This window comes from Streptomyces sp. NPDC006368, from assembly GCF_040612535.1.
GTDB lineage: Bacteria > Actinomycetota > Actinomycetes > Streptomycetales > Streptomycetaceae > Streptomyces.
On record NZ_JBEXQK010000007.1, the window covers coordinates 56089 to 112533 of the forward strand.

At 73.0% G+C, this 56445-nt stretch carries 48 protein-coding genes (2 of these 48 cut by a window edge); 18 read left to right on the forward strand and 30 right to left on the reverse strand.

Translation table 11 applies throughout. The annotated features are described in order from the left end of the window. A protein-coding gene (gene pulA / locus ABZZ38_RS08355) for a pullulanase-type alpha-1,6-glucosidase (protein ID WP_356737046.1) crosses the window boundary here: on the forward strand, positions 1 to 2295 show its 3' end. It extends 3048 nt beyond the left edge of the window; only the last 2295 of its 5343 coding nucleotides appear in the window; the start codon falls outside the window, past its left edge; the stop codon is at positions 2293 to 2295. Positions 2296 to 2363: 68 nt separating this feature from the next. On the opposite strand, the gene ABZZ38_RS08360 is transcribed toward pulA, so the two are convergent. Next, a complete protein-coding gene (locus ABZZ38_RS08360) occupies positions 2364 to 3077 on the reverse strand; it encodes a TetR/AcrR family transcriptional regulator (protein ID WP_356737048.1) in 714 nt (237 codons plus the stop codon). Between the two features lie 62 nt (positions 3078 to 3139). Here ABZZ38_RS08360 and ABZZ38_RS08365 point away from each other — a divergent pair, with 62 nt between their 5' ends. Then, positions 3140 to 3427, forward strand: a complete 288-nt coding sequence (locus ABZZ38_RS08365) for a hypothetical protein (protein WP_356737050.1) — start codon at positions 3140 to 3142, stop codon at positions 3425 to 3427. A 12-nt stretch (positions 3428 to 3439) separates the two neighbouring features. Here the strand turns inward: ABZZ38_RS08365 and ABZZ38_RS08370 are convergent, their stop codons facing one another. From ABZZ38_RS08370 to ABZZ38_RS08385, 4 genes are all read right to left on the reverse strand, one after another. Beyond that, positions 3440 to 4495 (reverse strand): PDR/VanB family oxidoreductase, encoded by a 1056-nt coding sequence (locus tag ABZZ38_RS08370; protein ID WP_356737052.1) that lies wholly within the window; start codon positions 4493 to 4495, stop codon positions 3440 to 3442. A gap of 3 nt (positions 4496 to 4498) precedes the next feature. After that, positions 4499 to 5383, reverse strand: a complete 885-nt coding sequence (locus ABZZ38_RS08375) for a metal-dependent hydrolase (protein WP_356737055.1) — start codon at positions 5381 to 5383, stop codon at positions 4499 to 4501. An 88-nt stretch (positions 5384 to 5471) separates the two neighbouring features. Further along, positions 5472 to 7427 (reverse strand): hypothetical protein, encoded by a 1956-nt coding sequence (locus ABZZ38_RS08380; RefSeq protein WP_356737280.1) that lies wholly within the window; start codon positions 7425 to 7427, stop codon positions 5472 to 5474. A gap of 21 nt (positions 7428 to 7448) precedes the next feature. After that, the gene (locus ABZZ38_RS08385; RefSeq protein WP_356737282.1) at positions 7449 to 10544 is read right to left on the reverse strand and encodes an alpha-N-acetylglucosaminidase; all 3096 of its coding nucleotides are present in this window, start codon (positions 10542 to 10544) and stop codon (positions 7449 to 7451) included. 195 nt (positions 10545 to 10739) lie between these two features. On the opposite strand from ABZZ38_RS08385, the gene ABZZ38_RS08390 reads away from it, so the two are divergent. Next, the gene (locus ABZZ38_RS08390) at positions 10740 to 11195 is read left to right on the forward strand and encodes a hypothetical protein (protein WP_356737283.1); all 456 of its coding nucleotides are present in this window, start codon (positions 10740 to 10742) and stop codon (positions 11193 to 11195) included. A 33-nt stretch (positions 11196 to 11228) separates the two neighbouring features. Here the strand turns inward: ABZZ38_RS08390 and ABZZ38_RS08395 are convergent, their stop codons facing one another. Both ABZZ38_RS08395 and ABZZ38_RS08400 read right to left on the reverse strand, forming a co-directional pair. Then, the gene (locus ABZZ38_RS08395) at positions 11229 to 12749 is read right to left on the reverse strand and encodes a DUF1996 domain-containing protein (RefSeq protein ID WP_356737057.1); all 1521 of its coding nucleotides are present in this window, start codon (positions 12747 to 12749) and stop codon (positions 11229 to 11231) included. A 287-nt stretch (positions 12750 to 13036) separates the two neighbouring features. Further along, positions 13037 to 14029 (reverse strand): NAD-dependent epimerase/dehydratase family protein, encoded by a 993-nt coding sequence (locus tag ABZZ38_RS08400; protein WP_356737059.1) that lies wholly within the window; start codon positions 14027 to 14029, stop codon positions 13037 to 13039. Between the two features lie 224 nt (positions 14030 to 14253). Here ABZZ38_RS08400 and ABZZ38_RS08405 point away from each other — a divergent pair, with 224 nt between their 5' ends. Then, entirely contained in the window at positions 14254 to 14832 is a 579-nt protein-coding gene (locus tag ABZZ38_RS08405; protein ID WP_356737061.1) for a hypothetical protein, read from the forward strand. Positions 14833 to 14908: 76 nt separating this feature from the next. Beyond that, positions 14909 to 16390, forward strand: a complete 1482-nt coding sequence (locus ABZZ38_RS08410; protein ID WP_356737063.1) for a PepSY domain-containing protein — start codon at positions 14909 to 14911, stop codon at positions 16388 to 16390. On the opposite strand, the gene ABZZ38_RS08415 is transcribed toward ABZZ38_RS08410, so the two are convergent. From ABZZ38_RS08415 to glnII, 3 genes are all read right to left on the reverse strand, one after another. After that, complete coding sequence (locus ABZZ38_RS08415) at positions 16387 to 16923, reverse strand: winged helix-turn-helix domain-containing protein (protein ID WP_356737065.1); 537 nt, start codon at positions 16921 to 16923, stop codon at positions 16387 to 16389. The two genes, ABZZ38_RS08410 and ABZZ38_RS08415, sit on opposite strands and share 4 nt — an antisense overlap. Before the next feature lie 211 nt (positions 16924 to 17134). Continuing rightward, positions 17135 to 18325, reverse strand: a complete 1191-nt coding sequence (locus ABZZ38_RS08420) for an acyltransferase (protein WP_356737067.1) — start codon at positions 18323 to 18325, stop codon at positions 17135 to 17137. Positions 18326 to 18466: 141 nt separating this feature from the next. Then, positions 18467 to 19498, reverse strand: a complete 1032-nt coding sequence (gene glnII / locus ABZZ38_RS08425; RefSeq protein WP_356737069.1) for a glutamine synthetase — start codon at positions 19496 to 19498, stop codon at positions 18467 to 18469. Positions 19499 to 19795: 297 nt separating this feature from the next. Here glnII and ABZZ38_RS08430 point away from each other — a divergent pair, with 297 nt between their 5' ends. Continuing rightward, positions 19796 to 20725, forward strand: a complete 930-nt coding sequence (locus ABZZ38_RS08430; RefSeq protein ID WP_356737071.1) for a Gfo/Idh/MocA family oxidoreductase — start codon at positions 19796 to 19798, stop codon at positions 20723 to 20725. Positions 20726 to 20762: 37 nt separating this feature from the next. Here the strand turns inward: ABZZ38_RS08430 and ABZZ38_RS08435 are convergent, their stop codons facing one another. Both ABZZ38_RS08435 and ABZZ38_RS08440 read right to left on the reverse strand, forming a co-directional pair. Continuing rightward, positions 20763 to 21557, reverse strand: a complete 795-nt coding sequence (locus ABZZ38_RS08435; RefSeq protein WP_356737073.1) for a hypothetical protein — start codon at positions 21555 to 21557, stop codon at positions 20763 to 20765. A 120-nt stretch (positions 21558 to 21677) separates the two neighbouring features. Next, the gene (locus tag ABZZ38_RS08440; RefSeq protein ID WP_356737075.1) at positions 21678 to 22040 is read right to left on the reverse strand and encodes an arsenate reductase family protein; all 363 of its coding nucleotides are present in this window, start codon (positions 22038 to 22040) and stop codon (positions 21678 to 21680) included. Between the two features lie 133 nt (positions 22041 to 22173). Here ABZZ38_RS08440 and ABZZ38_RS08445 point away from each other — a divergent pair, with 133 nt between their 5' ends. Further along, positions 22174 to 22449, forward strand: a complete 276-nt coding sequence (locus ABZZ38_RS08445) for a hypothetical protein (protein ID WP_356737077.1) — start codon at positions 22174 to 22176, stop codon at positions 22447 to 22449. A gap of 49 nt (positions 22450 to 22498) precedes the next feature. Here ABZZ38_RS08445 and ABZZ38_RS08450 read toward each other — a convergent pair whose 3' ends face one another. Further along, positions 22499 to 24115: an alpha/beta fold hydrolase gene (locus ABZZ38_RS08450; RefSeq protein ID WP_356737079.1), complete on the reverse strand. Its 1617-nt coding sequence runs from the start codon at positions 24113 to 24115 to the stop codon at positions 22499 to 22501. Between ABZZ38_RS08450 and ABZZ38_RS08455 the strand changes: the two genes are divergently transcribed. Then, positions 24114 to 25313, forward strand: coding sequence for a winged helix DNA-binding domain-containing protein (locus ABZZ38_RS08455; RefSeq protein ID WP_356737082.1), 1200 nt, complete (start codon positions 24114 to 24116; stop codon positions 25311 to 25313). The genes ABZZ38_RS08450 and ABZZ38_RS08455 overlap by 2 nt on opposite strands. A gap of 113 nt (positions 25314 to 25426) precedes the next feature. On the opposite strand, the gene glnA is transcribed toward ABZZ38_RS08455, so the two are convergent. Further along, positions 25427 to 26836 (reverse strand): type I glutamate--ammonia ligase, encoded by a 1410-nt coding sequence (gene glnA, locus ABZZ38_RS08460; protein ID WP_356737084.1) that lies wholly within the window; start codon positions 26834 to 26836, stop codon positions 25427 to 25429. Positions 26837 to 27045: 209 nt separating this feature from the next. Here glnA and ABZZ38_RS08465 point away from each other — a divergent pair, with 209 nt between their 5' ends. Beyond that, entirely contained in the window at positions 27046 to 27513 is a 468-nt protein-coding gene (locus ABZZ38_RS08465; protein ID WP_356737086.1) for an RDD family protein, read from the forward strand. Positions 27514 to 27661: 148 nt separating this feature from the next. Here the strand turns inward: ABZZ38_RS08465 and ABZZ38_RS08470 are convergent, their stop codons facing one another. The 4 genes from ABZZ38_RS08470 to lipB all read right to left on the reverse strand — a co-directional run bounded on the left by ABZZ38_RS08470 (position 27662) and on the right by lipB (position 30757). Further along, positions 27662 to 28369 (reverse strand): DUF4191 domain-containing protein, encoded by a 708-nt coding sequence (locus ABZZ38_RS08470; protein ID WP_356737088.1) that lies wholly within the window; start codon positions 28367 to 28369, stop codon positions 27662 to 27664. Positions 28370 to 28379: 10 nt separating this feature from the next. Then, positions 28380 to 28640, reverse strand: coding sequence for a hypothetical protein (locus ABZZ38_RS08475; protein WP_356737090.1), 261 nt, complete (start codon positions 28638 to 28640; stop codon positions 28380 to 28382). 248 nt (positions 28641 to 28888) lie between these two features. Continuing rightward, positions 28889 to 29842, reverse strand: a complete 954-nt coding sequence (gene lipA, locus ABZZ38_RS08480; protein WP_356737092.1) for a lipoyl synthase — start codon at positions 29840 to 29842, stop codon at positions 28889 to 28891. Between the two features lie 105 nt (positions 29843 to 29947). Beyond that, positions 29948 to 30757, reverse strand: a complete 810-nt coding sequence (gene lipB / locus ABZZ38_RS08485; protein WP_356737094.1) for a lipoyl(octanoyl) transferase LipB — start codon at positions 30755 to 30757, stop codon at positions 29948 to 29950. A gap of 226 nt (positions 30758 to 30983) precedes the next feature. Here lipB and ABZZ38_RS08490 point away from each other — a divergent pair, with 226 nt between their 5' ends. Then, positions 30984 to 32426, forward strand: coding sequence for a regulator (locus ABZZ38_RS08490; RefSeq protein WP_356737096.1), 1443 nt, complete (start codon positions 30984 to 30986; stop codon positions 32424 to 32426). Between the two features lie 22 nt (positions 32427 to 32448). Here ABZZ38_RS08490 and ABZZ38_RS08495 read toward each other — a convergent pair whose 3' ends face one another. Next, positions 32449 to 33855, reverse strand: coding sequence for an NAD(P)/FAD-dependent oxidoreductase (locus ABZZ38_RS08495; RefSeq protein WP_356737098.1), 1407 nt, complete (start codon positions 33853 to 33855; stop codon positions 32449 to 32451). A gap of 286 nt (positions 33856 to 34141) precedes the next feature. Then, positions 34142 to 35035, reverse strand: coding sequence for a TIGR01777 family oxidoreductase (locus ABZZ38_RS08500; RefSeq protein ID WP_356737100.1), 894 nt, complete (start codon positions 35033 to 35035; stop codon positions 34142 to 34144). A gap of 43 nt (positions 35036 to 35078) precedes the next feature. Here ABZZ38_RS08500 and ABZZ38_RS08505 point away from each other — a divergent pair, with 43 nt between their 5' ends. Next, on the forward strand, positions 35079 to 35615 hold the full coding sequence (locus tag ABZZ38_RS08505) for a GNAT family N-acetyltransferase (RefSeq protein ID WP_356737102.1): 537 nt from the start codon (positions 35079 to 35081) through the stop codon (positions 35613 to 35615). A gap of 125 nt (positions 35616 to 35740) precedes the next feature. Here ABZZ38_RS08505 and ABZZ38_RS08510 read toward each other — a convergent pair whose 3' ends face one another. Then, complete coding sequence (locus ABZZ38_RS08510; RefSeq protein WP_356737285.1) at positions 35741 to 36259, reverse strand: DUF4240 domain-containing protein; 519 nt, start codon at positions 36257 to 36259, stop codon at positions 35741 to 35743. 98 nt (positions 36260 to 36357) lie between these two features. On the opposite strand from ABZZ38_RS08510, the gene ABZZ38_RS08515 reads away from it, so the two are divergent. After that, positions 36358 to 37290, forward strand: coding sequence for an SDR family oxidoreductase (locus tag ABZZ38_RS08515; RefSeq protein ID WP_356737104.1), 933 nt, complete (start codon positions 36358 to 36360; stop codon positions 37288 to 37290). Here ABZZ38_RS08515 and ABZZ38_RS08520 read toward each other — a convergent pair. From ABZZ38_RS08520 to ABZZ38_RS08545, 6 genes are all read right to left on the reverse strand, one after another. After that, positions 37281 to 38273, reverse strand: coding sequence for a WYL domain-containing protein (locus ABZZ38_RS08520; RefSeq protein ID WP_356737106.1), 993 nt, complete (start codon positions 38271 to 38273; stop codon positions 37281 to 37283). The genes ABZZ38_RS08515 and ABZZ38_RS08520 overlap by 10 nt on opposite strands. Positions 38274 to 38329: 56 nt before the next feature. Continuing rightward, on the reverse strand, positions 38330 to 41020 hold the full coding sequence (aceE, locus tag ABZZ38_RS08525) for a pyruvate dehydrogenase (acetyl-transferring), homodimeric type (RefSeq protein ID WP_356737108.1): 2691 nt from the start codon (positions 41018 to 41020) through the stop codon (positions 38330 to 38332). A 276-nt stretch (positions 41021 to 41296) separates the two neighbouring features. After that, on the reverse strand, positions 41297 to 41920 hold the full coding sequence (locus tag ABZZ38_RS08530) for a GntR family transcriptional regulator (protein ID WP_356737110.1): 624 nt from the start codon (positions 41918 to 41920) through the stop codon (positions 41297 to 41299). 165 nt (positions 41921 to 42085) lie between these two features. Next, positions 42086 to 43996: a 2-oxoglutarate dehydrogenase, E2 component, dihydrolipoamide succinyltransferase gene (sucB, locus tag ABZZ38_RS08535; protein ID WP_356737112.1), complete on the reverse strand. Its 1911-nt coding sequence runs from the start codon at positions 43994 to 43996 to the stop codon at positions 42086 to 42088. Between the two features lie 61 nt (positions 43997 to 44057). Continuing rightward, positions 44058 to 45446 (reverse strand): dihydrolipoyl dehydrogenase, encoded by a 1389-nt coding sequence (gene lpdA, locus ABZZ38_RS08540; RefSeq protein WP_356737114.1) that lies wholly within the window; start codon positions 45444 to 45446, stop codon positions 44058 to 44060. 282 nt (positions 45447 to 45728) lie between these two features. Beyond that, entirely contained in the window at positions 45729 to 47267 is a 1539-nt protein-coding gene (locus ABZZ38_RS08545) for a leucyl aminopeptidase (protein ID WP_356737116.1), read from the reverse strand. Between the two features lie 315 nt (positions 47268 to 47582). Between ABZZ38_RS08545 and ABZZ38_RS08550 the strand changes: the two genes are divergently transcribed. From ABZZ38_RS08550 to ABZZ38_RS08570, 5 genes are read left to right on the forward strand one after another with little or no spacing between them, the layout of a single operon-like run. Further along, complete coding sequence (locus ABZZ38_RS08550; RefSeq protein ID WP_356737118.1) at positions 47583 to 49631, forward strand: hypothetical protein; 2049 nt, start codon at positions 47583 to 47585, stop codon at positions 49629 to 49631. 29 nt (positions 49632 to 49660) lie between these two features. Then, positions 49661 to 51199, forward strand: coding sequence for a GT4 family glycosyltransferase PelF (gene pelF / locus ABZZ38_RS08555; RefSeq protein ID WP_356737120.1), 1539 nt, complete (start codon positions 49661 to 49663; stop codon positions 51197 to 51199). Next, entirely contained in the window at positions 51200 to 52657 is a 1458-nt protein-coding gene (locus ABZZ38_RS08560; RefSeq protein WP_356737122.1) for a hypothetical protein, read from the forward strand. Further along, on the forward strand, positions 52654 to 53280 hold the full coding sequence (locus ABZZ38_RS08565) for a spherulation-specific family 4 protein (protein WP_356737124.1): 627 nt from the start codon (positions 52654 to 52656) through the stop codon (positions 53278 to 53280). The genes ABZZ38_RS08560 and ABZZ38_RS08565 overlap by 4 nt, the downstream gene beginning before the upstream one ends. Further along, positions 53280 to 54068, forward strand: a complete 789-nt coding sequence (locus tag ABZZ38_RS08570) for an endo alpha-1,4 polygalactosaminidase (protein WP_356737126.1) — start codon at positions 53280 to 53282, stop codon at positions 54066 to 54068. The genes ABZZ38_RS08565 and ABZZ38_RS08570 overlap by 1 nt, the downstream gene beginning before the upstream one ends. 45 nt (positions 54069 to 54113) lie before the next feature. On the opposite strand, the gene ABZZ38_RS08575 is transcribed toward ABZZ38_RS08570, so the two are convergent. Then, positions 54114 to 54317 carry a cold-shock protein gene (locus ABZZ38_RS08575; RefSeq protein ID WP_165260076.1) on the reverse strand — a complete coding sequence of 68 codons (204 nt, stop codon included), beginning with the start codon at positions 54315 to 54317 and terminating at the stop codon, positions 54114 to 54116. Between the two features lie 75 nt (positions 54318 to 54392). Next, complete coding sequence (locus tag ABZZ38_RS08580; protein WP_356737287.1) at positions 54393 to 55193, reverse strand: adenosylcobinamide-GDP ribazoletransferase; 801 nt, start codon at positions 55191 to 55193, stop codon at positions 54393 to 54395. A gap of 37 nt (positions 55194 to 55230) precedes the next feature. Here ABZZ38_RS08580 and ABZZ38_RS08585 point away from each other — a divergent pair, with 37 nt between their 5' ends. Next, positions 55231 to 56004, forward strand: a complete 774-nt coding sequence (locus ABZZ38_RS08585; protein WP_356737128.1) for a hypothetical protein — start codon at positions 55231 to 55233, stop codon at positions 56002 to 56004. Here the strand turns inward: ABZZ38_RS08585 and ABZZ38_RS08590 are convergent. Then, a protein-coding gene (locus ABZZ38_RS08590; RefSeq protein WP_356737289.1) for a hypothetical protein crosses the window boundary here: on the reverse strand, positions 55922 to 56445 show its 3' portion. 199 nt of this gene lie beyond the right edge of the window; 524 of the gene's 723 nt are visible here — the last part of the coding sequence; its start codon lies beyond the right edge, outside the window; its stop codon occupies positions 55922 to 55924. The genes ABZZ38_RS08585 and ABZZ38_RS08590 overlap by 83 nt on opposite strands.

Below are 56445 nucleotides of genomic sequence, written 5' to 3' on the forward strand. Positions count from 1 at the left end.
CTCATCGCCACCCACCGCGCCGCCACCGGTGCCCTGCTCGCCGCCACCGGCGTCCAGATCCCGGGCGTCCTCGACGACCTGTACGGCACGAAGGCACGGCAGAAGGCGCTCGGCCCGGTCTTCCGCAAGGGCACGCCCACCCTGTCCGTGTGGGCACCCACCGCCCGGAACGTCGCCCTCGAACTCGACGGCCGGCGCGTGGCGATGAAGCGCGACGCGGCCACCGGCGTCTGGTCGGTCACCGGCGACAAGAGCTGGCGGAACAAGCCGTACCGGTACGAGGTGAAGGTCTGGGCGCCCAGCGTCCAGAAGGTCGTCACCAACAAGGTCACCGACCCGTACTCCACGGCCCTCACCACCGACTCGGCCCGCAGCCTGGTCACCGACCTCGCCGACCCCAAGCTGGCCCCCAAGGGCTGGACGACGCTCAGGAAGCCGGCCGCCACCCCGCTGCGGGACGCCCGGATCCAGGAGCTGCACGTCCGCGACTTCTCCATCGCGGACCGCACGTCGAACCACCCGGGCGGCTACCTCGCCTTCACCGACACCACGTCGGACGGCATGAAGCACCTCAAGAAGCTGGCCGCCAACGGCACCTCGTACGTGCACCTGCTGCCCGTCTTCGACATCGGCACCATCCCCGAGAAGACGTCCGGCCAGGCCACCCCCGACTGCGACCTGAAGGCGTACGCCCCCGACTCCGACGAGCAGCAGGCGTGCGTGTCCAAGGCCGCCGCCAAGGACGCGTTCAACTGGGGCTACGACCCGCTGCACTACACCGTCCCCGAAGGTTCCTACGCCTCCGACCCGGACGGCACGCGCCGCACGGTCGAGTTCCGGCAGATGGTCCAGGGCCTGAACGGGGCCGGGCTGCGCACGGTCATGGACGTGGTCTACAACCACACCGTCGCGAGCGGCCAGTCCGACAAGTCCGTCCTCGACCGGATCGTGCCCGGCTACTACCAGCGGCTGCTGGCCGACGGCACCGTCGCCACCTCCACCTGCTGCGCCAACACCGCGCCCGAGAACACGATGATGGGCAAGCTGGTCGTCGACTCGGTCGTCACCTGGGCGAAGGAGTACAAGGTCGACGGCTTCCGCTTCGACCTCATGGGCCACCACCCCAAGGCCAACATCCTGGAGGTCCGCAGGGCCCTCGACGCCCTGACCCCCGAAAAGGACGGCGTGGACGGCAAGAAGATCATCCTGTACGGGGAGGGCTGGAACTTCGGCGAGATCGCCGACGACGCCCGCTTCGTCCAGGCCACCCAGAAGAACATGGCCGGCACCGGCATCGCGACCTTCTCCGACCGGGCGCGTGACGCCGTACGCGGCGGCGGCCCCTTCGACGCCGACCCCGGTGTCCAGGGCTTCGCCTCCGGCCTGTTCACCGACCCCAACACCTCGAAGGCCAACGGCACCCCGGCCGAGCAGAAGGCCCGCCTCCTGCACTACCAGGACCTGATCAAGGTCGGCCTGACCGGCAACCTCGCCTCCTACTCCTTCACCGACACGTCGGGACGGCGGGTCAAGGGCTCCGACGTCGACTACAACGGCGCCCCCGCCGGCTACGCCGCCGCCCCCGGCGACGTCCTCGCCTACGCGGACGCCCACGACAACGAAACCCTGTACGACGCGCTCGCCTTCAAGCTCCCTGCGGACACCTCCCCCGGTGACCGGGCCAGGATGCAGGTCCTCGCCATGGCGACCGCCGCGCTCTCACAGGGCCCGGCGCTCTCCCAGGCCGGCACGGACCTGCTCCGCTCCAAGTCGCTGGACCGCAACTCCTACGACAGCGGCGACTGGTTCAACGTCCTCAACTGGGACTGCCGGGCCGGCAACGGCTTCGGGCGAGGATTGCCCCCGGCCGCCGACAACAAGGACAAGTGGCCCTACGGCAAGCCCCTGCTGTCGTCCCCGTCGCTGACGGTCGGCTGCCCGCAGATCACCGGCGCCTCGGCCGCCTACCAGGACCTGCTCAGGATCCGTACGACGGAGAAGGCCTTCAGCCTGTCCACGGCGGACGCGGTCCAGTCGGCGCTCTCCTTCCCGCTCTCCGGCACGGACGAGACCCCGGGCGTGATCACCATGCGCCTGGGCGACCTGGTCGTGGTCTTCAACGCCACGCCCCAGAAGCGGACTCAGACCGTGTCCTCGCTGGGCGGCGAGGGCTACGCCCTCCACCCCGTCCAGGCGCGGGGCACCGACGCCACGGTCAAGACGGCTTCCTACGACGCCGCTTCGGGCACCTTCACGGTCCCGGCCCGCACGGTGGCGGTCTTCACCCAGCGGTGATCCCGGCACCCCGGTCCGGGCCGGTCATCCGGCCCGGACCGAACGGCGCCATCCGGCGCCGGCCGCCGTCACGGCACGCGCTGAGCGGGCACCCTCGGCAGCAGCGACGCGAGTCGGCCCATGAGGTCGCCCAGCGGCCCGTCGGCCGGCTCGCCCGCCACGATGCCCAGCAGGATCGCCGCCACCTCGTCGTCGTACGCGGCGCTCACCGCGGCCAGCGCCGTGAAGTCGTGCACCAGCTGCAACTCCAGCTCGGCTCGCGGGATACGGCGCCCCTCCAGCCACAGCAGCGCCGTCGACTCGGCCAGCGACACCCACGACCGCACGACCAGCTCCAGGCGGGCGGGCGGGTCGGTCACACCGAGATGGGCGAGGATCTGCACGTACGCGGCCTGCCGCACCTCGTCGATCATCGCGTTGGTGGTGGAGGACCCAACCGCCGGGCCGCCGCGCATCAGCGCCGCGAACCCCGGCCCGTGCTCCTCCACGAAGTCGAAGAACCGCCCCATCACGCGCAGCAGCCGCGCCCCCAGCGGCCCCTCGTGCGGCTCCTGGAACCTTGCCGCCAGCTCGTCCGCCGCCCGCCGCAGCGCCGCCTCGTACAGGCTCTGCTTGCCGGGGAAGTAGTGGTACACGAGCGGCCGGGAGATGCCCGCGGCGACGGCGATCTCGTCGATCGACACGTCCTCGGGAGAGCGGCGGCTGAACAGCTCCAGCGCCACGCCGATCAGCTGCCGTCTGCGCTCCTCGACACCCATCCTGCGGCGCACCCCGGTCGTCATGGCGACAGCGTAACCGTCCCTTCGAACAGTGCCCGCTACACCTTCCGTTACGCTGCCGCAGCATGAGCCTCTCCGACCGGGAAACCCCTCGCACCGGACTCACCCCGCGCCAGGCCCGCCGCCTGCGGATCGCCGCCGCATCGGTCCTCCTGGTGGCCATGGCCGTGGTCCTGGTGCTGCGGCTGGCCAGCCGCACCTCCGTCCTGGTGGTCGGCGTGTACGGACTGGCCATGATCCTGTGCGGCGTGGTCATCGAACTCAGCAGGCACGGCCGCACCCGGCTCGGCACCTGGATCCTCGGCGTGGGCCTGGCCGCCGCCCTCGCCGCCGACTGGATCCTGCTGCCGTGACCGCCGCCGCCGTCAGAGGTCGAGCACGAGGCGTTCGCCGCGGCAGCGCGAGACGCAGATGAGCATCGAGTCATGCCGCTCGCCGTCCGTCAGCAGCGCGTCCCGGTGGTCGACCTCGCCCTCCAGCACCCGCTGTTGACAGGTGCCGCAGAAGCCCTGCTCACAGGAGTACGACACATGCGGCACCTCCGCCCGCACGGCGGCGAGCACCGACTGCCCGGCCGCCACCGCGACCGTCCGCCCGGAGCGGCGCAGTTCGACCTCGAAGGCACCGCCCGGGGCACTCGGGGCCGACGCCGCCGGCGCGAACCGCTCCAGACGCGGCACCCGCCCCTCCGGGAGAGCCGCGCCCACCGCGTCCATCAGCCCGTCCGGACCGCAGCAGTACACCTCGGTCTCCGCAGGAAGGCCCGACAGGAAGGTGAGATCCGGCAGCCCCGCCTCGTCCTCGGCCACGACCGTGACGTCCCCCAGCCTCTCCACCTCCTCCAGGAACGGCATCGTCGCCCGGCTGCGCCCGCAGTACAGCAGCCGCCAGTGGGCCCCGGCCGCCCGCACGGCGCGCACCATCGGCAGGACGGGCGTGATCCCGATGCCGCCCGCGACGAAGACGTAGGCGGGCGAGTCGACGAGCGGGAAGCGGTTGCGCGGCCCGCGGATCTCGACCTCGGTGCCCTCGTGCAGCTGCTCGTGCACCTCCCGCGAGCCGCCCCGCCCGTCCTCGATGAGCCGGGTGGCGATGGTGTACGTGTCGGTCTCGGCCGGATCGCCGCACAGCGAGTACTGCCGTACCAGCCCCGACGGCAGGACCAGGTCCAGATGGGCGCCCGGCTCCCAGGACGGCAGGCCGGTGCCCTCCAGCCGCAGCCGGACGACGCCGTCGGCGGGCGAGGTGCGTTCGGTGACCAGGACGTGGCGGCGGGCGGTGGCCGAGCGGCCCCGGCCCGAGACCGGCTCCTCCAGGGCGGGCAGCGGCCACAGCGGCGACGCCCGGACGCGGCGGCGCATGGCCCGCCTGACGAGCAGGGCGGCCCCGGCGGCGAGGACGGCGGTACGCGCGCGTGGCATGGGTCAGTGACCTCCGTCGGTGGCCGGGGACGAGGCGAGGTAGGCGGCGGCCTGGGCCGTACTGCCCTCCTGGGAGGGGTGGTAGGCGCGGCTCAGGTAGCGGGGTATGGACCGCAGCATGTCCGGGGTCGACGGCAGGACGCCCTCCCGGCCGCGCCGGACGAAGTCCTGGAACGTGGCCTTCCCGTCCAGCGGCGAGGGGTCGTGCGCCATGAAGAACCGCACCCCGCGCTGCCAGAGGAAGACCAGCGCGGAGAACGCCGTCGCCCACGTCCGCACCCGCCGCCGGTACCCGCCGTCGACGTGCAGGAACAGCTCGAAGGCAACCGAGCGGTGCTCGACCTCCTCCGCGCCGTGCCAGCGCAGCAGGTCCAGCATCATCGGGTCGGCGCCGCGCCGGTCCAGCTCCTCGGCGTTCAGCACCCAGTTGCCCAGGAACGCGGTGTAGTGCTCGATCGCGGCGATCAGCGCGACCCGCTCCATGAGCCACCACTGCCGCGCCTTGCCGGGCGGCAGCGTCCTGTCACCGAGCAGCTTCTCGAAGAGCCAGTCGACCTGCGCGGTGTACGGCGTCGGGTCGAGCCCCAGCCTCTTGAGGTGCGGCAGTACGTCGTCATGGGCCTGGGAGTGCATGGCCTCCTGGCCGATGAACCCGATGACGTCCTCGCGCAGCCGGTCGTCACCGATGTACGGCAGGACCTGCCGGTAGACGTGGATGAACCAGCGCTCCCCGGCCGGGAGCAGCAGGTGCAGCACGTTGATGGTGTGGGTGGTGAACGGGTCGCCGGGAACCCAGTGGAGCGGGGTCTCCTCCCAGTCGAAGGAGACCTTGCGGGCCTTCAGCTCGATCCGCTCCGACGGTAGCGCCGCCGGCTGCGTATTAGACATGGCGTCAATGTACTGATGAGTACGCCGTGGCGACAGGGTCGTGCAGCCGGTTGTTCAGGCGGGCGTCGGCCGGGTGGTCACGCGCGCGTCAGCGCAGTACCCCGATCTTCGTACCGTCCTCCAGCCGCCCGCCGAGCCTGACCTCACCGGTCGGCTTGTCCTCCACCTTCACGGCGAGCAGCCGCCCGTCCGCGCTGTCGGTCACGGCGCCCGAGACGGCGATCGAGGCCACCCGCGGGCTGCCGGCGGCGAGCATGTACCACTGGCCGTCCGGCGACTTCCACATCGCGCCCGCCAGGACGTGCGGCTCGCGCGTCCCGCACCCCGGTGCGTCATCGGCCTTCGCCACGACCGTGCCCGCCGTCACCACACCCTCCTTCGGCTCCGGCGCCTGGAGCTGGGCCAGCGCCCTGCTGCCCGTACCGCGCCAGGTCTCCGCGCGCGTGCACAGCCAGCGGGCCGTGCCGCCGTCCGCCGCTCCGCCCGTCCCGGGCAGCTCCTGCTCGGCGAACCGCCAGGAGTTCACCGACCGGACGCCGCGCGAGCGCGCCATCGGCAGCAGGCAGGCCGTCCGCGCCCACTCGGCACGCGCCGCCCGGTCCGTCACGTCCACCGGCGCCGACGGCGGGCCGGAGGTCAGCCGGGCGGGGGTGAGCTCACCGAGGTCGGTCAGCAGCCGGGTCGTCACGCCGTCGCGCACCTCCAGCACGTCCCAGCTCCGGCACTGGGTGGGGGCCAGGGGGCTGAGCACCGGATGGGTGACCCCGTGCGCGTCCCGCTCCAGGGGCCGCGCCGGCGACGACGGGTCGAGCAGGTCCCGTACCGACACGTCCCGCACCCAGGGAGCCGTCAGATAGCGGACGTTGGCGGCCGTACGGCCCACCACCAGGGCGGCCGCGGACGCCGTGTCCGCACCGTCCGTACGGACGAAGTCGATCGCCGCCCCGGCCGTGCCGTCCTTCGGCTCCGCGTACCGCACGGCGCGCAGCCCGTCGTGGAACAGCACCACCCGCGCCTGATCCACCTCCCCGGCGAACAGCAGCTGCGGCGGCCCCATGGGCGGCCCCGGCGGCGTCCCGGGCGCTGCCGACACCTGCACCGTACGACCCGGGCGCGCCCACACGGCCAGCGCCCGCCGCAGCAGCGCCGAGTCGTCGACGAGCCCGCCCCGCGCGGGCCACACCGAGAAGTCCGTGCGGGCCGACCGCTGCCACATGGCCGGGGCGACGCGCCGCACATGGCCCGGGTCGAGCGCCGCCTCCGCCACCGGGTTGCGGGCGTACGCCGGGGCCGCGGCGCCGTCGGGCCCCCAGCCCTCCCCGGGCAGGCCCAGCAGCGCCCCGCACACCACCGCGGCGGCCAGCGCCGCCAGGGCGGCCTTGGTGTGCTGGCGCCGCCGCATCAGGTCGGTGGGGCGCGCCTGCAGCGAACACGGGTCGAACTCGGGCGACTCCAGCAGCGCGTGCGCCATCTCCACGGTGTCCGCCTCGGCCAGCGCCGCCGCCGGGTCCTCCACCCCGGCGGCGCCCAGAACCCGCCGCACCTCCGCGTCGCCCTGCCGCTCCAGGCCCCGCAGCACATAGGCCGCGCGGCCCGGCCCGGACAGCGTCGACAGCCGCTGGTCCAGCGCCAGTTCGTCGGCGCCGCCCGAGCGGGGGAACAGCCGCAGCCCCCACACGTGGGGCAGCAGCGGCGGCAGCTGCGCCCGCTTCGGCAGCGACCCGCGCTTCAGCGGGAGGCCCGCGTCCACCGCCTGGCGCAGCACCTGTCCGCGCACGAACGCGTACCCCGGGTCGACCGCGTCCCCGGCCGCCCGCCGCTGCCCCGGCATCGCGGCGTCGACGCCCGTGCTGCGGCGCCGGGGCAGGGAGCGCTGCACGAGCGCGTGCGCGGTCAGCACGCGCCGGTTGCGGCCGAGGGAGGGCGGCAGCACCAGATAGGCGATGCGGACGAGCCGGGGGTAGTGCTCGACGAGCGCCGCCTCGGCCTGTTCGACGTCGACGGGGGCGGGGGTGGCGAGTTCCTGGGTGCTCACGTTCAGCAGAACGAGCGCATCGTGGGATGGTCACCTGCCGGCGGCACCCCAGCCGGTCACCCCGCTGAACACCACCGTCCCGCGCGCCCCGCCGCCGTTCGCGGCCGTCATGAACAGGCCCGCGTCCCGCCCGGCCGCCGCGCCCGGCACCCGCACCGTGGCGACCGTACGCCACGTCGTGCCGGCGTCCGTCGAGCAGGCGCCGGTGAAGGCGTCCCCCGCGCGGGACAGGCGCAGCGCCACGGGGGCGCGGACGCCGGTGATCCGCCGGTGGGTGTCGAGGGCGCCGTCGCCGTCCGCGTCGTACGTCAGGGCCACGCCGTTGCCCGGGGTGACCGCCAGGTTGAGGAAACCGGGCGCCCCGGGGGTGGCCAGGGCGTCGCGCACGACGATGCCGGCGCGCGCCCAGCCGCCCGTCGGGTCCTGCGCGTCCACGCGCACGGCCAGGGTCGCGCCGTCCGCGCAGGCACCTTCCCGGTAGAGGGTGCCGAACTCGGTGACGGCCTTCCACAGGTCCACGCCGCCGCCGTTGATGGCGTACCGGTCGTCCAGCTGCCCGAAGACGGCGCCGTTGGTGGTGTACGTGCGCCACGCCGCGTCCAGGGGCCCGGCGACGTACAGGCTGCCGGGGTGGACGGTGGTGACCGGCTGCTCGCCCCGCGGGCCGTACGTCGCGCGCAGCTCGTAGGGGAGCGGTTCGACGGGGGCGGTGAGCGGGCGGGCGGGGGCGGTGACCCGCCAGGAGGCGGTGCCCGTGCCGGCCGCCGGGACGGCGGGGAGCGCGCGGGGCGGCTGCTCGCCGCCGAGCACGGTCAGGGCGAGGGTGACGCGGCCGGTGGCGCGCAGGCCGTTGACGTTGCGAAAGGCGGCGGTGACGTGGGCGGTGGAGCCCGGGGTGAGCGCGGCCGGGTCGCTGGAGACCGTGACGGAGCCCTGGTAGGGGGCGCGGGAGAGCACCTCGTGGACTCTTCGCGCCGTGCGGTACGGATCGTGGAGGGGGCGCAGGGGGTAGGGCCCCGTCTCGTGGCTCCAGGGCTCCTCGATCGCGTACCAGTCGAAGTCGGCGGGGGCGCGGCCCTGGACGAGGGCGTCCTCCAGCTCGTCGAGGAAGGCCTGCCAGTGGGGGAGGTGGAAGTCGGCGATGAGGCCGGACCAGTCGCGGTTGGCGTAGTTGGCGAGCCGTCCGGCGTCGGCGGTGGGACGGTCCGCCCAGGTGGTGAGGAGGACGCGGGCGGTGCGCTCCAGCCCCTCGCCCTCCCGGCGGGCGTCGGCCAGCCAGGGGCCCAGGAGGAAGGCGCGGTGCGAGCCGGTCATGTCGTCGCTCAGCCGCATCAGCCGCAGCCACAGCCGGGACAGGGCGCGGAAGGTGTCCACGTCCTTGCGTGTGAACGCCGCTTTCAGCTGTCCGATCAGTTGCCAGGAGCGGTTGGCGATCACTTGGCGGCCGAGGTCGGTCAGGTCGTAGCGGTAGGCGTCGGAGCGGCGCAGCGGTTCGCGGACGGCGAGCAGCGCGGCGAACGCCCGGTCGAAGCCGGCGGAGTCGAAGGCGGGGGAGTGGGTGGCGTAGTGGGCGCCGGAGGCGGCGGAGAGGCTCGGCCGGGCGGCGAAGATCGAGTCGTGCGGGCGGCCGTCGCGGCTGGTGATCCGGTAGGCGGTGTCCCGCAGGACGGCGAAGGCCTCACGCGCGCGTGCGTCCCGGCCGCCGTAGCGCAGGTCCGCGTACTCCTCGAACCAGCGGACGCGGTCCACGGGCTCCGCGCGCCAGGCCAGCTCGGAGAACAGCTCCAGGGCGGCCGGGTCGCGTTCGGCGGCCTCCGGCATGTACGCCGTCCCGGCGAGCGCGGAGCCCGGCTTGTCGCGCCAGGCGGGGAACCGCTCGGTCCACAGGTGGGTCTTGGCGCCGAGGGTGGTGCGCCCGCCGAAGTTGGGGATGGTGCCGAAGGCGTACGGGGCGCCGCCCCAGTCCTTCTCGCGGTCGGTGACCGTCTCCAGGTCGGACAGCCCGTCCACGACGAGGAGCGTGCGCTTGTCGAGCGCGTCGAGCAGCTCGCGGCGCGGGTTGCCCTGCCAGCCGAGGATCACCCACGTCGCGCCCGGGCGGGCTTCCCGGAGGGCGGCCTCGACGGCCCGCGCCGCGTCCGCGACGGGTACGTCGCCGGGTGAGCCGCCCTCGTGGAGCAGGTCCATCTTGAAGTGGCGCACGTCGCCGAAGAGGTCGGCCTGGTGCCGGTAGAAGGCCGCCGCGACCCGCCGGAAGACCTCGGTGCGCGGATCGAGCCAGTCGGGCCGCCGCAGCCCCGCCCACACGCCCTGCGGGACCGTGCGGGCGCCCGGGTTGCGGGCGGCGAAGCCCTCCGGGACGGTGCCGAAGTAGCCGGGCAGGACCGGGGAGATGCCCAGCTCGCGCATCCGGTCGGCGATGCGGCGGCCGAGAGCGGCTCGGCGGGCGATCAGCTCCGGGCTCGGCGGACCGCCGTAGCCGCTCATGTTCTGGAGCAGCCACCAGGGCTGGTGGGAGGGCGCGGGCAGCCAGGCGCGGGCCTCGGCGTCGGAGTACCCGAAGTCCGTCAGGAGCCGGTGGTAGACCGCCTCCTGCCCGGCGGTGACGAGAACCTCGTTGCAGCCGTGCAGGGCGAGCACGTCGATCAGCCGCTCCCAGCGGGGCCAGTCGGCGTAGGGGGCGGTGTAGCCGTCGTGCGTGTCGTTGAACGCGAAGCGGTGCGGGACGGTGGCCTCGCGGGCGAGGGGCGCGCGGGGCGCGGGGAGCCGGCGCGGGAGGTCGAGCTGGGTGCCCGACCAGGAGATGTGGGCGCCGCAGCCGTATTTCAGGTACCAGTGGACCCCGGTCAGGAGGGTGGCGGGGCCGGTGCCCGCGACCTCGACGCGGCCCGTGGTGCCCGTGACGCGGAAGCGTTCCGGACCGCTTGTGAGGTGGTGGAGGCGGAACTGGTCCGCGTGAGCCGGGAGGAGCCGTCCGAGGGCGGCGCGGGTGACGCGGAGCGGGTCCGCGCGGGGCGCGTCGTCACCGGTCCCGATGGCCGAGGCGGTCCCGTTCCCGGCGAGGGCGGCGCCCGCGCCGATCGCGCCGGCGGTGCCCAGCAGCGTACGTCTCGACGGTCCGGGCAGCGGCCCCGCGCCCACCGGTGCTGCGGACTCCGGCACTTTGTCCCTCGGTACTCGGGGCATCGGCGCTCCTCCATGATGCTGACGGGCCATCAGGTCTGTGGGGTGCGCACGTTACCGGGGGTTCGGGCCCGGAACAGGGGTGCGAACCGGCACGATGGCCGGATGCGCACGGAACGACGAACTCGTACGGCACGAATGGCCGCCACCCTGGTGGCCCTGGCGCTCCCGGCCCTCGCGGGCTGCGAAGCGGGGGGCGGGACGGACGGCAAGGCCGGGGGGACGGCCGACGCGGCGCCGCCCACGGCGACGGGCACCCTGGAGCAGCTGGCCGCCAAGGCCGCCTGCGAGCCGAACGTCTCCACGGACGCCAAGGAACTCCGCCAGGCGAACTGCGAGACGGAGGACGGAAGGAAGTACGTGCTGACCACCTTCGCCACCGACCGGGGTCAGCGCGAGTGGATCAATGAGGCCAACGACTACGGCGGCACCTACCTCGTCGGCCGCAAGTGGGTCGTGTCGGGGGACGAGAAGGTGGTCACAGCGCTGCGCGGCCGGCTCGGCGGTGCGGTGGAGACCGGTTCGTCACACCACTCGGGGAGGAGTGGCGGTGGGGGCGACGAGGGGTCCCACTCGGGGCACCACGGGAGCTGACCGCGCAGGTTCTTGGGATGGGTCAGATGGTGATCAGGCGCAACGGCGACCGCCGTTGATGCAGTTCACCATCTGCTTCATCACGCCGCTGTTGAAGACATTGATGAAATCCCCGTGGTCGGTGACCGGCTTGTGGAGCTGCTCGGGGAACGAGTCCACGGCGAAGGTCGTACCGGCCGGGACGTCGTAGACGATCCGCTGGACCAGCTGCGGAATGGCCCGGAAGCCCTGGGGGCAGCGTCCGTTCCCGTCCGCGAAGGCGACATGCGTGCGGTGATTGGCGCTGTCGGTGTTCTGGCCGTCCCAGCAGCTCTGGAACTTGAATGTCCGTACGACGTCACTTCCCTCGGGACAGACCGGGTACTTGTCCTTCAGCTGGCGGTCCTCGAATCCGGTGCAGCTCCAGGAAGCGTTCGCGTTGGCGTCACCGTTGGTGAATGCCTTGGCGTCCCCGGTGATGATCCGCAGGAAGCGCGGCATGGCGGTGACCTTCGACACCGGGCTGCCCACGAAATTCATGGTGACCTGGACGGGTGTCTGGATCTCGCCGACGTTCTGGTCCTTTCCGCCGCCGTCGGCGTTGGCGTCATTGTCGTTCTGCCCGTTCTGCAGGCGCAGGACCGGCCAGAAGTACGTCGACTTGTCACCCTGGTTGCGGCAGGTCGTCCGGCCGCGGGCGAGGTCGTCGTCGCTGGCGAAGGCGTCATTGGCCTGGTTGCCCACGTAGTCGTGCATATGGTGGGCGCCATTGCTCACGCCCGGTGCGACGATCACGTTGTCCGGGTTGAACTTCCCGTTCTCGTTGCGGCCGCAGTCGGTGGTGAAGACGCCTCGGGAGGCGCCGCGCAGCTTTCGGGGGTTGCGGACGTTGGGCTGGACGGACTGGATGTCGACGAAGTCACCGGCGACGGGACCGTTACCGGCCTGTCCCTGCCCCTGACCGTTGCCGTTGCCCTGGCCTTGGCCCTGGTCCTGGCCTTGGCCTTGGTCCTGGCCCTGCTCATCGCCCTGGCCCTGGTTGTCGCCGTTCTGGCCGCCGCCGTTCTGACCGTTCTGACCGTCCCCGTTCTGGTTGTCGGCGTCGTCCGCGCGCAGGGTGCACGGCGCCATGCTCTCCAGGCCCTGCGGGCGCTCCGCGCTGCGGCCGATGGAGATGGTGATCCGCTCGATCGCCGCCACCCGCTTGTCCTTCAACGGATTGAGAATGGCATTCTCGGCGAACCGGGGATCCTGCTGAATCCGTTGCTTCTGCTCGGCGAACCGCTGGTAGGCCTCGGTGATCTGACTGTCCATGTTCGCCAGTTCACGGTCCACTTCCCCGCGCGCCTGATCGGGCACTTGGGGAAGGCCGTTGGCGACCTCGGGGCAGTCGATGGTCGATACCTGCTGACCGGCATTGAGGGTGTTCTGTTGCTGAGGCGGCGGGCTGTACCAGCCTTCACCCGCGGATGCGTAGAAATTGGCCGCAATCAGCCCACCCCCGCCCAGTATCAGGGCAGCCGAGGCGGCGATCGCCCGGTTGGCCAGCGTTGAGCGTTTTCGTGTGCGTCCCATGGAACTCCAATCCCGGGAGGGGAGAACCGCTCCGTTGCATACGGAGGCGGTGGGCGGCACGTTCAGCGTGCGTACGGTTTCGTAGAAATCTACGTCCGCAAAGCGGGCGAACCCTCCCGGGAAGTCCGCCGCGCCCGCGTCACACCCGCGCGGCCGATCCGCGTCACACCCGCGCGGCCGATCCGCGTCACACCCGGGCGGCGGATCCGCGTCACCCCCTCATGGCCCCGGAGCGCACCCGCGCCGCCCGCGCGCCGCCCGCCCGCCGCACCGCCACGGCCCGCCCGTCAGAGGCCCAGCGCCTTCGCCTCCTGCTCCGGGGTCACCCCCACCCGCGCCCGGTCCGCGCGCTGCGGCGCCGTCCCGCCGAGCGTGCGCAGCCACGCCCAGGTGTCGGCGACCGTCTCGGCCGCGGGGCGGCACCGCAGGCCGGCCGCGACGGCCTTGGAGACGTCGGCACGGTGCATCGCGTCGTACATCTCGCCCGGCGGCGTCCAGATGGGCAGCTGGCTCCAGGGCTCGATGCCCGCGTCGAGGATCGTCCGCGGCTCCGTCCAGCGCAGTTCGGCGTCCGAGCCGGTGACGCGCACGCACGCGTCCAGCAGGTCGCCCATCGTCGTGTGCCCGGGCGGCGAGACCAGGTTGTACGGGCCGGAGAGCCCGGCCTCCGCGGCGTCCAGGATCCACGCCGCCAGGTCGCGCGCGTCGATGTACTGCAGGGGCAGGTCGCGCGGGCCCGGCGCGAGCACGGGGCCACCCCGGGCGATCCGGTTCAGCCACCACGGCAGACGGCCCACGTTCTCGCCCGGCCCGATGAGCAGGCCCACGCGGGCCATCAGCGTGCGCTCCTCACCGAACTTCCCTGCCGCGGCCAGCTCGCCGCCCCGCTTCGCCTCGGCGTACGGCACATCGGTGGCGTCCGGGGACGCCGTGACGAGCGGACCGTCCTCGGCCAGCCCCGCCGCCGGGGGCCACGCGTACACCGACCGGCTGGAGACGTACACGTACCGCCCGGCCCGCTCCGCGAGCAGCCGCGCCGCGTCCCGTACGGCCACGGGCGCGTCCGCCCACGTGTCGACGACCACGTCCCAGGACCCGGGCGCGTCCGCCAGGGCGGAGAGCCCGCCGGGCGCGGTGCGGTCGCCGAGCAGGGACGTCACCCCGGCGGGCGGCTCATGGCGACCGCGGTGGAAGACCGTCACCTGCCCGCCCCGGGCGAGAGCCGCGTCCGCCACGGCGCGCCCGGCGAACTCCGTACCACCAAGAATCAGAAGTCTCATCCGGTGACTGTGCCCGAGGTCCGGGGCGCGGCCCGGCCTTTCCGCTACCAGGAGAACGGAACCGGACCGATCAGCAGGCCCGGAGGGCACCTGCTCTGCCGCCCGGGGCAGCGGGGTGGCACCATGTGCGGACGATGACGGATCCCCGGTCGCCGATGCGCGCCTTGCGGGCCGCACTGTTCGCGGTCGTGTGTGTGGCTTTGGCCGCAGTGGGGCATTCGTCCATGTCTGCGCACAGCATTCCGCCGACCGCGCTGCTCGCCGCCTTCGTGTCGACGGCGACCCCGGCCTGGCTGGCCGCGTCCCGCCGCAGAGGGACGCCCTTCATCGCGACGGGCCTCCTCACCCTCCAGGCCACCCTGCACGTCACCTTCGGCGCGGGCCACCACCACCACACCGCCGCCCCCGCCCCTGCCCCCGCCCATGCCCACACCCATGCGGGCATGGCGGAGACAACGGCCTCCGACGGCGCCTCCACCCTCGCGGCCATCGGCCTCGGCGGGGCCTCCGCCGGCATGGTGGCCGTCCATCTGCTCGCCGCGGCGGTCTGCGCCCTGTGGCTCGCCCGTGGCGAGGCGGCGTTCTTCCGGGTCGCCCGGGCCATCGGGGCCCTCGCGTTCACCCCGCTGCGCCTGCTGCTCGCCGTCGTACGGCTGCCCGATGCCCCGCGCCCACCGCGCGGAGCCCCTACCCGCACCGCGCGACGGCACCACGGGGTCGTCCTGGCGCACAGCCTGTCGCGGCGGGGACCGCCCGCGCCCGCCGTACCCCGCGCCACGGTCCCCGGAGCGACGCTCGTCTGACCCGGGGGCCGCTTCCCCCTGCGTACGCCGCGAACACCCGCGTACGCCGCAGACAACGCCGACTCCCAGGACAGTCATGACCATTGACGACCGCACCACACCACCCACCCCCACACCGACCACACCCACCCCCACACCGACCCCGGCCCCCACCCCTCCGGCCGGCACGACATGGGGGGCCCTGCGCCCCCTCCTCCTGCGCATCCACTTCTACGCGGGCCTCCTGATAGCCCCGCTCCTCCTCGTCGCGGCCGTCAGCGGGCTCCTCTACGCCCTCTCCTTCCAGGCCGAGAAGGTCCTCTACCGCCACCAGCTCCAGGTCCCGGCCGGCGACCGCGTCCTCCCGCTCTCCGCACAGGTCGACGCCGCCCGCGAGGCCCACCCGGAGGGCACCGTCACGGCCGTGTGGCCGTCGCCCGAGGAGGGCGCCACCACCCGCGTCCTGATGAGCAGCCCCGAGGTCGAGGAGGGCAAGTCCCTCGCCGTCTTCGTCGACCCCTACACGGCAGAGGTACGGGGAGACCTCCCCAGCTACGGCAGTTCGGGCGCCCTTCCGCTGCGTGCCTGGCTCTCCGAGTTCCACGCGAACCTGCACCTCGGCGAGGTCGGCCGCCACTACAGCGAGATGGCCGCCAGCTGGATGTGGGTCGTCGCCCTCGGTGGCCTGCTGCTCTGGCTGGGCCGCAGGCGGACCGCGAAGCGCGCCCTGTTCCTGCCGGAGCGCGGGCCCGGGTCCCGTCGCCGCACCCTCTCCTGGCACGGCTCCGTCGGCCTGTGGGCGGTGACCGGACTCGTCCTCCTCTCCGCCACCGGCCTCACCTGGTCCCGGTACGCCGGCGAGAACGTCGACGTGCTGCGGACCCGGCTCGGCTCCACCACCCCCACCGTCTCCGCCACCCTCGGCGGGGCCACCGCGACCCCGGACGGCGGCCACGAGGGCCACGCCACCGGCCACCACGCGCAGGCCCCGCAGGGCCCCGACATCGGCATCGACCGGGCGGTCGAGGCCGCCCACGCCACCGGGGTGGCCGGCCGGATCTCGGTGACCCTCCCGGCCGAGGGCGACGGATACGTCGTCCGGGAGACCGACACGCAGTTCCCGCTCCACCTCGACGCGGTCGCGATCGACCCGGCCGACGGCACGGTGCTGGACGAGCTGCGGTTCGACGACCACCCGCTGCTCGCCAAGCTCACCCGTATCGGCATCGACGCCCACATGGGCGTCTTCCTGGGCCTGCCCAACCAACTCGCCCTCGCCGCGCTGATGCTGGGCCTGATCCTGCTCATCGTGTGGGGCTACCGCATGTGGTGGCTGCGCAGGCCCACGAAGGAACGGAAGCTGAGCGCCGGCCGCCCGGTGCCGCGCGGCGCCTGGCGCAGGCTGCCGGCCGCCCTGCTCCTCCCGGTGGCCGCCGCGACGGCACTGGTGGGCTGGTTCGTCCCGATGCTGGGCGTCAGCCTGCTGGCGTTCCTGGCGGTGGACGTGACGCTGGGCCTGCTCGCCCGGCGGCGCGCGGCCCGGAGCGCCGTCCGCGACGATCGTGATCAATACACCTAGGGCGCGTACGTGTAGCCGACCCGCCGCACGGTCCGGATCGTGTGGCGGTGCTCGGCGCCCAGCTTGCGCCGCAGCCGGGCCACGTGGACGTCGACGGTGCGCCCGTCGCCGACGTGGCCGTAGCCCCACACGGTGGTGACCAACTGGTCGCGGGTGTGCACCCGGTGCGGGTTCGCGACCAGGTGCGCCAGCAGTTCGAACTCCAGGTACGTCAGCTCCAGCTGCCGCCCGTCCACCTGGGCGGTGCGCCGGGTGGTGTCGATCGTCACGGGGCCCTCGCCGGCGGTGGCGGGCGCCACGGCCACGGCGCCGGTCTCCTGCTGCTCGGCCGGTACGAGGAGGAGGTACCCGATCATCGGGGGCTGCCCGGGCAGCGTGGGCACGGTGTGCGCCGGAGCGGGCAGCCAGGTCGCGCCCGGCGGCAGCAACCGGGTGACGTCGACGACCTCGTCCCGGCCGACGGCACGCAGCCGGTGCCGGCCGAGGGGCGGGGGAGTGGTGGTCGCGGCGGAGACGGTACGGGTGTTGGCCATGATGAGTCAGCTCTTTCGCGCGGAGGGACGGAGAACGCCTGTGCGCGACGGCCGAAGGCCCGGACACGAAGGTGCCGAGGGCTTTAGAGGGCCGGCGCGTTCCTCACGCGGCAACACACCCGGTCGAAGTCGTGGTGCTGACGGGACGGCCAGAACGGCTCGAGGTCACTGCGACCCGGCGCGATGTTCCGAAGGCTGTCCATGCCCCCATTCAAGCAGAAGTGGCGCGTGACGTCGCCCGCTTGTCCCACCATGTGCGCAGCCGGCGCTCGGCCGGACGCTCCACCAGATGGTGCAGCGCCGCGGCGGCGACCAGCGAGACCAGCAGCAGCGCCCCGTACCACAGCAGGTTCGACCAGCCCACCGGCTGACGGCCGTGGACGTCCCGCAGCGCGTAGATGAAGGTGGCGTGCACCAGGTAGAAGGCGAACGACCACTCACCGAGCCGGACGAGTGCCCGCCCGCGCAGCAGCGAACGCCGGCCCACGACATCGCTCCACGCCACCGCCGCGATCATCGCCGCGCACGCGACGATGATCCACTCCGCCTTGGCGACCCGCACGACGTCCGCGACGAACTCCACGGCCGCGCTGTCGAACGAGCGGCCCTCGCTCATCACCAGCCACCCGACGAGCGCCCCCGCGCCCAGGTAGCACCAGAGCGGCCGCACGCGCACCCGCCACCCCGTGAGCATGGCGCGCGCGATGCCGATGCCGATGACGAACTCGCTGAGCCGTACGACCGGATACGGCACGTCCGCGAGCCAGGAGGCGGGCCACGCCCAGGCGGCCGTCCGGTGGAGCAGCGCGGCGGCGAAGGCGAGCACCGTCAGCGCCAGCGCCCCGCGCGCCCGGACCCGGCCGAACAGCCGGTGCAGCGCGGGGTGCAGGGCGTAGAAGAAGTACTCGCACGTCAGCGTCCACGCCGCCGGGTTGCCGGAGAAGGTGACGACCGGGTCGAGCGACCAGCCCTGGAGCAGCACCACCGACAGCAGCAGGATGCCGGCGCTGAACGGTTTCACCCACCAGTCGGCGGGCTCGGGGTGGAGGCTGTAGAAGACCGGGAGGGCGGCCAGCAGCGCGACGAGGTGCGACGGATGGATCCGTGCGAGGCGCCGCCAGTAGAAGGTCGGTGCCGTGACGCCGGGCCGGGCCGACCAGGTGAGGACGAACCCGGACAGGACGAAGAAGAGGGTGACGCCGTAGGTGCCGTACGAGAGGAACTCGTAGACGGGCAGCGGCGCCAGGTTCGTCATATGGTGCGCGAACACCGCGAAAGCCGCCCACCATCGCAGACCGGTCAGCGAGTCGAGCCGTGGCGCCGGCCCGTCCCCCGGCACCGGCCGCCGCGGCCGGGGCACGTGTGCGGTGCCGCTGGATGCCGACGTCAGCGGCTGCGTCATGCGGGGGCCTCTTCGTACGAACGGGGGAAGGACCCGGCAGAGTGTAGTGCGGTCGTGCGAGAGGGCGCCCGCCGGTCCCGGCGGGCGCCCTCCCGGCGTGCGTACGGTGTGGGTACGCCCCCCGTACGCCGTGCCCGTGGATCAGACCTGGCCGGCCTTCTCCAGGGCCTCGCAGCAGGTGTCCACCAGCAGGCGCGTCACCACGTACGGGTCGACGTTGGCGTTCGGACGGCGGTCCTCGATGTAGCCCTTGCCGTCCTTCTCGACCTGCCACGGGATGCGGACGGAGGCGCCGCGGTCGGAGACGCCGTAGCTGTACTCGTTCCACGGGGCGGTCTCGTGCAGACCGGTCAGACGGTCGTCGATGCCCGCGCCGTAGTTCTTGACGTGGTCCATCGGCTTGGAGCCCTCGCCGAGCGACTCGCACGCGGTGATGATCGCGTCGTAGCCCTCGCGCATCGCCTTCGTCGAGAAGTTGGTGTGCGCGCCCGCGCCGTTCCAGTCGCCCTTGACCGGCTTGGGGTCGAGGGTGGCGGAGACGTTGAAGTCCTCGGCGGTGCGGTAGAGCAGCCAGCGGGCCACCCACAGCTGGTCGGAGACCTCCAGCGGCGCCAGCGGGCCGACCTGGAACTCCCACTGGCCCGGCATGACCTCGGCGTTGATGCCGGAGATGCCCAGGCCCGCCTTCAGGCAGTTCTCCAGGTGCGCCTCGACGACGTCACGGCCGAAGATCTCGTCGGCGCCGACACCGCAGTAGTAACCGCCCTGCGGGGCGGGGAAGCCGCCGGCCGGGAAGCCGAGCGGGCGCTCGCCGTCGAAGAAGGTGTACTCCTGCTCGATGCCGAAGATCGGCTCCTGGGCGGCGTACCGCTCCGCGACCTCGGCCAGCGCCGCACGGGTGTTGGACGAGTGCGGGGTCATGTCCGTGTTCAGGACCTCGCACAGGACGAGGATGTCGTCCCCGCCGCGGATCGGGTCCGGGCAGGTGAAGACCGGCTTCAGGACCCGGTCGGAGGCGTGGCCCTCGGCCTGGTTCGTGCTGGACCCGTCGAAGCCCCAGATGGGCAGCTCGGCGACGCCGGCGACGGCCTGCGCCAGTATCTTCGTCTTCGAACGAAGTTTGGCGGTCGGCTCGGTGCCGTCGATCCAGATGTACTCAGCCTTGATGCTCACGGGGGGCCTCATCCTTTGCGGGTGCAGCGGTATGGGGCGCAGCTTCGCAATGCCGGATTTCCCGACCGTTGCCCGTTTGTGAACCTCGTGTTACTCAGGTTTCCTGGGTTTTCCCCACCAGCTGTGCGGCGGTGCGGACGGCCGGAGGTGATCCGGAACACTCGCCGTCGTCCCACATCATGGACAGCCCGCGGGTACGGCTCCCCGCGCGGCGCGCCTGGAGGCCGCCGCGGTCGTATACGGGCCGCGCACCCGCCTGACCGGCATGATTGTCGTACGGAGGGCAGACTGGCGGGCATGAGCAGCACACCGCGCATCGGACTCCTCGGCACCGGCCCCTGGGCCGCCCGCACGCACGCCCCCGCCCTCGCCGCCCACCCCGGCGTCGAGTTCAGCGGGGTGTGGGGCAGACGCCCCGAGGCCGCAGCCGCGCTCGCCGCCGCCCACGGCACGCGGGCGTTCGACGACGTGGACGCGCTGTTCGCGGCGAGCGACGCGGTCGCCCTCGCCCTGCCGCCGGACGTCCAGGCGCCGCTCGCCGCGCGGGCCGCGGCGGCCGGCTGCCATCTGCTGCTCGACAAGCCCGTCGCGACGAGCGTGACCGACGCGGCCGAGGTGGCGCGGGCCGCCGAGAAGGCGGGGGTGGCGTCGGTCGTCTTCTGCACGCTGCGGTTCGCGGCGGACACCGCGCCCTGGATCGAGGAGCAGGCGGCGCGCGGCGGCTGGTACCTGGCGCAGGCGCACTGGCTGGGCGCGCTCTTCTCGCCCGGCTCGACGAGCGCGTACGCCGCCTCCCCCTGGCGCCGGGAGCGGGGCGCGCTGTGGGACGTGGGCCCGCACGTGCTGTCGGTGCTGCTGCCGGTGCTGGGCGACGTGACGGAGGTGGCGTCGGCCGTGGCGGGGCCGGGGGACGCCCGGCACCTGGTGCTCCGGCACACCTCGGGGGCGGACAGCACGGTGACCCTGAGCCTGGGCGCGCCGGTGCGGGCGGCGGAGGCGGGTATCGCGCTCTACGGCGACCACGGGCGGGCGGCGATGCCGTCGTGGGCGGACGCGGTGGGGGCCTTCGGGGCGGCCGTGGACGCGCTGCTGGAGTCCGTACGCCACGGGGTGCCGCACGCCTGCGACGTACGGTTCGGGGCGCGGCTGACGGAGCTCCTGGCGGAGGTAGAGGAGCGGGCGGAGGCGCAGGGGCGGACGGAGGCGGAGGCGCGGCTCGCCGACTGAGCCGCGCATCCTGTTTCCGGGGTGGCCGACCGGGCCGTCAGCCGACCCGCTCGATGCGGGCCTTGCGGATCAGGAACTTCCCGGGCTCACGGACCTGCTCGAAGGCGGCGTTGTTGAGCAGGGCGCAGCTTCCGGAGACGGACGTGACCTCGACGGTGGTGGACTTGCTGTTGTCCAGGTTCGTCACCTTGAGCTTGGTACCGACCGGGAACTGGTTGCTGGAGGCCGCGGGGGCGCCGCCCTCACCGGAGAGGGTGACGGTCGACCCGGCGCAGACGACTTCACCGCCGGCCTGCCCGGTGGCGGCGTCCTGCCCGTTACCGGCGCCTTGACCGTTGCCGTTGCCGTTTCCGGCGTCCTGACCCTGTTCGGTACCCTGCCCGTTGCCGTTGCCGTTGCCGTTGCCGTTGCCGTTGCCGTTGCCGTTGCCGTTGTTCTGGCCCTGGCCGTTCTCCGCGTCCTGCCCATTGCCCGCCGCCTGGTCCGCACCCGCACCCGCACCCGCGCCCGCGCCGGGGGCCCGGCCGCCCGCCTGGGCGTCGCCCGCGCCGCCGCCCTGCCCGACCTCACACCCGGCGGCGGCCTGCTGGCGCTTGATCTGCTCGATCACCGCCAGCCGGTTGGCGATCCGCGCCTCCGACTGCGCGTCGGGGTTGGCGCGCTGCCCGGCGATGAACTTCTCGTTGTTGCCCAGCGCGGTGGCCAGCCCGTCGCAGGCGACCGACGCCTGACTGGTCCCGGTCATCACCACTGCCGTACCGCCGGCCAGCGCGACCGCGCCGACGAGCAGGGCCAGCTTCTTCTTCCCGCTGAGCGTCCTCTTGCGTGACACGTGGGGGGCTCCTGTCCCCGGCCGCGGGGGGACGGCGGCCGGATCGGTTCCGTGTGTGCCCCTACGTACGAGTAGCAAGCCGGTTCTGCTCAACCCGGGCCGCGCATGGCGGACTTCCGGTCAGGAGCGGCCGAGCGCGTCCCGTACCGCTTCGTCCGTCCGGGCCACCACCGCCGTACCGTCGTCGGCCGTGATGATCGGACGCTGGATCAGCTTCGGGTGCTCCGCCAGCGCCGTGATCCAGCGCTCGCGCGCACCGGCCTCGCGCGGCCAGTCCTTCAGGCCGAGCTCCTTGGCGGCGGCCTCCTGGGTGCGGGTGATGTCCCACGGCTCCAGCCCCAGCCGCGTCAGTACGTCGCGGATCTCGTCCGCGGACGGCACGTCCTCCAGGTAGCGGCGGACGGTGTAGTCCGTGCCCTCCTCGTCGAGCAGCTTCAGGGCGCCACGGCACTTGGAACAGGCGGGATTGATCCAGATCTCCATGCCGTCACCGTACCGCCGCAGTCCCCGGAAACCCCGGCCGGCCAGGGCCGATTGTCAGTGGTCGCCGGTAAAATCGAAGGAGTCAGTGAGGGCCCGGGGGAGGGCCCCCACACCGCGTACCAGGAGGTCGCCGATGGCTGTCGCCGCGGTCCGGACACTGCCCCTCGAACCCTGGAAGCCCCTTCAGAAGAAGCCACTGCCGGCGGGTCGGCCCCGCGAGTGGTACGTCTCCCACAACCGCCGCCTCAAGGCCATGCGGCTGGCCATCGCCCTGCTCGACTCGGGCGTCTACCACCCGTCCAAGGCCGACGACGACACGATACGGAGCACGGCGGCGCGCGTGGGCGTGCACCCGCCGTCCGACACCACCTGCCGCATGGTGCGCACCCTGATCCGCCGGGGCCGCTGACATCCAGGCCGGTGCCCGCCGCCCTCACCCGGGGCGGCGGGCACCCGTCCTACTCCGGCCGGCCCAGCAGCGCCCCAAGGTACGCCTCCAGACGGGCCGTCATCAGTCCCGGGGTCAGGTCCGTACGGCCCAGCGCCCGCCAGGGCCGGGCCATCTTGCCCGCGTCCGGCGCGAACGCCAGCGCGTCCAGGAGACGCCAGTACAGCCGGGCGTCCGGGTCCCCGGACAGGACGCCGCCGTGGGCGACGTACCGCTCGGCGAACCGCAGCCCGCACTCCACCCCGTACAGCAGCACCAACGCCGTCGAACAGTGCGCCACATCGAGGTCGGCCGGACCCCAGGACGTCTCCACCCAGTCGACGACCCCGCTCACCCGCAGCGCGCCGCCCGAGCCGGTGAACAGGACGTTGCCCGGATGGAAGTCCCGGTGCAGGAAGCGACCGTCGTACGCGGGCGCCTCCCGCCCGATCACCTCCACCGCCCGCGCCCACAGCCCCGGCCGGTCCGTGGAATCCGGCAGCCGGACCCGATCCGGGGACGTCCACGCCTGGTAGGGGCGCGGCCGCGCGCCCTCCGGCACCTCGACGGCGTGGACGCGCGCCAACTGCCGGGCCAGCAGCTCGACGCGCCGGTCGAGGTCGCCCTCGTCGACGCGGACGGTGCCGGGCAGACGCGTCATCAGCAGCGACGGCGCGTCGCAGTACTCACCGGCGGGGTCGACGGCCACGCACTGCGGGACCGGGATGCCCGTACCCGCCAGCAGCGCCAGGACTTCGGCCTCCCGCGCGAGCAACCCCGGTGCGTGCCTCCGGTAGAAGGGCTTGACGAAGGACCGCAGCACCAGGTCCCGTTCCCCGCCCGGCGCCTCCGCGCGCAGCAGGCGCATCTGCGAGGTCCAGCCGCCGCGCAGCCACCGCACCGGCCGTACCCGCTCAACGTCCGGCAGTGACTTCTCCACCCAGGCGGGCGTTCTCGGCCGCTCCAGTACGGCGTCGGCGAACCGCCGCCGGGCCTCCGCCTCGCGGGCGAACCACGTCGCCAGCCCGTGGTCGGCCCGCTCCAGGTCCAGCCGCCGGTAGCGTGACCGAGCGGAAAACGCCTCCTCGACCGCCTCCGTGACAGCCGCCGGAATCACCTGGTCCGTCCCGGGCACGACGAGGACCGCCGCCCCCTCGAACTCCTCGAAGGCCTTCAGCGCCCCCGACGTCCGCCAGCTCCCGTCCCGGCGGATGATCTCCGTGAACCCGTCACCGAACCGGACTCCCCAGGCCTCCGCCGCGTACACGGCGGGCGCGCACAGCCCGACGGCGGCAACCCGCGCACCGTAGTGACGCGTCAGATCGGCGACCGTCTGCCCCGCCATGCTGAAACCGACCAGCACCAGCTCGTCGCCGTCCGCCGCCACCCGGTCGATCACGGCGCGCGCCTGTGCGAACCGCCGCTCCAGGCTCGACTCCCTCAGCTCACCGCTGCTGTCCCCGTGCCCGGAGAAGTCCAGCGCGACCGCCCGGCAGCCCCGCCGCGCGAACTCCTCCACCACCGGCAGCAGCCGTTCCTTGCTCGCGCCGCCGGCCCCGTGCATGACCACCACGGTCGGGCCCGCCGCCCCGCCGGAGCCCCGCAGCACATAGCTGATCCGCTCATCGTCACAACCGACCGTTTCCATGGCTACGTTCTACGCCATGACCCTTGCCCGGCCCCGTATGACCACCGAAGAGCGCAGACGCCGCCTCGCCGTACGCCACCACCTCGCACCCGCGGCCCGTGCGGCGACGGTCGAGGAGATCGCGGCCTCGCTGACGGCCCTGCACGGCACCGACCCGGCCACGGTCCACCTCGCCGCCGGCGCCCGCCTCACCGACCCGGCAGGCCCGGTGGCGGCCATGGAACGGGCGCTGTACGAGGACCGCACCCTGATCCGTATGCACGGCATGCGCCACACGGTCTTCGTGATCCCCGCCGCCCTGGCCCCGGTCGTACAGGCCTCCACCACCGACGCCGTCGCCGCCCGCGAACGAGCCACGCTGCTCAAGCAGCTGAAGGCCGGCAGCTCCCTCGACGAGCGGTGGCTGGCGGACGTCGAGAGGTCCACCCTCGAAGCCCTCGCCCGCCGCGGCGAGGCCACGGCCACCGAACTCACCGCGGATGAGCCGCGGTTGCGCGAACAGTTCGTGTACGGCCCCGGCACCAGCTACGAAACGGTCCAGTCCGTCTCGTCCCGGTTGCTGCGTCTGCTCGGCACCGAGGGCCGCGTCGTCCGGGGCCGCCCGCTCGGCTCCTGGACGTCCAGCCGGTTCCGCTGGGCGATCGCGCCCGCGCTGCCCGACCTCCCGCCCGCCGAGGCCCGGGCCACACTCACCCGCCACTGGCTCGCCACCCACGGCCCGGCGACCGAGGCGGACCTGGCCTGGTGGACGGGCTGGAAGATCACCGACGTACGCGGAGCCCTCAAGGCCGTCCGGGCCGTCCCCGTGGACCTCGACGACGGCGCCACCGGCCACGTCCTCCCCGACGACACCACCCCCACCGAGCCGCCCGGCCCGTGGGCGGCGTTCCTCCCGGCCCTCGACCCCACCCCCATGGGCTGGCAGCACCGCGACTGGTACGTCGACCCCGCCCACCGCCCCGCCCTCTTCGACCGCAGCGGCAACATCGGCCCCACCCTCTGGTGGGACGGCCGCGTCATCGGCGCCTGGGCCCAACGCCCCGACGGCGAACTGATCTGGCGCCTCCTGACCGACGCCCCCGGCGACGAGGCGACGACGGCCATCGAAGCGGAGGCATCCCGCCTCCACACCTGGCTGAACGGCACCCGCGTCACCCCCCGCTTCCGCACCCCCCTGGAACGCGAGCTGTCCGCGTAGCCCGCCGCGGACACGGCGCCCCGGGCCTCGCCCGCGCCGGAACGGGCGAGGCCCGCCATCCCTGCGGGGATGGCGGGCCTCACCGGTGCGACCTGCGTCGGAGGCGCCGCTTCTTAGATGTCGAAGTACAGCTCGAACTCGTGCGGGTGCGGACGCAGCTGGATCGGCGCGATTTCCTTCGTGCGCTTGTAGTCGATCCACGTCTCGATCAGGTCCGACGTGAAGACGCCGCCCGCCTGGAGGTACTCGTTGTCCTCCTCCAGGGCGTTCAGGACGGAGGCGAGGTCGGTCGGGACCTGCGGGACGCCCGCGTGCTCCTCGGGGGCGAGCTCGTAGAGGTCCTTGTCGATCGGCTCGGCCGGCTCGATCTTGTTCTTGATGCCGTCGAGGCCGGCCAGGAGCAGGGCCGAGAAGGCGAGGTACGGGTTGGACGACGGGTCCGGGGCGCGGAACTCGACGCGCTTGGCCTTCGGGTTCGAACCCGTGATCGGGATGCGCATCGCGGCGGAGCGGTTGCGCTGCGAGTAGACCAGGTTCACCGGGGCCTCGAAGCCGGGGACCAGGCGGTGGTAGGAGTTCACCGTCGGGTTGGTGAAGGCCAGCAGCGACGGGGCGTGCTTCAGGATGCCGCCGATGTAGTAGCGGGCGGTGTCCGAGAGGCCGGCGTAGCCCTGCTCGTCGTAGAAGAGCGGCTCGCCGCCCTGCCACAGGGACTGGTGGACGTGCATGCCCGAGCCGTTGTCGCCGAAGATCGGCTTCGGCATGAAGGTCGCGGTCTTGCCGTTGCGCCAGGCGACGTTCTTCACGATGTACTTGAAGAGCATCAGGTCGTCGGCGGCGGCCAGCAGCGTGTTGAACTTGTAGTTGATCTCGGCCTGGCCGGCGGTGCCCACCTCGTGGTGCTGGCGCTCGACCTGGAGGCCGGACTTCTCCAGCTCCAGGGAGATCTCGGCACGGAGGTCGGCGAAGTGGTCGACCGGCGGGGCCGGGAAGTAACCGCCCTTGTAGCGGACCTTGTAGCCGCGGTTGTCCTCGAGGGCACCGGTGTTCCAGGCGCCGGCCTCGGAGTCGATGTGGTAGAAGCCCTGGTTCGCGGACGTCTCGAACCGCACCGAGTCGAAGACGTAGAACTCGGCCTCCGGGCCGAAGAACGCGGTGTCCGCGATGCCGGTGGAGGCGAGGTAGGCCTCGGCCTTCTTGGCGATGTTGCGCGGGTCGCGGCTGTACTGCTCGCCCGTGATCGGGTCGTGGATGAAGAAGTTGATGTTCAGCGTCTTGTCACGGCGGAAGGGGTCCACCCGCGCGGTCGACAGGTCGGCGCGCAGGGCCATGTCCGACTCGTGGATGGCCTGGAAGCCACGGATCGACGAGCCGTCGAAGGCGAGCTCCTCGGCCGGGTCGAACGCCGTCGCCGGGATCGTGAAGTGCTGCATCACGCCGGGAAGGTCGCAGAACCGGACGTCGACCATCTTGATGTCGTTGTCCTTGATGAACTTCTTGGCTTCGTCGGCGTTCTGGAACATCCAACTCCTCCTACTCCCACCCAGGGAGGGGCGGGGTTGTAGCTCGGTCGTGCGGCCAGTGCGGTGGCACACGCTGGTTCTGACCCTAGGGACACGGGATTTCTCAGGCATGACCCATTTGTTTCGCGCAAGTTAACCAGCTGGCGGGAGGGTGTTCGGGCAAGGACCCGGGCCGAAGTGATCGAAAGCGGGCGCAGTACCGTGGACGGGTGGACAACAGGCAAGCAATCGGATCGTGGCTCTCCGGGCCGCGCGCGGCGGCCGAGGACATGGGCGCCGACTTCGGCTACCGGGGCGAACGGCTGGGTCTGCCGCAGGAGGGGCCGGGCTCCATCGCCCCGCTCGGGCGGCGATTCGGAGCCCTCTTCGTCGACTGGACGCTGTGCGTGGTGATCGCATACGGGCTGATCGCGCGCGGTGACCAGACGGCCGCCGGGAACTGGGCGGTCGTCGTCCTGCTCGTCCTGAGCGTGCTCACCGTCGGCACGATCGGCAGCACGCCCGGTAAGCGGCTCTTCGGGCTGCGCGTCATCTCCGTCGACGGCGAGCGTCTCGGCCCCGTCCGGGTCGTCGTGCGCAGCGCGCTGCTCTGCCTCGCCGTACCCGCGCTGATCTGGGACCGGGACGGCCGCGGGCTGCACGACCGCCTCTCGCGGGCCGTCCAGGTGCGCGTCTGAACGGGAGCGCCGATACCGGAGCGCCGATACGGAAACGCCGATACCGGCACGCCGGACAAGGGAACGCCGGACACGGCTACGGCAAAGAGGGGCGCCCCGCACATCGCGGGGCGCCCCTCTTCGTATCCGTACGTTCGTGTGCGTACGCCTAGCGCATCCGGCCGCCGCGCGGCATCCGCATGCCCTTCGGCATCGGTCCCTTCGGCAGCGGCATGTTGCTCATCAGGTCACCCATGGCCCGCAGCCGGTCGTTGGCCTGCGTCACCTGCGGGCCCGTGAGCACCCGCGGCAGCTTGAGCAGCGTCACGCGCAGCTTCTTCAGCGGCACCTGACCCTCGCCGGTGCCGACGATGACGTCGTGCACCGGGACGTCCACGACGATCCGGGCCATCCGCTTCTTCTCGGCCGCCAGCAGCGTCCTGAGCCGATTCGGGTTGCCCTCGCCCACGAGCACGATGCCGGCCTTGCCGACCGCGCGGTGGACGACGTCCTGGTTGCGGTTCATGGCCACCGCCGGGGTGGTCGACCAGCCGCGGCCCACGTTCTGCAGGACTGCGGCCGCCGCGCCCGGCTGGCCCTCCATCTGCCCGAAGGCGGCCCGCTCGGCCCGGCGCCCGAAGACGATCGCCATCGCCAGGAAGGCCAGCACGAAGCCGAGAATGCCCAGGTAGATGGGGTGACCGATCAGGAAGCCGATCGCGAGGAGAGCGCCGAAGACGACGATCCCCACGCCCGCGACGACAAGACCGACCTTCGGATCGGCCTTTCGGGTCATCTTGTACGTCAGGGCGATCTGCTTCAGTCGCCCGGGGTTCTCGGCGGCGTCAGCGCCGTCCGTGTGTGCCTTCCTCGCCATGCTGTGAAGTTTACGTGGCCGAGGAAGTGCGCCCCGCCACGGCCTCCAGTACGTGCTGCGCCTCGACCCGGTCCCTGGCCCGGCGCCGGTCCTCCAGCACCGACGTCCACGCGTTGCGGCGGGCGGTGCGCTGCCCCGCGCCGAGCAGCAGGCCCTCCAGGGTGCGCAGGGCGTCGGTGACCGACGGGAACGCGTGGGCGCGCACCTCGTGCGCGTCCCGTACCTGGTGGACGTCGTGTACGGCGCGGACCTGACGTACCTGGTGAGCCATCGGGCGGGTCCCCCCTCGGAGCGGGTGCGTCGGGAGCGTGTGTGCGGTGCGTAGGAACAGCATCACAGAACGGTGTTACCAAGGCATGACCGGCCGGTCAAACACCGGTGAATCGCCGGCGCCCGGCGCCGGACGCGGGCGCGGCCCGTACGACCCCGCTGACCTGCGGGGGGGGACGTACGGGCCGCGTCCGATCGGCCACTACTGGCCGGTAAGAGCTTGTGCTCGGATTCACACGCGCGCGGCCGTCAGGCCGCCGCCTGGCCGCGCCGCTCCATCGCCTGCTGGAAGAGGCGGCCGGCGCGGTACGAGGAACGCACCAGCGGGCCCGACATCACACCGGAGAAGCCGATCTCGTCGGCCTCCTCCTTCAGCTCCACGAACTCCTGGGGCTTCACCCACCGCTCCACCGGGTGGTGGCGCACCGACGGCCGCAGGTACTGCGTGATCGTGATGAGCTCGCATCCCGCGTCGTGCAGGTGCTGCAGCGCCTCGCTGACCTCCTCACGGGTCTCGCCCATGCCGAGGATCAGGTTCGACTTGGTGACCAGACCGGCGGCGCGCGCCTCCGTGATCACCTTCAGGGAGCGCTCGTAACGGAAGCCGGGGCGGATGCGCTTGAAGATCCGCGGCACGGTCTCGACGTTGTGCGCCAGCACCTCGGGGCGGGCGGAGAAGACCTCGGCCAGCTGCTCGGGTACGGCGTTGAAGTCGGGGATGAGCAGCTCCACCTTGGTGTGGCCGCCCTCGCGGCCGGCCGTCATGGCGTGGATCTGCCGCACGGTCTCCGCGTACAGCCAGGCGCCGCCGTCCTCCAGGTCGTCGCGCGCGACGCCGGTGATGGTGGCGTAGTTCAGGTCCATCGCGACGACGGACTCGCCGACGCGGCGCGGCTCGTCACGGTCCAGCGCCTGCGGCTTGCCCGTGTCGATCTGGCAGAAGTCGCACCGCCGGGTGCACTGGTCACCGCCGATGAGGAAGGTCGCCTCGCGGTCCTCCCAGCACTCGAAGATGTTGGGACAGCCCGCCTCCTGGCAGACGGTGTGCAGGCCCTCGCTCTTCACGAGCTTCTGGAGCTGGTTGTACTCGGGGCCCATCTTCGCCCGGGTCTTGATCCACTCGGGCTTGCGCTCGATGGGGGTCTGGCTGTTCCGGACCTCCAGGCGCAGCATCTTGCGTCCGTCGGGAGTGACTGCGGACACGGCTGGCTCCTACGGCTTCGATTCCTCGGCGAACCCCAGGGTACGCCCGATAAAAGTGTGGCTTTGTTTACGCCTGGCCAACCTGTGGCCAGAGCAGGGCATTCCCTAGGCGACTGCCCGCCCGGCCGCCCGCTCGGTCTCGCGCGGCTTGAGGTCCGCGTTCTCCAGCACATCGCGCAGGTGCTTCTCCGCGACGGGCAGGACGTCGGCGATGGTCACGTCCCGGCCGAGCTCCTCCGCCAGCGAGGTCACGCCCGCGTCGCGGATGCCGCACGGCACGATCCGGTCGAACCACTTGTTGTCCGGGTTCACGTTGAGCGCGAAGCCGTGCATCGTGACGCCCTTGGCGACGCGGATGCCGATCGCCGCCAGCTTGCGGTCCTCGCGGCGCTGGCCCGCGTTGGACGGGGCGTACTCCGGCCCGTTCAGCCGGGGGTCGAACTCCTCGTCCCGCAGCCGCGGGTCGAAGTCCAGCGAGAGGCCGCCGAGCGCCGGGCGCTGCTCCACCGGGTCGCCGAGCACCCACACCCCGCTGCGGCCCTCCACCCGGGTCGTCTCCACGCCGAACTCCGCCGCCGTGCGGATCAGCGCCTCCTCCAGCCGGCGCACGTGCGCCACCACGTCCACCGGCCGCGGCAGCTTCATGATCGGGTAGCCGACGAGCTGGCCGGGGCCGTGCCAGGTGATCTTGCCGCCGCGGTCCACGTCGACGACCGGCGTCCCGTCCAGCGGGCGCTCGTTGTCGGCCGTGCGCCGTCCCGCCGTGTAGACGGGCGGGTGCTCCAGGAGCAGGCAGGTGTCCGGGATCTCGTCCGCGAAGCGAGCGGCGTGGACCTCGCGCTGCTTGTCCCACGCCTCCCGGTACTCGACGGCTTCCTCGCCGAACCCCAGACGGACGAATCGCAGCTGACTCACGGCAGACGCCTCCCTCTCGTGTGCGCATCGCGCCCTCGCCACTGTACGGCGGCACCCGCGGCCACGGTCGGGCAGGTCGTAACCGTCAGCGCCCGCCCAATCCTCACACGATCGGATGAATGTGGGGCGAAGGTGGCGGTACGGACGTCGTCGCCGGTTAAATTCGCGCCGTTCCAAGGGGGTCCGCACCCCGGCCCGGAAGGCAAGGCAGGAGACCGCACACCTGATGACGGATCGCCCCCCGCAGCGCACCCCCAACCGCCAACTCGCCGCCCTCATCGCCGAAGCCGGGTTCTCCAACGCCGGCCTCGCCAGACGCGTCGACCAGCTCGGGCTGGAACACGGCCTCGACCTGCGGTACGACAAGACCTCGGTCACCCGCTGGCTGCGCGGGCAGCAGCCGCGCGGCACCACACCCGCCCTGATCGCCGAGGTCTTCACCCGCCGCCTGGGGCGCCGGCTCTCCGCCCAGGACCTGGGCCTGGACGCCTGCGCACCGGTGTACGCGGGGCTGGAGTTCGCCGCCACCCCCGAAGAGGCGATCGACATCGTCAGCGGACTGTGGCGCAAGGACTCCGGCAGCCACGCCGAACTCCGCAAGATCGCCTTCACCCCCGCCGGCCTCGTCGTCCCCAGCCGGGACTGGCTCATCGGGCGCGCCGACGAGCGCGTGGGCCGCGGCGAGCCCGCACCCGAACCGCGCGTCCCGGCCCAGGGGCGCGCCTCCGTGCCCCGCCAGCGCACCACCGACCGCGCGCCCGGCCAGCGGGTCACCGGCGGCGACATCGCCGCCCTGCGCTCCGTCGGCGAGCTCTTCCGCGCCCTCGACCACGCGTACGGCGGCGGCCACGCCCGCCAGGCCCTCGTCCGCTACCTGGAGCACGAGGCCGAACCCATGCTGCGCGGCGTCTACGGCGAGACCGTCGGACGCCGGCTGTTCGCCGCCGCCGCCGACCTGACCCGGCTGGCCGGCTGGACGTCGTACGACATCGCCGCGCACGGCCTCGCCCAGCGGTACTTCGTGCAGGCGCTGCGGCTCGCCCAGGCCGCCGGGGACCGGGCCTACGGCGCGTACGTCCTGATCACCATGAGCCGCCAGGCCGTCCACCTCGGCCACGGGCGCGAAGCCGTACAGCTGGCGCGCGTCGCCCAGCAGGGCGTCGGCTCCGCCGCGCCGCCCGTCGTCCAGGCGCTCCTGCACTCCGTCGAGGCGCGCGGGCACGCCCTGCTCGGCGAGGTCCGGGCGAGCGCCGCCGCGCTCATCAGGGCCGAGCGCGCGCTCGACGCGGCCCGGCCCGGCGACGACGTGCCGTACTGGGCGCGCTTCTTCGACGAGGCCGAACTCGCCGACGACACCGCCCACTGCCACCGGGACCTCCAGCAGTACCGGGCCGCCGTCCAGCACGCCGAGCGCTCGCTCCAGCTGCGCGCCCCCGGTTTCGCCCGCAGCCGCCTCTTCTGCCGCGTCGTGCTGGCCTCCGCCCGCCTCGGCCTGGGCGAACTGGACCAGGCGTGCGCCCTCGGGGCGGAGGCGGCGCAACAGGCGTCGGAGATCCGCTCGGCGCGCGCCGTCGAGTACGTACGCGACTTCGAGCGCCGCCTGGAGCCCTACCGGGACGCGACGGCGGTACGCGCCTACCGCGACCGGGTGGGAGCCATCGGCCTCTGACCGACGCCTCCGGCCACGGCCCTCAGGCCGCCGCCCGGCGCCCCTCCGGCGCGTCCGGGGCCTCGGCGTCGTCCCGGTGCCCCGCCGCGACCCCGAGGTCCCCCAGCACCGCGTGGGCGGCGCGGCGGCCCGAGAAGAGGGCGCCCTGCACGGTGCTCGTGTCCCGGTGGTCGCCGCACACGTACAGGCCGGCCAGCAGCCGTACCGGGCGGCGCAGATCGTGCGGCACCGGCATGGACGGCACCGCCTCCGGGTCGTGGTGGACGGCCAGCAGCTCCCAGTCCCCGGTCCCCGTGCCGTACAGCCCGGCCAGCTGGCCGCGCACGCGCGCGTGCAGGTCGTCCGGCGGCGGGCCCAGCACCGTCGAGCTGACCAGCACCCGGCCCTGCGGGGCGCGCGACGGGTCCACCGCGCTCATCACGGCCGTGTACGAGACGGGGCCGGTGCGGTCGGCGTCCAGCAGGAGCACCGGGTCGGCCGAGGGCGGCGCGGGCGCCGTGTGGTGCAGCACGGTCATCGGGTGGAAGCCGGGCACACGCAGCCCCGGCAGCAGCTCGGCGGCGGCGCGCGCGCCCGTGGCCACGACCAGGGCCCGGCACGCCAGTTCACCGTGCTCGGCGGTGACGACCCGGTTGATGGACGCGTCCTTCACGTGGACGCCGGTCTGCACCGTGCCGGGCGGCAGTGCCGCCGCCAGCCGCTCGGGCAGCGTCACGGCGCCGCCCGCCGGCACGCACAGCCGGCCCCGCGCGAACCCGCGCAGCGCGAGGTCGGCGGCCCGGCTGGACGTACTGCTCAGATCCGGGTCGCCCAGCAGCGCCGACAGCAGGGGCCGCAGGAACCTGTTGACGGTACGCGGCGGCAGGCCCCGGCCCGTCGGGGTCTCCGCCGCCGGCCGCTCGGGGCGGGCCAGCAGCCGCGCCGTCGGCGTGGTCGCCAGCCGGCCGAGCGCCTCCCCCAGGCGGGCCTGGTCCAGCGAGCGGGGGGAGCTCGTAAGGGCCCGGGCCCTGTCGAAGGCGCCTCCCATGCCGTTGAGCGGCCCCCGGGCGCCCCGCGAGGCACCCACCGCGCCCCGCGCGGCCCCGACCGCGCTCCGGGAGGCGGGCTCGGGCGCGCCACCCCGCACCGGGGCCATCCGGTGCAGCCTGCCGTCGCTGTGCACGGCGACCCCCGCCCGGAACACCCGCAGCGGGTCACCGTCCAGCCCCGGTGTCCGGCGCAGCTCGGGATACGCGGTACTGAGCAACTGGCTCATGCGGTCCAGCCGGAACCCGTCGACGGACTCGGTGCCCATCCGGCCGCCCACCCGGGGGGCGGCTTCCAGAACACTGACGGTCAGTCCGGCGCTGACCAGTTGGTGAGCCGCGGACAGGCCCGCGAGGCCGGCTCCTACGATGATGACGTCCGCGTGCTGGGCGCTATTGAGCACGTGTCCCCTCCCCGGGGTGGCGGTTCGGTGCGTGGGGGGCTCATGCCCTCGACAGGGCTGCGCAATGCCCGAGTCCCGGCCCGAGCGTAGGAGGGCCGCGCCGGGCCGGTCACTCGCGCGCACGAGGGGTCACCGATGCACGGGGGTCGCACGGGTGTTCCAGGGTCGGGCCCCCCGCGCCGCGCGGGCCCACCCGCACCCGCCCACCGCGCCGACCCGCCCTCAGGCGAGGGACACCGGGTCCGGGTACTCCTCGCTCCACAGGTCCTTGTCCGCCTCCGGGTTCCTACGCCGTCTGAATGGCCGCGTCGATCGCCGGGAACGCGAACCGGAAGCCCGACTCCAGCAGCCGGCGCGGCAGCACCCGCTGGCTGCCCAGGACGTCCGCGGCGAAGTCGCCCAGCGCGATCCGCAGCGCCGGCGCCGGGACGTGGAGGACGGCCGGGCGGCGCAGCACGCGCGCCATCGCGGAGGTGACCTCCCGGTTGGTGACCGGCTCCGGGGCCGTCAGGTTCACCGGGCCGGAGAGGGACTCGGTGTCGAGGATGTGCCGCAGGGCGGCGATCTCGTCGTGCAGCGAGATGAAGCTCCAGTACTGCCGGCCCGAGCCGAGCCGCCCGCCGAGGCCCGCGCGGAAGAGCGGGAACAGCCGCCCCCACGCGCCGCCCTCGCGCGCCACCACCAGGCCGGTGCGGGCGTACGCGACCCGGATGCCCGCGTCCTCGGCGGCCGCCGCGGCCTCCTCCCACTCCACGCACACGGACGGCAGGAAACCGTCCCCCGCGGGCGCCGTCTCGTCCACCGCGCGCGTGCCGGTGTCCCCGTAGTAGCCCAGCGCCGTCCCGCACAGCAGGACCTTCGGCGGGCTGTCCAGGGAGGCGACGGCCTCCGCGATCGCGGCGGTGCCGAGCACCCGGCTGTCGCGGATCTCCTTCTTGTACGCCTCGCTCCAGCGGCGCTCCCCGACGCCCGCGCCGGCGAGGTGGACCACGGCGTCACAGCCGGCCAGGCCGACGGCGTCGACGTACTGCCGGCGCGGATCCCACTCGACCTCGTCACCGGTCCGCGCGGGGCGCCGCACGAGCCGTACGACGTCGTGGCCGTCCGCGCGGAGGGAACGGACGAGCGCGCCGCCGATGAGTCCGGAGGCGCCGGTGATCGCGATACGGGAACGATGCATGGGCCCATCCTGCACCGGCGGCCCCCCGTGACACAGTGGCGGCATGACCGCCCCGCACATACGCATCCGTACCGCCCGCGCGGCCGATGACGACGCCCTGGGAGAGCTCGACCGCGCGACCTGGTCGCCGCTGCACGCCGTCACACCGAAGCCGCAGCCGCCGTACGAGCCGTTCTTCGACGCACGTCACCGCCCCGAGGACTTCCTGGTGGCGGAGACGGAGGCGGAGAGGCAGGGGGAGGGGGAGGGCCGCGTGGCCGGATATCTGCGGCTCGTGCCCGCCACGCCCCTCGCCTGCAACGCGCACGTCCGTCAGATCCAGGGCCTCGCCGTCGCCGAGTGGGCGCGCGGCGCCGGAGTCGGGCGGGCCCTGCTGCGCGCGGCGTTCGACGAGGCGCGCCGCCAGGGCGCCACCCGCATGACGCTGCGCGTCCTGAGCCACAACACGCCCGCGCGCAGGCTCTACGAGTCGGAGGGCTTCGCCGTCGAGGGCGTCCTGCCGGGGGAGTTCCACCTGGACGGACGTTACGTCGACGACATCCTCATGGGACGCGGCCTGATCGGCGCGGACGGGCACTGAACAGCCGCCTCCCGCCGGTCGGTTCCCGCAGGAGCACGAGCGCGCCCGGTTCCGGGGACGGCGCGTTCATGGCACCGGCACCGGCACCGGCTCCGCGTCGACGGCGGCACGCACGCCCTGACCGGCTACACCCCGAAGCGGTCCCAGAGCCGGGGGAAGCGCTCCTCCAGCGCCGCGTCGTCGTCGAAGTCGAACGGTGTGCCCTCCGGCTCCGGCGCCTGCGGCGGGATGCCGAGGTCCGGCGCGACGGTGCCGGTCAGCTGCTCGTACGCCTCGTCCGCCGCGTATCCCAACTCCTCGCCGTCCCCGTCGATCTCCTCGTCGAAGTCGTCGAGAAGCTCGGCCAGGGCGTCCGGATCGTGCAGCGCGCCCTCGAACACCTCCCGGCCCTGCCCGATCAGCCAGCAGCGGAAGTAGTCGAACGCGTCGTCGCTCGCACCGCCCAGCAGCACCGCCGCCGCGCCCCACAGGTCCCAGGTGTAGGCCCGGTTGTAGCGGGCCTCGAAGTGCCGGGCGAAGTCCAGCACGGAGTCGGGGTCGAGCTGCAGCAGCCGTTCCAGGAGCAGCTCGGCGTGGTCCTCGGGGTCGCCCTCGGCGGCCTCACGAGTCGTGTCGATGATCTCCCAGAACTCCGTTTCGTCCATCACGGGAACAGCATCCTGGGTCACGGGTAACAGTGCACGCGGAGCGGCCGAAATGAAACCGGACAGGGGATGTCGTCTTTCACTGGGACCGTCGTCGTATGACCAACCAGACCACCACGCGGCAGCCGCTCACCGGGAAGACCGCCCTCGTCGCGGGGGCGACGCGCGGCGCGGGCCGCGCCATCGCCGTACAGCTCGGTTCGGCCGGCGCGACCGTGTACGTCACCGGCCGCACCACCCACGCCCACGTCAGCGAGGTCGGCCGGCCGACCGAGACCATCGAGGAGACCGCCGAGCTGGTCACCGCGGCGGGCGGCGAGGGGATCGCCGTACCGACCGACCACCTGGAGCCCGACCGGGTCAGGGCGCTGATCGACCGCATCGACCGGGAGCGGGGACGGCTCGACGTCCTCGTCAACAGCCTCTGGGGCGGCGACCACCTCATCCCCTGGGGCAGGAAGATGTGGGAGACGGACCTCGGCCAGGGCCTGCGGATGCTGGAACTGGGCGTCCGCAGCCACATCATCACCAGCAGCTTCGCGCTGCCGCTGCTGATCCGGCACCCGGGCGGGCTGGTCGTCGAGATGACGGACGGGACCGCCGAGTACAACACGCGCTTCCGGGAGAACTTCTACTTCGACCTCGCCAAGAACGCCCCCCTGCGCATGGCGTTCGGCCTCGGCGAGGACCTGAAGGAGGTGGGCGGCACGGCGGTGGCGCTCAGCCCCGGCTACCTCCGCTCCGAGATGATGCTCGACATCTACGGCGTACGGGAGGAGAACTGGCGCGACGCCGTCGAGCGGGAGCCGCACTTCGCGATCGCCGAGTCGCCCGCGTACGTCGGCCGGGCCGTCGCCGCGCTCGCCGCCGACCCCGACAGGGCGCGCTGGAACGGCCGGTCCCTGTCCAGCGGGCAGCTCGCCAAGGAGTACGGCTTCACCGACACCGACGGCTCGCAGCCGGACGGCTGGGCCTACTTCATCGACGTCGTCCACGGCGGCAAGGACGCCACGGCCGACGACTACCGCTGAGACCGGGCTCCGTAAAGAGCCGCCATCCGGTCCGCCGCCTGCGCGAACAGCGCCCGCAGCGAGGCCGGCGCCACCACCTCGGCCTCCGGCCCGAGCCCCAGGAGCTGGCCGTACGCGACCTCCTCCGACTCCACCGGCAGGGTCACCGTCACCCGGCCCTCCGCGTCCGGCGCCCCGGCCGCCTCCAGGGCGTCACGGGCGGCGGCCCGGTCCGTCACGTACGGCAGGCCGCGCGCGCCGGCCTCCGTCAGCCGCACCACCACCTCGGCACGCAGGAGGGAGCGGGCGAACTGCGCCGCCCGCTCCTCCCAGAACGCGGGCAGGTCGAAATCCTCGTCCCGTACGAAACGGTCGTCGCCGAGCTCGACGGCGGTGAACCGGTCCACCCGGTACACCCGCACCGACTCCCCGGCGCGGGCGCACAGGTACCAGACGCCCGCCTTGAGCACGAGCCCGTACGGCGCCAGCTCCCGCTCGACCTCCCGCTGTGGCTCCCCGTCCGCGCGGCGGTAGCGGGCCGAGACCAGCCGGTCCTCCCACACCGCCTCCGCGAGCAGCGGCAGCAGCTCCGGCGTCCCGGGCTCCTGGTACCAGCCGGGCGCGTCCAGGTGGAAGCGCTGGGCCGCCGAGTCGGGGGCGTCCCGCAGCGACGGAATCAGGGCCGCCGACACCTTCAACCGAGCCGCCGAAGCCGCGTCGTCCAGCCCCATCTCGCGCAGCGCGCCCGGCACCCCGGACAGGAACAGCGCCTCGGCCTCACTGCGCGCCAGGCCCGTCAGCCGGGTCCGGTAACCGCCGATCAGCCGGTATCCGCCCGCCCGGCCCCGGTCGGCGTACACCGGGACTCCCGCCTCCGACAGCGCCAGCGCGTCCCGCGTGATCGTCCGCTCGGAGACTTCGAGCTCCCGGGCCAGCTCGGCGGCGGTCATGGACGGCCGGGACTGGAGCAGGAGCACCATCTTGATCAGCCGGGCAGCGCGCATGGCCCCCATCATGCAGGAGGCCCCCGCCGCGGCGGGGGCCTCCTGCGCCAGCCGTCCTACAGGCCGTAGCGCTCGCGGGCGTCCTTCACCAGCGAGGCCGGGACCTCACCGCGCTTGGCGAGCTGCGCCAGCGCGGCGACCACGATCGACTCGGCGTCCACGCCGAAGTGGCGGCGGGCCGCCTCACGCGTGTCCGACAAGCCGAAGCCGTCGGCGCCGAGCGAGCTGTAGTCCTGCTCGACCCACTGCGCGATCTGGTCCGGGACCTGGCGCATGTAGTCGCTCACCGCCAGGACCGGGCCCTGCGCGTCGGCCAGCGCCTGGCGGACGTACGGCACCCGCTCCTCGCCGCGCAGCAGCGCCGCGTCGGCCTCCAGCGCGTCACGCCGCAGCTCCGACCACGAGGTCGCGGACCACACGTCGGCGGTCACGCCCCACTCGGCGGCCAGCATCTCCTGGGCCTTCAGCGCCCAGTGGATCGCCGTACCGGAGGACAGCAGCTGGAGGCGCGGGGCGTCCGCGGCCGGGGCCGTGCCCTCCTTGAACCGGTACAGACCCTTGATGATGCCCTCGTCCACGCCCTCGGGCTTGGCCGGCTGCGGCATCGGCTCGTTGTAGACGGTCAGGTAGTAGAAGACGTTCGGGTCCTCGCCCGGGGCGGTCTCGCCGTACATCCGGCGCAGACCCTCCTTGACGATCACCGCGACCTCGTACGCGAACGCCGGGTCGTACGTCAGCGCCGCCGGGTTCGTCGCCGCGATGACGGGCGAGTGGCCGTCGGCGTGCTGGAGGCCCTCACCGGTCAGCGTGGTGCGGCCGGCGGTGGCGCCGACGAGGAAGCCGCGGCCGAGCTGGTCGCCGAGCTGCCACATCTGGTCGGCCGTCCGCTGCCAGCCGAACATCGAGTAGAAGATGTAGAAGGGGATCATCTGCTCGCCGTGCGTGGAGTACGCGGTCGACGCGGCGATGAAGTCGGCCATCGAGCCGGCCTCGGTGATGCCCTCGTTGAGGATCTGGCCGTCCTTGGCCTCGCGGTAGTACATCAGCTGGTCGCGGTCGACCGGCTCGTACGTCTGGCCCTTCGGCGAGTAGATGCCGAGCGACGGGAACAGCGACTCCATACCGAAGGTGCGGGCCTCGTCCGGGACGATCGGCACCCAGCGCCTGCCGGTTTGCTTGTCTCGGATCAGGTCCTTCATCAGGCGGACGAAGGCCATGGTCGTCGCGACCGACTGCTGGCCGGAGCCCTTGTCGAACGCGGCGAACGTCTTGTCGGCCGGGGCCGGCAGCGGGTCCAGGGCGTGCGTGCGGCGGGCCGGGGCCGGGCCGCCGAGGGCCGCGCGGCGCTCCTGGAGGTAGCGGACCTCGGGGGAGTCGGCGCCGGGGTGGCCGTAGGGCACCTGGCCGTCGACGAAGGCCGAGTCCGGGATCGGCAGGCCCAGCAGGTCCCGCATGTCCTTGAACTCGTCCACCGACAGCTTCTTCATCTGGTGGTTGGCGTTCTTGGACTCGAAGCCCTTGCCGAGGGTGAAGCCCTTCACCGTCTGGGCGAGGATCACGGTCGGGGCGCCCTTGTGCTCCAGGGCCGCCTTGTACGCCGCGAAGACCTTGCGCGGCTCGTGGCCGCCGCGGGAGTACTGGAAGCACTCGATGATCTTGTCGTCGGACAGCAGCTTCGCCATCTCGACGAGCGCCGGGTCCTTGCCGAAGAAGTCCTCGCGGATGTAGGCGGCGTCGCGGGTCTGGTACGTCTGGATCTGCGCGTCCGGTACCTCGCGCAGCCGGCGTACCAGCGCGCCCGTGGTGTCGAGCTGGAACAGCTCGTCCCAGGCGGTGCCCCACAGCGACTTCACGACGTTCCAGCCGGCGCCGCGGAACTGGGCCTCCAGCTCCTGCACGATCTTGAAGTTGGCGCGGACGGGCCCGTCGAGGCGCTGGAGGTTGCAGTTGATGACGAAGGTGAGGTTGTCGAGCTCCTCACGGGCGGCGAGCGCGAGGGCCGCCGTCGACTCGGGCTCGTCCATCTCGCCGTCGCCCAGGAACGCCCACACGTGGGAGTTCGAGACGTCCTTGATGTCGCGGTTGGTCAGGTAGCGGTTGAACCGCGCCTGGTAGATCGCCGACAGGGGGCCGAGGCCCATGGACACCGTCGGGAACTCCCACAGCCACGGCAGGCGGCGCGGGTGCGGGTAGGACGGCAGACCGTTGCCCCCCGACTCCTGGCGGAAGTTGTCCAGGTGCTGCTCGTTCAGACGGCCGTCCAGGAAGGCGCGGGCGTAGATGCCGGGGGAGGCGTGGCCCTGGATGTAGAGCTGGTCGCCGGAGCCGTCCTCCTCCTTGCCGCGGAAGAAGTGGTTGAAGCCGGTCTCGTAGAGCCAGGCGGCGGAGGCGAAGGTGGCGATGTGGCCGCCGACGCCGTACTTGGAGCCGCGGCTGACCATGGCGGCCGCGTTCCAGCGGTTCCACGCCGTGATCTTCGCTTCCAGCTCCTCGTCGCCGTCGAAGCCGTAGCCGGCCTCGGCGGCTGTGGGGATGGTGTTGACGTAGTCGGTTTCGAGCAGCTTGGGCAGCGCCAGACCGGCGCCCTCGGCGCGCTCCAGGGTGCGTCGCATCAGGTACGCGGCACGGTGCGGCCCGGCCGCCTTGGCGACGGCGTCGAGGGACGCCTGCCACTCGGCGGTCTCCTCGGGGTCGCGGTCCGGCAGCTGGTCGAGCTCGCTCGGCTGGATGCGGGTGGGGTCGGTCATAGTCGCCGCCTTCCGGAGTCGAAGGGGTGTGGAGCCCTTGGTCTTGGCAGGACAGGGCGAGGGGACCTCTGTTGAAGTCCGCGGATGACTGTACGACCGTGATCGATGATCGATCAAAGCGTTGGACGAAAAATCTTTCCCCAAAGGCCAAAGTCGGCATCGGGTGCCACGAAAATGGGCACCCGGTGCCTTGTTTTCGCAGGTGGGCGCGGCGAATGAGCGCCCGTGCCACCCGATGAGCGGACGCGTGCGCGCCGGTGTGAAGGGGGCGCGGAGTCAGGCGCGGGGGGCGCAGCCGAGGACGTGTTCCTTCACCAGGACCCCGATACGGGGATCCCGGCGGCGGAAGGCCTGGACGAGCTCCTCGTGCTCCTCGGCGTACGACTTCTGCACGGTTCCGAGCCAGCGGATCGACAGGGCCGTGAAGACCTCGATGCCCAGGCCCTCCCAGGTGTGCAGCAGCACGCTGTTGTGGGCTGCCCGCACCAGCTCCCGGTGGAAGCCCACCGTGTGCCGCACCTGGGCCGTGCCGTCCGCACGCGCGTCCGCCTCGTACAGGGCCGCCACGTGCGGCTCCAGCGCCGAGCAGTCCTCGCCGAGCCGGTCGGCCGCGAGCTCCGCGGCGATCTGCTCCAGACCGGCCCGTACGGGGTAGCTCTCCTCCAGGTCCGCCGCGGTGAGGTTGCGCACCCGGACGCCCTTGTTGGGCGCCGACTCGATGAGGCGCAGACTCTCCAGCTCGCGCAGGGCCTCGCGTACGGGTGTCTGGCTGACCTCCAGTTCGGTGGCGATGCGGCGCTCGACGATCCGCTCGCCCGGCTTCCAGCGGCCGCTGACGATGCCCTCCACGATGTGCTCGCGGATCTGTTCGCGCAGCGAGTGGACGACGGGCGGGGTCATGGGGGCTCCTTCGCGGCTGCGGCGGTTGATCGCCATTATTCCGCCCGGCCGGCCCCCGCGGCTGCCCCTGGAGCCGAGACACCTGTCACGCGACGACGGCGCCCCCGGCCGGGAAGATCCCGGTCGGGGGCGCGTCGTCGTACGGGCTGTCCGCCCGGGCCCGCCTTACAGGCCGAGGTCGACCTCGAACTCGCCGGCCTCCAGGATCGCCTTGACGGCCGTCAGGTAGCGGGCCGCGTCGGCGCCGTCCACCAGGCGGTGGTCGTAGGAGAGGGACAGGTACGTCATGTCGCGCACCGCGATGGTCTCGCCGAGGTCCGGGTGGTCGATGACCACCGGGCGCTTGACGGTGGCGCCGATGCCCAGGATGGCGACCTGGTTCGGCGGCACGATGACCGTGTCGAACAGCGCACCGCGCGAGCCGGTGTTGCTGATCGTGAAGGTGGCGCCGGACAGCTCGTCCGGGGTGATCTTGTTGCCGCGGACCTTGCCCGCCAGCTCGGCGGTGGCCTTGGAGATGCCCGCGATGTTCAGGTCGCCCGCGTTCTTGATGACCGGCGTCATCAGACCCTTCTCGGAGTCCACGGCGATGCCGATGTTCTCCGAGTCGAAGTACGTGATGGTGCCCTCGTCCTCGTTGATCCGGGCGTTGATGACCGGGTGGGCCTTCAGCGCCTGGGCCGCCGCCTTCACGAAGAACGGCATCGGGGACAGCTTGACGCCCTCGCGGGCGGCGAACGCGTCCTTCGCGCGGTTGCGCAGCTTCATCAGCTTGGTGATGTCGACCTCGACGACCGAGGTCAGCTGGGCCTGCGAGTGCAGCGCCTTCATCATGTTGTCGCCGATGACCTTGCGCATGCGGGTCATCTTGACGGTCTGGCCGCGCAGCGGGGACGTCTCGAGGGCCGGGGCCTTCGGGGCGGCGGCCGGGGCGGCGGCGGCCGGAGCCGGCGCGGCGGCGGCGGCCTTCGCGGCCTCGGCGGCGGCGATGACGTCCTGCTTACGGATACGGCCACCGACGCCGGTGCCCTTGACGGACCCCAGGTCGACGCCGTTCTCGGCGGCCAGCTTGCGGACCAGCGGGGTCACGTAGGCGCCCTCGTCGGCCGGCTGTGCGGCGGCCGGAGCCTGAGCGGCCGGAGCCGGAGCCGGAGCCGGAGCCGGGGCCGGGGCCGCGGCCTGAGGGGCCTGAGGCTGGGCCGGGGCGGGCGCGGGAGCCGGGGCGGCGGCCTGAGGGGCCGGAGCCGCGGGGGCGGCCGGAGCCTGGGCCGGGGCGGGGGCCTCCTGCGCCGGGGCGGGGGCCTCCTGCGCCGGGGCGGGGGCGGCTTCCTGCGCCGGGACCGCCGGGGCCTCGGCGGCGGGCGCCGGGGCCGGAGCGGCGGGAGCCTGGGCGGCGGCCGGGGCGGCACCCGGGGCGCCGATGACGGCCAGCTTGGCGCCGACCTCGGCGGTCTCGTCCTCGCCGACGACGATCTCCAGCAGCACACCGGCGGCCGGGGCGGGGATCTCGGTGTCGACCTTGTCCGTGGAGACCTCGAGCAGCGGCTCGTCCTCCGCGACCTCCTCGCCGACCTGCTTCAGCCAGCGGGTGACGGTGCCCTCGGTGACCGACTCGCCCAGCGCGGGCAGGACGACGTCGGTGCCCTCGGCCGAACCGCCGCCGGAGGCGGCCTCGGCGGTCGGGGCCGGGGCGGGGGCCTCGGACTCGGTGGACGGGGTGGCCTGCGGGGCCTCCTGCGCGGGGGCTTCCTGCGCGGGGGCCTCGGCGGCGGGCGCCGGGGCGGCCTCGGCGGCGGGGGCCTCCTGTGCCGGGGCCTGGGTGGCGGCCGGGGCGCCGGAACCGTCGTCGATGATGGCCAGCTCGGCGCCGACCTCGACGGTCTCGTCCTCGGCGACCTTGATGGAGGCCAGGACACCGGAGGCCGGGGCCGGGATCTCGGTGTCGACCTTGTCGGTCGACACCTCGAGCAGCGGCTCGTCGGCCTCGACGCGCTCGCCCTCGGCCTTGAGCCAGCGGGTGACAGTGCCCTCGGTGACGCTCTCGCCGAGCGCCGGCAGGGTTACGGAAACCGACATGGTTTCAGTTGCTCCTAACGATTTTGCGGGAAGTGGTCGTCGCGCCCGGTGACTGCGGGGCTCAGTCGTGGGAGTGCAGGGGCTTGCCGGCCAGCGCCAGGTGGGCCTCGCCGAGCGCCTCGTTCTGCGTCGGGTGGGCGTGGATCAGCTGCGCGACCTCGGCCGGCAGCGCCTCCCAGTTGTAGATCAGCTGGGCTTCGCCGACCTGCTCGCCCATGCGGTCACCGACCATGTGGACGCCGACCACGGCACCGTCCTTGACCTGGACGAGCTTGATCTCGCCCGCGGTCTTGAGAATCTTGCTCCTGCCGTTGCCCGCGAGGTTGTACTTCAGAGCGACGACCTTGTCCGCGCCGTAGATCTCCTTGGCCTTGGCCTCGGTGATGCCCACGGAGGCGACCTCGGGGTGGCAGTAGGTCACCCGCGGCACGCCGTCGTAGTCGATCGGAACCGGCTTGAGACCGGCCAGGCGCTCCGCCACCAGGATGCCCTCGGCGAAGCCGACGTGCGCGAGCTGGAGGGTGGGGACGAGGTCACCGACGGCCGAGATCGTCTCGACGTTCGTCCGCATGTACTCGTCGACCAGGACGTAGCCGCGGTCCATGGCGACGCCCTGCTCCTCGTAGCCGAGGCCGGCGGAGACCGGGCCACGGCCGATGGCGACGAGCAGCACCTCGGCCTCGAAGGTCTTGCCGTCCGCCAGGGTGACCTTGACGCCGTTGTCGGTGTACTCGGCGCTCTGGAAGAAGGTGCCGAGGTTGAACTTGATGCCGCGCTTGCGGAACGCGCGCTCCAGCAGCTTGGAGCTGTTCTCGTCCTCGGCCGGCACGAGGTGCTTCAGGCCCTCGATGATGGTGACGTCGGTACCGAAGGACTTCCACGCGGAGGCGAACTCGACGCCGATGACGCCGCCGCCCAGGATGATCGCGGACTCGGGGACCCGGTCCAGGGTCAGCGCGTGGTCCGAGGAGATGACGCGGTTGCCGTCGATCTCCAGGCCGGGCAGCGACTTCGGCACGGAACCGGTGGCGAGCAGGATGTGGCGGCCCTCGACGCGCCGGCCGTTCACGTCGACCGAGGTGGGGGAGGACAGCCGGCCCTCGCCCTCGATGTAGGTCACCTTGCGGGAGGCGACCAGACCCTGCAGGCCCTTGTACAGGCCGGAGATCACGTCGTCCTTGTACTTGTGGACGGCCTTGATGTCGATGCCCTCGAAGGAGGCGAGCACGCCGAACTGGTCGGCCTCACGGGCCTGGTCGGCGATCTCACCGGCGTGGAGCAGGGCCTTGGTGGGAATGCAGCCGTTGTGCAGGCAGGTGCCGCCGAGCTTGTTCTTCTCGATCAGTGCGACGTCCAGGCCCAGCTGCGCACCCCGCAGGGCGGCGGCGTACCCGCCACTGCCACCGCCGAGGATCACTAGGTCGAAAACGGTGCTGGCGTCGTTCGCCACGTCACGTCCTCCATGCATGTGCGCCGGTCGCCGGTCATCGACGACCGGGCGGCGGCTGGTGTTCGGCCGCTGTTTCTTCGGCCCTGTGGTGGGGGCCCTGTCCTGCCGAGAACCCATCTTCGCACCTGTCGCCCGAAGGCGGGACGCCGGGCCGCGTCATGAGACGGCTGATCGCCCGTCCCGGGCCGTACCAGTGCGTACGAAAGTACGGATTTCGTTGCGGCCGGTTGACGGAGAGTGGCCCCGGACACACCGTGTCCGGGGCCACTCGCGCAGGGGCCGCTAGCCGAGGTCGCCGGCCGCCGTGCGTTCCGCCAGCTTCACGAGGGTGCGGACCGAGGAGCCGGTGCCGCCCTTGGGGGTGTAGCCGAAGGGGCCGCCCTCGTTGAACGCGGGACCGGCGATGTCGAGGTGGGCCCAGGTGATGCCCTCGCCGACGAACTCCTTCAGGAACAGGCCGGCGACCAGGCCGCCGCCCATCCGCTCGCCCATGTTGGCGATGTCGGCCGTCGGGGAGTCCATGCCCTTGCGCAGCTCGGCCGGGAGGGGCATCGGCCAGGACTGCTCGCCGACCTCCTCGGCGATCTCGTGGACCGAGGTGCGGAAGGCGTCGTCGTTCGCCATGATCCCGAACGTGCGGTTGCCGAGTGCCAGGACCATGGCGCCGGTGAGGGTCGCGACGTCGACGATCGCGTCGGGGTTCTCCTCGGAGGCGCGGGTGAGGGCGTCGGCGAGGACGAGACGGCCCTCCGCGTCGGTGTTGAGCACCTCGACGGTCTTGCCGCTGTACATGCGCAGGACGTCGCCGGGGCGGACGGCGGAGCCGGACGGCATGTTCTCGGCGAGCGCGAGCCAGCCGGTCACGTTGACCCGGAGGCGGAGGCGGGCGGCGGTGACGACGGCGGCGAACACGGCGGCGGCGCCGCTCATGTCGCACTTCATCGTCTCGTTGTGGCCGGCCGGCTTGAGGGAGATGCCGCCGGAGTCGTAGGTGATGCCCTTGCCGACGAGGGCGAGCGTCTTCTCGGCCTTGGGGTGGGTGTAGGCGAGCCTCACGAGCCGCGGCGGGTTGGCGGAGCCGGAGCCCACGCCGAGGATGCCGCCGTATCCGCCCTTGGTGAGGGCCTTCTCGTCCAGCACCTGCACCTTGATGCCGTTCTCCTTGCCGGCCGCGGTGGCGATGGCGGCGAAGGCCTCGGGGGTGAGGTCGTTCGGCGGGGTGTTGACGAGGTCGCGGGCGCGGTTGATCTCCTCGGCCAGCGCGAGCGCGCGCTCGATCGCGGCCTTGTACGCCTTGTCGCGGGGCTTGGCGCCGAGCAGGATCACTTCGGCGAGGGGGCCCTTGGTGTCCTTGTCCGCCTTGCCGTCCTTGCCGGCCGTCTGGTAGGCGGTGAAGGCGTACGCGCCGAGGAGGGCGCCTTCCGCGATGGCCTCCGCGTCCTCGACGGCTTCGACCGGGAGCGCGAACGCGGCCTTCTTCGTACCGAAGAGGGCGCGGGCGGCGGAACCGGCGGCGCGGCGCAGCGTCTCGGCGGTGTAGGTGTCGTCCTTCTCCGGTGCGGTGCCGAGGCCGACCGCGAGTACGACGGGGGCCTTGAGGCCCGACGGGGAGGGAACCTTGGTCACCTCTCCCTCGGCACCGGAGGCGCCGAGGGTCTCCAGGACGGTGGCGAGCTTTCCGTCGAACGCCGCGTCCACGGCCTCGGCGCCGGGCGCGACGACGAGCCCCTTGCCGCCCTGCGGGCTCTTGGCGACGCCGACGACCAGGACATCGGCGCGCAGTGTCGCCGCGCCGGCGGTGCTGAGAGTGAGAGCAGTCACGGTGGTGAAATCTCGCTTCCGTTTGAGTTCTGGGGAGGCCTGAGCGGTCGAGGGGTGGGCCGACCCTGCCCGCCGCATCGTAATTGGGCCCGTGGAACGCCGGGAACGAGCCTACGCGCGCTCTCCCGTTTCGCTGAGAGCGGCGGCAATTCACTCATCCGTGGCTTCTCTTTCACGTTTGGCACTCCATTCGGGTGAGAGCTCGGTCACACTCGGCTCAATCCGGAGAGGGAGCGATCCGGCCCTTTGCATCATCTCCACAGATCCTCCGTGCGCCCCCACGCACACGGAAGGGTCCCTTCAGGGGGGACAGACATGCACGCACACGCATTCCCGGCCGGACGCGCCGCACGGACGGCCGGTGCACTGCTCGCCGCGACGCTGCTGGCCGGCGCGGTGCCCGCGGACCGCGCGGCGGCGGCCGAGCCCACGCCCCGCATCGACCTCGCCGTGCTGGTGGTGGACGACGGCGGCGGCGCCGTCGAGGCCATCGCGTCCGAGCTGAAAGGTTCCGGCACGCCGTACCGCACGCTCCGCCTGGACGACCCGGCCCGGCCCGTCATCGACGCCGCCTTCCTCGCCGACACGGTCGACGGGCGCCCGCGCGCCAAGTACCAGGGCGTGGTGCTGCCCGACGAGGCGCCGCAGGGACTCGAAGCGGCGGAGCGCGCCGCTCTCGCCGCGTACGAGCAGAAGTACGCGATCCGTCAGGTCGACGCCCACACCTGGGCGCACCCCGGTGTCGGCCTCGACCACACCAGCGAGGGCGGACGCTCCGGCGTTCTCGACGGCGTCACCACGGCCGTCACCACCGCCGGGAGGGCGGGGCCCTTCCGCTACCTCGACGGGCCGCTGACCTTCGAGGACAACGACCCGGAGATCTCCGAGAGTTACGGCTACGCCGGACGGCCCCGCACCGGTTACACCAGCTACCTCGACGTGCCCACCGACGAGGGCGGGCGCGCCAGCCTGATCGGTGAGTACGCCCACGACGGGCGGCAAGAGCTGGTCGTCACCTTCGCCTACAACCGCCACCAGCGGCAGTTCCGGGCGCTCGCCCGGGGCATCGTGGAGTGGCTGACCCAGGGCGTCCACCTCGGGCGCGGCCAGAACTACTTCTCCGTCCACGTCGACGACGTGTTCGCCCCCGACGCGCGCTGGGACACCGTGCGCAACTGCACGCCGGGCGACTTCGACTGCGTGGGCGGCGACGGCGAGGGCACGCGGCCGATCCGGATGACGGCGGCGGACGCGCAGTACGCCGCCCAGTGGCAGCGCTCCAGCGGCTTCACCCTGGACATGGTCTACAACGCGGGCTCCGGCGAGGAGTGGAAGGCCGAAAACGGAGGCACCGATCCGCTCGCGTCCCAGCTGCTCGCCGACAAGGCGCGGTACCGCTGGATCAACCACACCTGGACGCACCCCTTCCTCGGCTGCGTCCAGGACACCTCCACCGTCCCGTGGCAGTGCGCCAGGGACGCGTACGGGAACACCCGCTGGGTGAGCCGCGCCGCGATCGCCGCCCAGGTCCGCGACAACCACACCTGGGCCGTGAACCGGGGCATCGCCGTCGACCGGACCGAGCTCGTCACGGGTGAGCACTCCGGCCTCAGGACCCTGCCGCAGCAGCCCGCCGACAACCCGAACCTCGCCGGCGCGCTCGCCGACACCGGCGTCGCGTGGATCGCGAGCGACAACTCGCGCGACCCGCAGCAACGGGCCGTGGGCGCCGCGCTGACCGTGCCCCGCCACCCGATGAACGTGTACTACAACGTCGGCACGGCCGCCGAGATGGCCGACGAGTACAACTGGATCTACACCGCGAAGGAGGACGGCGGCAGCGGCGTCTGCGCGACCGACCCCGCCTCCACCTGCCTCGACGAGCCCCTCGACACGGCCACCGGCTACGCCGAGTACATCGTCCCCCGGGAAGCCCGCACCGCCCTCGGCCACGTCATCGCCAACGACCCGCGCCCGCACTACGTCCACCAGTCCAACCTCGCCGAGGACCGCCTCCTCTACCCGGTCCTCGACAAGGTCCTCGCCGACTACCGCGCCCTGTTCGCCGACAACACCCCCCTCGTCAACCCGCGCCACAGCGACGCCGGTACGGAACTGGCACGCCGCGCCGCCTGGGACAGGGCCCTCGCCGGCGGCAAGGTCACCGCGTACCGCATCGGCGCCACCGTCACCGTGAAGGCCCCGGCCGGTGTGACCGCCCCCGTCACCGCCCCCGAAGGGACGCGCAAGCAGCAGCTGCTCGGCACGACCGCGTTCGGCACCCCGTACGCCGGCGCGCGCTCCGCCTGGACCGCCCCCGACACGTTCCAGACCGCGATCACCCTCACGCTGCCGACCGCCTGACCACTTCACCTCCGGGGGGAAACCGACCGATGCCGAGCAGCGGCCGTCATGTCACCATGCTCACCGAAGGCACCTACCCGCACGTCCACGGCGGCGTCAGCACCTGGTGCGATCAGCTCGTCCGCGGCATGCCCGAGGTGGACTTCGAGGTCCTCGCCCTCACCGGCAGCGGCCGGGAACCGGTCACCTGGGAGCTGCCGTCCAACGTGCGGCGCCACACCGCGTACCCGCTGTGGGGCCCGTCGCCCCGGCGCGCACGGCCGCTGATCGGACGGGAGCGGCGCCGCTTCACCGACACGTACGAACGCTTCCTGCTGTCCGTGCTCGACCCCTCCGCGGGCTGCGACTTCGGCGAGAGCCTGTACGCCCTCGCCGCCCTCGCCCGCCGCGGACGGCTCTCCTCCGCGCTGCGCTCCGAATCGGTCCTGCGGTCACTGATGTGGATATGGACCATGCCGCATCTGCAGACCGCCGCCGCCCGCCCCACCGTCCACGACGCGCTGACCGCGACCGACCTCCTCGAACACGCGCTGCGCCCGCTCGCCGCCCGCATACCGGGAGGGACCGTCGCCCACGCCGTCTCCAGCGGCCTCGCCACCCTGCCCGCGCTCACCGCCCAGCACTTCGACGGCGTACCGTTCCTCCTCACCGAACACGGCATCTACCTGCGTGAGCGCTACCTCGGTTACCGCACCGAGGCCCAGCGGTGGCCCGTCAAGGCCCTGATGCTCGGCTTCTACCGGGAGCTCAACTCCCTCGGCTACCGCAAGGCCGACCTGATCACCCCCTGCAACCAGTACAACCGGCGCTGGGAGGAGCGCGGCGGCGCCCCCACCGACCGCATCCGCACCGTCTACAACGGCGTCGACCCGCACGCCTTCCCGCTCGCCGGACCCGAACCCGCCGTCCCCACCCTGAGCTGGTGCGGCCGTGTCGACCCCATCAAGGACCTGGAGACGCTGATCCGGGCGTACGCCATCGTCCGCGCCGAACTGCCCGAACTGCGGCTGAGGCTCTTCGGGCCCGTCCCGGCCGGCAACGAGGACTACCGCACCCGCCTGGAGAAGCTCGCGGCCGAGCTCGGCGTCAGCGACGGCATCACCTACGAAGGGCGCGTCTCCGACGTGGCCGGCGCCTACGCGGCGGGCAGCGTGGTGATGCTCTCCTCCATCAGCGAAGGGTTCCCCTTCTCCCTCATCGAGGCCATGTCGTGCGGCCGGGCCACGGTCTCCACCGACGTGGGCGGCGTACGCGAAGCGGTCGGCGACACCGGGCTGGTGGTGCCGCCGCGCGAGCCCGCCGTGATGGCCGAGGCCATCCTGGCGCTGCTGCGCGACGGGGAGCGGCGCGCCGAACTCGGGCGGCGGGCCCGGCAGCGGGTCATCGACCGGTTCACCCTCCACCGCTCCGTCGACGGCTTCCGCCGCATCTACCTGGAACTGGCCGGACGTCCCCAGCCGGAGCCGGAGGAGACCCGCGACTGGACCCTGCAACTGCGCGTCACCGCCCCGCCCCCCGGCTTCGCCGGGGGAGGCCCCCGGTTCCGCGAGCTCGATCGGACGATGTGAATGAGCGGCTCCCTCTGGCTGACCCCGCCCGCCCCCGCCGGGGCCACCGACACCCTGCCCGCCCTGCCGCGCCCCCGCCCCAGCTGGGCCGCCGCCGACCCGATCGACGAACTCACCCACCGCCTGGAGGAGGTGATAGCGGCCGCCGTCCACCCCGACGAGATAGCGGCCATCCTCGAATCCGACGGCATGACGGACGATCACATACGCCTCACCTACGGCCGCCAGGACTCCTTCGCCCTCGCCGAAGACCTCTACGCGCGCGTGGAGCGGCGCTTCCCCGAACCCGACGGCCCTCCCACCGGCCCCTGGCACACCGGCCTCGCCGGATGCCTCCTGCGCGGCCTGGTCTTCGCCCTCCCCGGCCTCGCGTACGTCCTCGGCGCCCCCTTCCTCGCCGGCCCGCCCGGCCGACTGGGCCTGCCCACCGGTACGGTCCCGCTGCTCGCCGGCGCCGTCACCGGCTGGGTGTGGAACCAGGCCCTGTCCCACCGCGCCTACTCCTGGCTCGGCCTCGGCGACCGCCAGGCCGCCGCCCGCACCCTGCTCACCGGTGCCCCGGCCGGCGCCCTGGCCGGCGCGGTCGCCGCCGTCGCCGTGACCGGGCCGGGGGAGTGGGGTGCCGCCGCCTTCGCCGCCGGACAGGCCCTGTACCTGGCCGCCGCGACCGTCCTGCTGGTCCTGGGCCGCGAGAAGGCCCTCCTGGGCGCGCTCCTGCCGCTCGCGGCCGGCGCCCCGGCCGCCTTCTGGTTCGACCTGCCGCTGCCCCTGCGCACCGCCCTGTTGCTCGCCCCCCTCCTCGCGGCCGTCGCCCTCGCGTTGCGCGCCGTCGTCCCCGGCGCCGCGCCCGGACCGCCCGGACGGGCGGCGCCACGCTTCGCCGCCTCCCTGCCGTACGGGCTCTTCGGGCTCGGCACCGGCGGGCTCGTCCTGTACGCCGCGGTGGGCGACGTCCTGGCCGAGGGGCCGGGCGCCCCCGTCGCCGCGCCGTCCGCCGTCGCGCTCACCCTCTCCATGGGCCCCGCCGAGTGGCTGCTGCACCGGTTCCGCGGCGAGAGCCTCGCCGGACTGCGGGCCAGCACCAGCGCCCGCGCCTTCCGCCGGACCACGGCCACCACGCTCGCGCTGTGCCTCGGTGCGTACCTGACCGTGCTGCTGCTCCTGGCCGCGGCCGGCACACTGCTGTGGCCGGGCGCGCCCGAACTGTGCGGACTGCGCCTGCTGACGCTCCTGCTGATCGGCACCGTGCTGTGGGCCGCCCTGCTGCTGCAGTCCTTCGGGGCGGTGCTCAGCGCGGCGCTGGTGTGCGGCGCGGCCACCGGCGTGCAGTCGGTGACGCTGGCGACGGGAGCCGGTGACCCGGCGCTCGTCGGCGCGGGCATCGCGGGGGCGGCGGCGGTGGTACTGGCCGCTCTCGGCTGGGTACTCCTCGGACGGGCGACCGCCCACCGCACATGAAGGAATCGCCCGTGGACCTCCTGGTGCCCTACTACGAGCACCCCGCCGACCGCCCCGCCGAATGGGACACCCTCATCGCCTCCGCGCCGCTGCTCTACGGGGTCGTGATCAACCCCGCGAGCGGCGCGGGCCGGGCACCCGACCCCGCGTTCGTGACCGTGGCCGACCGACTGCGCGCGGCCGGGGTGTGCGTCCTCGGCTACACCGACACGGGCTACGGGCGCCGCCCGCACGCCGACGTCCTCACGGACCTGGTCCGCCACCGCGACTGGTACGGCGCCGACGGCGCGTTCCTCGACCAGGTCCCCACCGACCCCGGACTCGTCGAGCACTACCGTCGCCTGGGCGTGGCCGCCCGCGCCGCCGGCGCCGCCACCCTCGTCCTCAACCACGGCGCCCACCCCCACCCCGCGTACGCCCCGCTGGCCGACCTGCTCGTCACCTTCGAGGGCCCCTGGGACGCCTACCGCGCCCTCGACCTGCCGGTCGCCGACCACTACTGCCACCTGGTCTACGCCGCTCCGCCCGACGCCCGGATCGCGACCCGCGTCCGGTGCGCCGTCCCCGGCGGCGGTGCCCATCCCTGGGGCACCCTGCCGCACGTCCTGGAGCACCGCCCCTGATGCGCCGCGCCGCTCTCCTCGTCCTGGCCCTGGCCCTGCTCGTCGCGGGCTGTACGACCTCCTCCGACGACGATCCCGCCCCCCACCGGGCCCGCTGGCAGCCGACGCCCGGCCAGCCCTGGCAGTGGCAGCTCAGCGGCCGGCTCGACCCGGCCGTCGACGTGCCGGTGTACGACATCGACGGCTTCGACCACCCCGCCGCCACGGTCACCGACCTGCACCGGCGCGGACGCAAGGTGATCTGCTACCTCTCCACCGGCGCGTGGGAGGACTGGCGCCCGGACGCCGCCGACTTCCCCAGGACCGTCCTCGGCCGGGGCAACGGCTGGGAGGGCGAGCGATGGCTGGACATCCGCCGCACCGACGTCCTGGAACCGCTCATGGCGGCCCGCCTCGACATGTGCCGGGCGAAGGGGTTCGACGCCGTGGAGCCCGACAACATGGACGGCTACGCCAACGGCACCGGCTTCCCCCTCACCGCCGCAGACCAGCTCCGCTACAACCGCCTCATCGCCCGCCTCGCCCACGACCGCGGCCTGTCCGTCGGCCTGAAGAACGACCTCGACCAGATCCCCGACCTGGTCGGCGACTTCGACTTCGCGGTCAACGAACAGTGCGCCGAATACGACGAATGCGGCCTGCTCACCCCGTTCATCCGGGCGGGCAAGGCCGTCTTCCACGTCGAGTACGAGCTGCGAACGCCGGAGTTCTGTCCGGAGGCCAAGCGGCTGCGGATGAGCTCGATACTGAAGCGGTACACATTGGACGCCTGGCGCGAACCCTGCTGATCCAGCGACAGCCGGAGGGTTCGCGCCAGGCCGGTGGTGACGTCGTCAGGCCGGTGTGACGTTCTCCGCCTGCGGACCCTTCGGGCCCTGCGTCACGTCGAACTGGACCTTCTGGCCCTCGTTGAGCTCGCGGTAACCGGTGCTGGCGATGGCCGAGTAGTGGACGAACACGTCGGGGCCGCCGCCGTCCTGCTCGATGAAGCCGAAGCCCTTTTCCGCGTTGAACCACTTCACAGTGCCGGTAGCCATGTCAATCCTTCTCCTTACCTCTGCTGCTGATCGTCTACCAGGCTCGGCGCGGGCCAAACCCACCCGTCCCACACTTCAGCCGAATGTCAGAACGACGAGCGCGGCCGTCGCCGCCGTCTCCGCCACCGCCCCGAACACATCGCCCGTCACCCCGCCGAACCGCCGCACACAGCGCCGCAGCAGCAGCTCCGCCGCCCCGAGCCCCCCGAGGGCCGCCAGTACGTGACCGGCGGCGCCGTACGCCCCGAACAGCAGCCCCGCCGCCGCGCACCCCGCCACCACCGGTCCCGCCACGCCGAACGCGGCCCGCCCCGGCACCGTCCCCGCCACCACCGCGCCCAGCCCCTCGGGCCGGGCGGCCGGGACGGAGGAGCGCGACGCGAGGGTGAGCGCGAGCCGGGCGACCGTGCCGCTCAGGACGGCGCCGACCGCGCCGTACGCCCAGCCCTGCCCGTACAGGCCGTGGAGCGCCGCCACCTGGGCGAGCAGCGCGAACAGCAGCGTGATGACGCCGAACGGGCCGATGTCCGACTGTTTCATGATCCGCAGCGCGTCCTCGGCGGGCTTGCCGCTGCCCAGCCCGTCCGCCGTGTCCGCGAGCCCGTCCAGATGCAGCCCGCGCGTCAGGACGGCCGGCACGGCCGCCGAGGCGACGGCGGCGAGCAGCGGCCCCGCGCCGAGCAGCAGGAGCAGCCCACCGGCCGCCGCCGCGACCGCCCCCACCACCAGCCCGGCCAGAGGAGCCCAGAGCATGCCGGTGCGCGCCGCCCCACGGTCCCAGCGGGTGACGCGGACGGGCAGCACGGTGAGGGTGCCGAAGGCGAAACGTATGCCGTCGAGGGTCGTACGGGTGCGGGATGTGGTCACCGCGCGCAGGGTAGTCGCAAGAAGGCGCGATCACGGAGCGAGTGGGATGGGTCACTGGTTTTACCGCAACATCGTCGAGCCGGGGAAGCTCCCGCTGCTCGTCGCCCTGTCCTCCTTCGTGCTGACCTTCCTCATCACGCGCACCGTCACCCGGCTCATCCGGGCCGGCAAGGGCCCCTTCCGCAACGTCTCGCCCGGCGGGATGCACATCCACCACGTCGTGCCCGGGGTCGTCCTCACCCTGGTCGGCGGGTTCGGCGCGGTCGCCGTCGGCCGGCAGGGCGTCGCGCCCATCGTCTGCGCGGTGATCCTCGGCATGGGCGCGGGCCTCGTCCTGGACGAGTTCGCGCTGATCCTCCACCTGGACGACGTCTACTGGAGTGAACAGGGCCGCAAGAGCGTCGAGGTCGTGGTCCTCACCACGGCCCTCCTGCTGCTGGTGCTGGGCGGCTTCTCCCCCCTCGGCGTCAACGAGGTCACCCCGCAGGAGCGGCAGAGTCGCGCCGGCCTCATCGTCAACTTCGGGCTGAACTTCCTCTTCGTGCTGGTCGCCCTGTTCAAGGGGAAGTTCCGCATGGCGGTCATCGGCCTGTTCGTGCTGCCCGTCGCGATCTTCGGGGCGTTGCGCCTGGCCCGCCCCGGGTCCGTGTGGGCCCGCCGTTTCTACCGCCGCAGGCCCCGGGCGCGCGCCAGGGCCGGGTTGCGCGCCTACCACCACGACCGCCGCTGGAACCGGGTCAGGTACGGCTTCCAGGACCTGATCGCCGGCGCGCCCGACCGCGTCCAGCACCTGCGGCGTCCGCACGACGAGCGGCACTGAGGACCCGGGCACGCCCGAGGGCGTCGGCGCACGCACAGCCCACCAGCACCGCCGTGATCGCCGCCAGGTGCTCCTTGCCGGCGAGGTTGTTCTTGACCAGCACCTCGACCACCATCGCCACGATCACCAGAACGCCCGTCAGCCAGGCGCCGTGGCGCCAGCACACGACGACCGCCAGCCCCAGGACCGCCGCCGACGGCCCGGTGTCGACGACCCGCGCGTCGGAGGCGGGCAGCCCCAGCGGGCTGTCCGGCCCGAGGGCGATACCGATCCGCGCGTACATCGTCCCGGCCAGCGTCGCCGCGTACGCGACCAGCAGCGTACGCACCCGGCCCAGGCAGATCTCCGCGATGCCGAACACCAGCAGTATCTGCGCCAGCGCGCCCCACACCGGCAGATCCAGCGCCGGTACGAACAGCGACAGGGGCGTACGCAGCAGAG

What these genes read in the sequence shown, in the direction of transcription:
- ABZZ38_RS08360 (WP_356737048.1), bottom strand. Translation starts at nt 3,077, where the DNA reads ATGACGACCGGGGTGCGCCGCAGGATGGGTGTCGAGGAGCGCAGACGG.
- ABZZ38_RS08365 (WP_356737050.1), top strand. Translation starts at nt 3,140, where the DNA reads ATGAGCCTCTCCGACCGGGAAACCCCTCGCACCGGACTCACCCCGCGC.
- ABZZ38_RS08370 (WP_356737052.1), bottom strand. Translation starts at nt 4,495, where the DNA reads ATGCCACGCGCGCGTACCGCCGTCCTCGCCGCCGGGGCCGCCCTGCTC.
- ABZZ38_RS08375 (WP_356737055.1), bottom strand. Translation starts at nt 5,383, where the DNA reads ATGTCTAATACGCAGCCGGCGGCGCTACCGTCGGAGCGGATCGAGCTG.
- ABZZ38_RS08390 (WP_356737283.1), top strand. Translation starts at nt 10,740, where the DNA reads ATGGCCGCCACCCTGGTGGCCCTGGCGCTCCCGGCCCTCGCGGGCTGC.
- ABZZ38_RS08395 (WP_356737057.1), bottom strand. Translation starts at nt 12,749, where the DNA reads ATGGGACGCACACGAAAACGCTCAACGCTGGCCAACCGGGCGATCGCC.
- ABZZ38_RS08400 (WP_356737059.1), bottom strand. Translation starts at nt 14,029, where the DNA reads ATGAGACTTCTGATTCTTGGTGGTACGGAGTTCGCCGGGCGCGCCGTG.
- ABZZ38_RS08405 (WP_356737061.1), top strand. Translation starts at nt 14,254, where the DNA reads ATGTCTGCGCACAGCATTCCGCCGACCGCGCTGCTCGCCGCCTTCGTG.
- ABZZ38_RS08410 (WP_356737063.1), top strand. Translation starts at nt 14,909, where the DNA reads ATGACCATTGACGACCGCACCACACCACCCACCCCCACACCGACCACA.
- ABZZ38_RS08415 (WP_356737065.1), bottom strand. Translation starts at nt 16,923, where the DNA reads ATGGCCAACACCCGTACCGTCTCCGCCGCGACCACCACTCCCCCGCCC.
- ABZZ38_RS08420 (WP_356737067.1), bottom strand. Translation starts at nt 18,325, where the DNA reads ATGACGCAGCCGCTGACGTCGGCATCCAGCGGCACCGCACACGTGCCC.
- ABZZ38_RS08430 (WP_356737071.1), top strand. Translation starts at nt 19,796, where the DNA reads ATGAGCAGCACACCGCGCATCGGACTCCTCGGCACCGGCCCCTGGGCC.
- ABZZ38_RS08440 (WP_356737075.1), bottom strand. Translation starts at nt 22,040, where the DNA reads ATGGAGATCTGGATCAATCCCGCCTGTTCCAAGTGCCGTGGCGCCCTG.
- ABZZ38_RS08445 (WP_356737077.1), top strand. Translation starts at nt 22,174, where the DNA reads ATGGCTGTCGCCGCGGTCCGGACACTGCCCCTCGAACCCTGGAAGCCC.
- ABZZ38_RS08455 (WP_356737082.1), top strand. Translation starts at nt 24,114, where the DNA reads ATGGCTACGTTCTACGCCATGACCCTTGCCCGGCCCCGTATGACCACC.
- ABZZ38_RS08450 (WP_356737079.1), bottom strand. Translation starts at nt 24,115, where the DNA reads ATGGAAACGGTCGGTTGTGACGATGAGCGGATCAGCTATGTGCTGCGG.
- glnA (WP_356737084.1), bottom strand. Translation starts at nt 26,836, where the DNA reads ATGTTCCAGAACGCCGACGAAGCCAAGAAGTTCATCAAGGACAACGAC.
- ABZZ38_RS08470 (WP_356737088.1), bottom strand. Translation starts at nt 28,369, where the DNA reads ATGGCGAGGAAGGCACACACGGACGGCGCTGACGCCGCCGAGAACCCC.
- ABZZ38_RS08475 (WP_356737090.1), bottom strand. Translation starts at nt 28,640, where the DNA reads ATGGCTCACCAGGTACGTCAGGTCCGCGCCGTACACGACGTCCACCAG.
- ABZZ38_RS08490 (WP_356737096.1), top strand. Translation starts at nt 30,984, where the DNA reads ATGACGGATCGCCCCCCGCAGCGCACCCCCAACCGCCAACTCGCCGCC.
- ABZZ38_RS08500 (WP_356737100.1), bottom strand. Translation starts at nt 35,035, where the DNA reads ATGCATCGTTCCCGTATCGCGATCACCGGCGCCTCCGGACTCATCGGC.
- ABZZ38_RS08505 (WP_356737102.1), top strand. Translation starts at nt 35,079, where the DNA reads ATGACCGCCCCGCACATACGCATCCGTACCGCCCGCGCGGCCGATGAC.
- ABZZ38_RS08510 (WP_356737285.1), bottom strand. Translation starts at nt 36,259, where the DNA reads ATGGACGAAACGGAGTTCTGGGAGATCATCGACACGACTCGTGAGGCC.
- ABZZ38_RS08515 (WP_356737104.1), top strand. Translation starts at nt 36,358, where the DNA reads ATGACCAACCAGACCACCACGCGGCAGCCGCTCACCGGGAAGACCGCC.
- ABZZ38_RS08520 (WP_356737106.1), bottom strand. Translation starts at nt 38,273, where the DNA reads ATGCGCGCTGCCCGGCTGATCAAGATGGTGCTCCTGCTCCAGTCCCGG.
- aceE (WP_356737108.1), bottom strand. Translation starts at nt 41,020, where the DNA reads ATGACCGACCCCACCCGCATCCAGCCGAGCGAGCTCGACCAGCTGCCG.
- ABZZ38_RS08530 (WP_356737110.1), bottom strand. Translation starts at nt 41,920, where the DNA reads ATGACCCCGCCCGTCGTCCACTCGCTGCGCGAACAGATCCGCGAGCAC.
- sucB (WP_356737112.1), bottom strand. Translation starts at nt 43,996, where the DNA reads ATGTCGGTTTCCGTAACCCTGCCGGCGCTCGGCGAGAGCGTCACCGAG.
- ABZZ38_RS08550 (WP_356737118.1), top strand. Translation starts at nt 47,583, where the DNA reads ATGCACGCACACGCATTCCCGGCCGGACGCGCCGCACGGACGGCCGGT.
- pelF (WP_356737120.1), top strand. Translation starts at nt 49,661, where the DNA reads ATGCCGAGCAGCGGCCGTCATGTCACCATGCTCACCGAAGGCACCTAC.
- ABZZ38_RS08560 (WP_356737122.1), top strand. Translation starts at nt 51,200, where the DNA reads ATGAGCGGCTCCCTCTGGCTGACCCCGCCCGCCCCCGCCGGGGCCACC.
- ABZZ38_RS08565 (WP_356737124.1), top strand. Translation starts at nt 52,654, where the DNA reads ATGAAGGAATCGCCCGTGGACCTCCTGGTGCCCTACTACGAGCACCCC.
- ABZZ38_RS08570 (WP_356737126.1), top strand. Translation starts at nt 53,280, where the DNA reads ATGCGCCGCGCCGCTCTCCTCGTCCTGGCCCTGGCCCTGCTCGTCGCG.
- ABZZ38_RS08575 (WP_165260076.1), bottom strand. Translation starts at nt 54,317, where the DNA reads ATGGCTACCGGCACTGTGAAGTGGTTCAACGCGGAAAAGGGCTTCGGC.
- ABZZ38_RS08585 (WP_356737128.1), top strand. Translation starts at nt 55,231, where the DNA reads ATGGGTCACTGGTTTTACCGCAACATCGTCGAGCCGGGGAAGCTCCCG.